Genomic DNA, 45,110 nt, shown 5'->3' on the forward strand with positions numbered 1-45,110 from the left:
CTCATGAAGTAATAAAAACTTTTTTGCCTAATGCTTACAGCTTACTGCCTAAAGCGTATTAATGCAACGTTATTTTGCATGAAGTAAAAGGAAAGATTAAATTAATAGTATATCTGAGGCAAAATTTGACTAGAATCTTTTGATGATGATTGTCTTCAGATAACCAATATACTATTAACTACTAACGTTTTCCTACTTAATACTTAAGAATAAATAAAAAGGTCTTTATGAGAAACTTTATGTTTTTCACAAAGACCTTTTTTACTTTAATAACCATTAAATAATTTTTTGATTAAAACTTTTAATAATTGAGCGTTCACTCAATTTCTTAGCATATATTCATAAGCAAAAGTACTAGCCTCATAAAAATTACTTCTTAAAATCAGTACTCGATCCCAATCATTAAATCAAATTTGAAGATTATGTCTAAGTTATTATCTTATCTTCTTGCCCTCATTGGGGGACTCTGTCTTTACGACACATCTGCTCAAGATATCAGTAAATATAAGTTTTTAGCTTATGGCGCATTACCTGCTTGGACGGGCGTTGCGGTAGACTGGAACCATACTGCCAAAGTGTACATTTATGACCCCAAAGAAACACGTGGTCATGCCGAATTTGTGAATAAAAAGTTGGGAAGAGCCATTACATTTAAGCAGTTCAAATCATTGACTTCTGCCTCAAAAACACGCCAATATCTTCCATTTTTTGTATATGACCTCAGTGCCAAACCCTACACGGTATCAGGTAAAAAATACACCTATGCCCTACGGGTAGAAGATTATTCGTATGATGACAGTCCAGCCTCGATGACAAGCGCAATACAGAAGTTGACCCAACTGATATCATCAACGTATAACCAGTTTAAGGGAAAACCATTAATTGTCTTAAATACACAAGAAAAACATATTTTGAGCCATAAGACACTTGCCTCGCGCCTTCTCAAACATCAATTACAATCGGTAACAACTATGAGTCTCATTAAGCATTTTAATGGCTTCAAGGTAGAGGTTCTTAATGAAGTAGTAGCAGTAGGCCGATTGGTATATGTTAAAAATGAGAAAAATCTTAGCGAATTGAGTTCCAAAGATATTGCTATTTTTGAGCATATTCCTGAGAGAATACCGCCATTAGCTGGTATTATTACGCTCGAACCACAAACACCTCTTTCGCATGTAAACCTTTTAGCCAAAAATCGTAAAACACTCAATATTTCATTGACAAATCTTTCGGCTTGGCCAGAGTTAAAGGCCAAACTAGGCGAAATGGTTGAAATAAATCCGAAGTTTCAGAAATTGATTATCAAAACTGTCAGTGCAGATTATGCATTTAAGTTTTGGCAAAAAAATCAACCTCAAAAAGTCGATATTCCTAACCCCGAGCTAACTTTCGAATCGACTGTTCCTTTGAATAAAAATTTCAAGCAATATCAAAAAGTTAACCTCATTGGTGCCAAAGCCAATAATTATGCACTAATTCATGAGCTTTTGGGAGAGGAATATGTTTTACCTGCTTATGCCGTTGGTTTTAAACCCTATATGGATTTGTTATCGCAAGGAGCCGATAAAGAAATCAATTTTTTTCTTAGTAAAAAAAGTACTTTAAATAAGGCTGAAAAACAAAAAGCGCTAGCTCGGATTAGAAGTGTAATTAGCAAAAGTACACCAAGTGCTGCCATGCTCGAATCTCTGCGCGGGGTATTGAATAAGTATTTTGCAGGAAAAAAAGTAAAGCTTCGTAGTTCTACCAATTGTGAAGATTTACCCCAATTCAATGGCGCTGGATTATATACTTCCAAAGGGTTTAATGTAGCAGATAACGATAAAGTTTTAGCCGAAAAAATCACCAAAGTTTATGCTTCCTTGTGGAATGATGAAGCATTTGAGGAACGAGAATATTTTGGGATAGACCACAAAAAAGTAGCAATGGCAATTTTGGTCAGTCCAGCCTTCGTGGATGAATATGCCAATGGTGTAATTTTGGTTACACCACACGAAAATAGTGGAAATGTGGATGTGTTAGTCAATACCCAACCAGGCGAAAATGAAGTAGCAAATCCGAAGAAAAATGATAAACCAGAGGCTTTCCTTGTAGGACAAAATGGTGTAGTTAGTTCAGTAAAAAGTCATTCAAATCTCGGTAAGGTATTTATCGGAAATGAACAAGTTGCTGCATTGCTAAAAGTCTTGAGAATCAATGCCATCAAAGTACACCAAGCCCTAATGAATCGTCAGAAAGAATCGGGCGATAAGCAGCTTTACAGTACCGATATCGAATTTAAAGTGGTAAAAAATGCCGATAGCCAATATTTCCTGTATTTCAAACAGGCTCGATTATTACGTAATCATATTTTGCCTGAGTAAGGTATGTTATATTTCACTCGTAGAGACGCAATGATTGCGTCTCAAACCAAGTGAAATCTAGCATGATAGCATCAAAAAAGCGGTCAGAAAATATTTTTCTGACCGCTTTTTTGATGGATTTTATGTTGGACTTGGCTTTAGACATAAAGTTTACGTCTCGACAAGTGAAATTTCAATAATCAATCAAACCCTAAACGATAGTTTTGATTTTTAACTCATCCAATTGTTTTGCATCAATCGTAGATGGTGAGTCAATCATTACATCGCGTCCTGAGTTGTTTTTCGGGAAAGCAATAAAGTCACGAATTGAGTCAGAACCACCAAATAATGAGCAAAGACGGTCGAAACCAAAGGCCAAACCACCGTGAGGAGGAGCGCCGTATTCGAAGGCATCCATCAAGAAACCAAACTGGTGTTTTGCTTCCTCGTCAGAGAATCCAAGTGTTTCAAACATTTTAGCTTGAAGGTCTTTTTGGAAAATACGAATAGAACCACCACCAACTTCGACACCGTTGATAACCATATCGTAAGCATTGGCACGAATTTTACCTAAATCACCTGATTTCAAGAATTCGATATCTTCTGGCTTAGGAGACGTGAATGGGTGGTGCATGGCAAACCAACGATTTTCCTCTTCGCTATGCTCCAACAATGGGAAGTCAACAACCCAGTGTACCGAGTATTCGTTAGGATTACGCAAGCCCAAACGGTTACCCATTTCCAAACGCAATTCGTTTAATTGCTTTCTTGGTTTGTCGCCATCGCCACACAAAATCAACAATAAATCGCCTGGTTGTGCATTGGCTGCTTCAATCCATTTTTTCAAATCCTCTTCCGAATAGAATTTATCTACCGAAGATTTGATTGAACCGTCAGCATTGTAACGTACATAAATCAAGCCTTTAGCGCCGATTTGAGGACGTTTTACAAAATCCGTTAATTCGTCTACTTGCTTACGAGTGTATTCGGCGCAACCTTTTGCATTGATACCAACCACTACTGATGCAGCATCGAATACTGGGAAGTTTTTATCAGAAGTTAAATCAACTTCTTCGCTTTTCAACTCATAAAACTCCATACCAAAACGAATATCTGGTTTGTCAGAACCATAATATTTCATGGCATGAGCATACGTCATACGAGGAATTTCGTTGATTTCAAGCCCTTTCAAGTTTTGGAATAATTGACGAATCAAACCTTCGAACATTTGAAGAATATCTTCTTGCTCGATAAATGACATTTCGCAGTCGATTTGAGTAAACTCAGGCTGACGGTCTGCACGTAAGTCTTCGTCACGGAAACATTTTACGATTTGGAAGTAACGGTCAAAACCCGAAACCATCAAAAGCTGCTTAAATGTTTGTGGCGACTGAGGCAAAGCATAAAACTCACCTGGGTTCATACGTGAAGGAACTACAAAGTCACGCGCACCTTCTGGCGTAGATTTAATCAAAACAGGTGTTTCTACTTCGATAAATCCTTGCTTGTCGAGGTACGAGCGTACTTCTTGAGCCATTTTATGACGCAAAATCAAGTTCTGGCGAACAGGATTACGACGTAAATCTAGGTAACGATATTTCATACGAATATCATCGCCACCATCTGTTTCATCTTCAATTAAGAATGGAGGAAGTTTGGCAGGGTTCAAAATGCTTAACTCTGTTACCTTCACTTCAATATCTCCAGTAGGTAATTTATCATTTTTTGAAAGACGCTCAACTACAGTTCCTGTCACCGAAATCACAAATTCACGTCCAAGCGAACGAGCAGTTTCGATAGCTTCTTTTGGCGTTTTACCCTCTTCCAACATCAATTGGGTAATACCATAGCGGTCACGGAGGTCAATCCAAATCATACCACCTTTGTCGCGAGTACGTTGTACCCATCCACAAAGCGTTACGATTTCATTTACGTTAGCGATACGAAGTTCGCCGTTGTTATGAGTTCTTAACATAAGTTTTTGATACGGACGGTATTGTCCGTCTATGTAATCTCTTATTTATGAAAAAATATGGACATACCTGTCCGAGCTAAATAATTCGCAAAATTACAGAATTTGTAGGGTGTCACCCAAAAGAATTTAAAATCTATTTGAGTAGAATCTGTAACTTTCTTTAGGATTTGTAAAAAAATGCCAAGAAAGAAGAGCCTTCTCGCAAGTATTTGTAGGGTCCGAGGTATTGTCTTTTTATTTTTTATGGAAAAAAATCATATTTAAGAAAAAAGAACAAGGACGTATAAACCTCAAACATTCCTACTTATCAATAGTTTCATTAGTGAGGAAAAGGTGATATTTGAAGAGAAAATCCTAACAAAAAAAGAATGAAAAAAGTCGCAATTATAGGAGCAGGTATAGCAGGAATTGCTTCGGCTATTCGATTGGCACACAAAGGATATGCCGTAGAAGTGTTTGAAGCAAACGAATATGCAGGTGGAAAACTTAGTAGTTTTGAGCAAAATGGCTACCGATTTGATGCAGGGCCATCGCTATTTACCTTGCCACATTTGGTAGAAGAACTATTCCAGTTAGTAGGGAAAAAAGCGTCTGATTTTTTTGAATATGAGCGACTATCTACGATTTGTCATTATTTCTGGGAAGACGGAACTCGACTAAATGCATACGCTGAACCTCCCAAATTTGCACAAGAAGTGGAAAAGGTTCTGGGTATTTCGGCAGCGAAAGTAGAAGAGTTTTTAAAAGATAGTGCATTCAAATATGAAGTCTTGGACGGGTTGTTCCTGCAAGATTCTTTACACAAGTTATCCACATGGACTTCAAAAAAAGCCCTACGAGGATACCTCAATCTTCCTAAACTTGGCATTTTTGGAACGATGAATCATGCCAACGAAAAGTATTTTCAACATCCCAAATTGGTACAACTTTTCAATAGATATGCAACCTACAATGGTTCAGATCCCTATCAAACTCCTGCAACATTGAATATTATTCCCCATTTGGAATATAATGTGGGTGCTTTTTTTCCAAAAAAAGGAATGGTCGATATTACCAATGTACTTGTCGATTTGGCAAAATCAATTGGAGTTAAATTCCATTTTCAACATCGAGTAAAAGAAATTCTTACCCAAAATCAGCAAATAAAAGGGATTCGTGTTGTATCTCAAGAGAGAGAAGAGCAAGAGCTCTTCTTCGATAAGGTGGTTTCTAATATGGATGTTACCCATACCTATCGCAAATTATTACCACAATTGCCTCATCCTGATAAACTGTTAAATCAACCCAAATCTAGCTCAGGTGTAATTTTTTATTGGGGAGTAAAAAAGGCTTTTCCCGAATTAGGGCTTCATAACATTCTATTTAGCGATGATTACAGGGAGGAGTTTCGAGTGATGTTTGAGGATAAAAAGATTTTCAAGGACCCAACAGTTTATATCAATATTAGTTCCAAACATAAGCCAGACGACGCACCAGAGGGTTGCGAAAACTGGTTTGTACTTATCAATGCACCAGCCAACGAAGGACAAGATTGGGATAAATTGATTCAAGACCTGCGCCAGCAAGTCATCGATAAAGTATCTAGAGTTTTATCTTGTAACCTAGCATCTCTTATTGAAACGGAGGCTATTCTTGACCCAAGAAGTATTGAACTAAAAACATCTTCGGCACAAGGAGCCTTGTATGGAAACTCGTCAAACAATAAATATGCGGCGTTTTTGAGGCATGCCAATTTTTCAAAAACTATCAAAGAATTATATTTTGTCGGAGGAAGCGTGCACCCAGGCGGAGGAATTCCTCTGGCCTTATCTTCGGCCAAAATCATGGCAAAGGAACTTTGAAATACCTACTTGTTTACTTAGTTAAAGTTTCGGAACTTTGCCCAATCAAAACAAAACCTTTAGGTTTTTGAAAAACAAGATTTAGCTATAACAAAATGATTCAACGTACACAAAGTCTTTTATTGGCATTAGTAGTAATTGCCATGGGAGTTGTAATTAGTAGCCCAATTTGGGAAAAAAGTAGTGCTGCACTCAATCAGAAAGTCGTATTGACAGCCAAAGCTTTGGAGCATACACAAGGCGCGACCACCGTAAGCTCAAGCACGATTTATATTGCAATTTTGGCTGGATTAGCAGCGCTTATTGCAGCATTTTCTATATCTCAGTACAAGAAAAGAGTCTTACAAATGTCACTAGGCGCTTTAAACTCGGCTATTTTGGCGGGTGTATTAGGCGCTAGTTTTTTCAATGTTTTCAAAGGAGGTATCCCACTTTTCGAACCAGAAAACCAAGGTAATTATGCTTTAGGTTTTTATGCTGGCGTAGTTGCTCTACTAGCGAATATGATTGCCAATCGTCTAATTCGCCGCGACGAAATGCTAGTGCGCTCAGCAGATAGAATGAGATAGTTGTAAGTGTGGAGTTTAGAGTGTAGAGTGCTGAGTTTTTAAAATAAATGAACGCTATATTATGATAAATCTTATTTGGTGATGGTCAGTAGAGACGCAATGCTTGCGTCTCAATGCTTGCGTCTCAAACCAAGCAAATCTAGCATGATAGCCTCAAAAAAGGGGTCGGGAAATATATTCCGACCCCTTTTTTATGAAAATTATCGAGGATAATCCCAATCTTACAATTTGGGATGACACATGTTTTTGATGAATGATTTGATGATAAGTCTAATTTCAAAGTTTGGAATGACTCAGATTTATCTCGAAAAAGATAACAAGAAATCTTTTACATCCACTCTTTGCCTAGTGCCTGTTGCCTGACCCCTAACAGAATTAAACCAGCCCCTCCTTCAACAAATCATGCAAGTGCACAAAACCGATAGGTTTTTGATTTTCTAGTACGACTAAAGAAGTGATATTTTTCGCCTGCATAACTTGAAGCGCTTCGGTAGCGTAAGCATCAGGTTCGATGGTTTTGGGGTTGGCAGTCATAATATCCTTCGCTTCCAAACCTGTCAAAACCTCATGTTTATTCAACATTCTACGAACGTCACCATCGGTAATAATACCCGCCAAAGTACCGTCTGCATTGACAACGGCAGTTGCCCCCAATCGTTTTGAGCTGATTTCGACAATAGCATCTTTGATAGACGTATTGAATTGCACAATCGGCAAGTCATGATTTGGATAAATATCACTTACTTTCAAGTATAATTTTTTACCTAAAGCACCACCAGGGTGGTATTTTGCAAAGTCGGTACTACTAAAACCACGACATTCTAATAGGCATACCGCCAAGGCGTCCCCTAGCGCAAGTGCTACCGTTGTACTAGTAGTAGGTGCTAGGTTGAGCAAATCGGCCTCACGTTCGGCTAAAGCATGCAAAATAAAATCAGCATTTTTTCCTAAATATGACTGAGGATTTGAAACCATCGCGATGAGTTTCACCCCTGTACGCTTAATTAGCGGCACAAGCACCTTGATTTCGGGCGTATCACCCGATTTGGAAATACACATTACGGAATCTCCCTCCTGAATCATACCAAGGTCGCCATGAATAGCGTCAGCAGCATGCATAAATAAAGCTGGCGTACCTGTCGAATTAAGCGTTGCAACGATTTTTTGAGCAATGATTGCAGATTTACCAATACCTGTAATCACAAAGCGACCGCGACTGTTAAGTAAGTGATTTACACATGATTCAAAATCTGAATCAATTTTATCAATAATTTTTTGTATCGCTTCGGCTTCTTCCTGCAAAACTTTTTTTGCTGTTGATTGAATATTTTTTACTAATTTCAATTTTAGAAACGGTTTTTAATGACTGGTTTTGTATTAATTTTAGTGCAAAGATAAACTATTATATAAGTACAGTCTCACAACCACCAAATATCAATTTTATTCATAACCTCAAATAAGTTTGAAGACAATGAGTGTTAGTCAAGAGACCACCGACTTGTTGAAGGAAAAACTCAAGGAAACCTTCGGTTACAGCCAGTTCCGTGGCGAGCAGGAAGATATCATTAAGAATACTTTAGCAGGAAAAAATACTTTCGTAATCATGCCAACAGGGGCAGGCAAGTCATTGTGTTATCAATTACCAGCCATAGCCACTGAGGGTACTGCTATTGTTATTTCTCCATTGATTGCATTGATGAAAAACCAAGTGGATCAAATGAACGCTTTTGGTATCAATGCACAGTTTTTGAACTCGTCGCTCAATAAGGCTGAGATGACGAAAGTGAAAAACGACGTAATCAGTGGTCTGGTGAAATTGTTATACATTGCTCCTGAATCTTTGACCAAAGAAGATAATCTTGCTTTCTTGAAGCAAGCAAAAATCTCTTTTGTTGCCATCGACGAAGCGCACTGTATCTCTGAATGGGGACACGATTTCAGACCAGAATATCGCCGAATTCGCAGTATTGTCGAAAGTCTTGACAATACTTTGCCAATTATTGCGCTCACTGCAACTGCTACACCAAAGGTGCAACAGGATATTCAGAAAAACCTGAATATGGATGATGCCACTTTGTTTAAGTCGTCTTTCAACCGCAAAAATTTGTATTACGAAATCCGTGCTAAGCGTGATGATATTGATAAACAAATTATCAAGTTTATCAAAGCTAATCATGGAAAGGCAGGTATTATCTACTGTCTGAGCCGCAAAAAAGTAGAAGAAGTAGCCGAGGTACTGAATGTAAACGGCATCAAGGCGCTTCCGTATCATGCAGGATTAGATAGCGATATTCGTATGGCCAACCAAGAAGCCTTCTTGAATGAGGAAGCTGAAGTAATGGTCGCTACGATTGCCTTTGGTATGGGTATCGACAAGCCAGACGTTCGTTTTGTTATCCACTACGATGCGCCAAAATCATTGGAGGGATACTACCAAGAAACAGGTCGTGCGGGTCGCGATGGTTTGGAGGGTATTTGTATCATGTTCTATGCCAAAGAGGACATCAACAAGCTGGATAAGTTTAACAAAGACAAAACTATCAACGAGCGCGATAATGCTCGTATGCTTTTGAACGAGATGGTATCTTACTCTACTTTGGGTATCTGCCGTCGTCGACAGTTGCTACACTATTTTGGTGAGCATGTAGAGAAAGATTGTGGCTATTGTGACAACTGTAAAAAACCAACACCAAAGTTCAAAGTCGAACAAGAGGTTGTTTTGGCCTTACAAGCAGCCCTCATGACAGGTGAGCGTTTCGATGCACAACACTTGGCAGATGTATTGCTTGGTCACAAAAACCAATATGTAACAAGTTATGAGCATCATAAATTAGACATCTTTGGAAAAGGGAAAAACTATTTCAAACTTCAAGCCGACGACGATGAGGATGAAGAAGATGAAGAGGACGAAGAAGTAGAATACTCAGACGAGGAAGATGAGGATGGAAATCCGATTCCGAAACCCAAAGCAAAAAAAGCACCAAAGACAAATAAGAAAAAAACGCACCAGCAAGAGCCTGTAGAACAATGGCTGTCGGTTATTCGTCAAATCACCGTATTGGGATACTTAGAAAAAGATATTGAAAACTATGGTATCTTAAAAGTATCTGAAAAAGGTCATGCTTTCTTGAAGGATTCTTTCCCATTAACGCTTTCGAAAGATCATGACTACGAAAACGAGCATATTGAGGAAGAAGATGAAAAAGAATCACTAGCTGGCGGTGGCGGTTCGTATGATGCTGCGTTGTTCGAATTACTGAAAAACCTTAGAAAGAAAATTGCGAAAGACAAAAATTTGCCTCCTTACGTAATTTTCCAAGACCCTTCACTCGAAGAAATGGCTACCACGTATCCTACTACCAAAGAGGATATGGCGCAAATCAACGGTGTGGGTATGGGTAAAGTGGTAAAATTTGGTCGTCCGTTTATTGACTTAATCAAAAAGTACGTAGAGGACAACGAAATAGAAACTGCCACTGAAGTAGTCGTAAAATCGACAGTTAATAAGTCAAAAATCAAAATTCATATTATCCAGCAGGTAGACCGCAAAGTAGATTTGGACATCATTGCCGAACAGAAAGAATTGGCAATGGAAGACCTCATCGAAGAAATTGAGCATATCTGTTATTCGGGAACAAAACTCAACTTGGATTATTATATCAATCAAGTAGTTGAGCCCGACAAGCAAGACGAAATTTATGACTATTTCTTGCATGCCGAAACCGATAATATTGCAGTAGCATTAGAAAAATGTGGAATTGATGATATTACAGAGGAAGAGTTGCGTTTGATGAGAATTAAATTCTTGAGCGAACTAGCCAACTAGATTGTCAAAAAAACAATAACGAAGAGGTATTAAGAAAGCCTTGTATTTGCATTTTATTAAACAAACTATCGTTTTAAGAAATAAAAAGTAAGCCAAATGTGTTTACCATTTATTGCTTGAAGAACATCTCTCAAATCTTCCAGTTAATAAGATTCTGAGTGGTTTTGTTAAAAATGCAGTGCTAGGATTTCATAAATGCCTCTTTGTGCGTTAATTTTGTTATCCCTTTGTACTCAATTCAATTTCAAACAAATAGTCTTAATTGAAGGCTGTTTATTTTAGATTAACCAATTCAATGAATATACTAATTTTAGGCTCGGGCGGACGTGAACACGCATTTGCTTGGAAAATCGCTCAAAGCCCTCTTTGCGATAAATTATTCGTAGCTCCAGGTAATGCTGGTACGGCTGCTATTGCTACAAACTTGGCTGTTGGCTACAATGATTTCGAAAAAATCGCAGAGCAAGTTCTAGAAAATCAAATCGAACTTGTAATCGTAGGCCCAGAAGAACCTCTTGTAAAAGGCGTTCGCGATTATTTTGCCAGTCGCGAAGATTTACAACATGTGCTGATGGTAGGCCCAGATTCAAAAGGCGCTATGCTCGAAGGTTCGAAAGATTTCTCGAAAAACTTCATGGTAAAATATGGTATTCCTACTGCTAAATCTCAAACTTTCACAAAAGATACTTTAGAAGATGGATTAGCTTATTTGGCTACTCAAAAACTTCCAATTGTATTGAAAGCCGATGGCTTGGCAGCTGGAAAAGGTGTAATTATTGCCCAAACATTAGAAGAAGCTCAAACATCACTTTCAGAAATGCTTGTTGACGCCAAATTTGGCGATGCTAGTAGCAAAGTAGTAATTGAAGAGTTTTTGACAGGTATTGAGCTTTCTGTATTTGTACTTACTGACGGAGATTCTTACAAGATTCTTCCTGAAGCAAAAGATTACAAACGTATCGGCGAAGCTGATACGGGTTTAAATACTGGTGGTATGGGTGCTGTTTCTCCAGTACCTTTTGCGACCGAAAAATTTATGCATGCCGTTGAAGAAACTATCGTTAAACCTACGCTTTCAGGCTTGAAAGAAGAAGGTATTAAATACAACGGTTTTATCTTTATCGGTTTGATGAATCACGAAGGAGAACCTATCGTGATTGAATACAATGCACGTATGGGCGACCCAGAAACAGAGGTTGTTCTACCACGTATCGAGTCAGATTTATTAACCCTCATGATAGCAACAGCAAAAGGCGAATTGGGTGAGGCCGAATTTTCGGTTAGCAAACAGCACGCCGTAACTACCGTAGTAGTAGCAGGTGGCTATCCGGGTGACTATAACAAAGGTGATGTAATTGTAGGTTACGAAAACGTAGAAGATGCCTCAATTTTCCATGCTGGTACAAAACTTGATGGAAACCTTGTTGTGACGAATGGTGGTAGAGTAATGGCTCTGACTGGAATGTCTAATACATTAGAAAGAGCTATCCAAAAATCACAAAAAGCGGCCAGTACTATCTCATTTGAAGGTAAGTATTATCGTCGCGATATTGGTTTGGACGTGCTCAGGTATAGTTAGTCGCTGAGTTTCTTGATGAACCTAAACAAAACAAGATAAGCAAAAGAAAACCCGAAATAGGTGCTCCTGAGCCGCCTCTTGATTTTGACCAAGTTCCAAAAGACATCAGTGTTTCACTGAGTTTTGAGCCATAGTAAAAAAGATTTTAGGAAATATCTTCCCAAATCAAACCTTACTTTTCCTCATTATCTCGTTCACTTTTGAAGATATATGGGATGCAAATCATGTTCCACAGGTAGTTGTGGTACTCGTAATAACAATGGTGCTGTAAGTGGCTGCAAAAACAATGGCGCTTGCGGTACAGGCGGGTGTAATAAAATGAACGTATTTGACTGGTTGTCGAATATGGAAGTGCCCGCATTTAGTAAGTTTAATATCATTGAGGTAAAATTTAAGGGTGGTCGTAAAGAATATTTTCGAAATGTGAGTCAAATCGAACTATTTGCTGGCGACCCCGTTATCGTAGATGTTCCAAACGGTCATCATCTTGGCTTCGTTTCATTACAGGGCGAATTAGTTCGCCTGCAAATGTTGAAAAAAAATATTAAAGATGATGAAAATGTACGTGTAGTCTATCGCAAAGCCAATGATAAAGACTTGGAAAAACATGAGCAGGCTATTGCTCGTGATTTACCAACGATGTATCGTACCCGCGAGATTATCAAAGAACTTAAATTGGACATGAAGTTGTCTGATGTAGAGTTTCAATCAGATAATACCAAAGCGATATTTTATTATTCATCCGACGACCGTGTTGACTTTCGTGAGCTTATCAAAATTTTGGCAAGCGAGTTTAAGGTCCGAGTAGAAATGAAGCAAATTTCTCTGCGCCAAGAAGCTGCTCGTGTTGGAGGTATTGGCGTATGTGGCCGTGAGCTTTGTTGCTCGACGTGGCTGACCGACTTCAAGAACGTAACCACCTCGGCAGCTCGTTATCAAAATCTTTCATTGAATCCTGTAAAACTATCAGGACAATGTGGCCGTTTGAAATGTTGTCTCAACTATGAGCTTGAGACTTATATGGATGCCCTCAAAGATATCCCAACGATTGAGAAGCCTCTACAAACTTTAAAAGGCGAAGCTCTTTTACAAAAAACAGACATTTTTAAGCGTGTCATGTGGTTTGGATATCGTGGAGAGGAAAGCAACTGGATTCCAGTGACGGTCGATAAAGTGAGAGAGATTGTTGAACTCAATGAAAAGGGAATTCAACCTCAATCGCTTGATGTACTCGAAAATACTCCTGCCTCTTTGGATTTGGATAAGCCTATTTCTGGTTTGAATGCTGACTTAGACAAAATGGATAAGAAATACAGCAACAACAAGAAGAAACCTCAAAATAAGGCCAAACAAAACGAAAGATACCAAGATTCAAGGGTGGAGCGCAAAGAGCACAAACATGAAAGAAAGGATACTCGTCTTGAGGTGTCGGATAAAAAGGATAAGCCTGTAAATGTTGATAAAAAGCCTCAACAGCCCCAAAACAACAATAATAACAATGGCCATAAAGGGAATAATCAGCATAAGCATCAAGCAAATAAAAACCCTCAAGCTAAGGCTCAACCACAACCAGCCAACAATGCTCCTAAAGGAAATCCAAACCAACAAGCGAGCAACACAAACCAGCAGCAAGGAGGACAACCAGCCAAACAGGCCAACAATAAGCCTCCACAGCAAAACCCTCAGGGAGCCAATAAGAATGGGAAGGGAAATAATAATCGCCCTCCGCATCAACACAAAAATGGGAAGAACGACAACAATAAACCTCCCCAAAAATAGTTGAACAATTGGTACCCATTTTCACGGTGAAGAAGGTCAACTCATCATTTATATAAAAAAGGAGTTTGGGCGAGAAATGACACATTTCAACTCCAGCTCCTTTTTTTAATCCACTGTAATCTTATGTTCCTCAGAAGTTTGAAATCGAAAATAGTAATCGGAAGTGCTTTGGTAGCAACAGTGTTGTTGGGATGTGATTCAAATACAATTTTGAAAGATAATTACAACATTACTGATGCCAAATGGTTTATTAAGGATACTCCTGAGTTCGAATTCAACGTCGATGATACCTCCGCGACTTATAATGTGTTTTATAATGTTCGCAATAATCGTTCATACCCTTATTATAACCTTTATTTAACCCATTATCTATCAGACGATAAAGGGAAAATCATTCATCAAAAATTAGATGAATTGGTGCTCTTTGACCCAAGTACAGGAAAAAAATTGGGAGAAGGTTTAGGGGATGTTTATGACCATAAAATCTTGGCATTCAAGAATTTTACTTTTCCTAAAAAAGGAAAATATAAAATTCAAGTAAAACAATATATGAGACAAAACCCATTAGCAGATATTGTTAGTGTAGGTTTTACCATAGAAAAAGTAAATATTAAGTAAAAAGTTGAGTGCGCTAAGCAAAAGGTATTTGGCAAATAGTTTTAACATTTTTCAATAACTACAGTTAAGTTTTTTGCCAAATGCCCCTTCCCGAAAGCCAAATTTGTAAGGCTTTTGGCAAAAACTTATATACCCACTCACTGGATTTAAGTAGATACTAATCACATGCAAAAATTTTTACCACTGTTTCCGCTCAATTTGGTGGTTTTTCCCTTGGAAGACCTTAATCTTCATATTTTTGAACCTCGTTATCGCCAATTGATAAAAGATGCTGTTTTGCATGATTCGAGTTTTGGAATTCCAGCATTTATAGATGGTAAAATGCAAGGTTTTGGCACAGAGGTGAAAATAGTATCAGTCTATAAAGTATATGAAGATGGAAGAATGGATATTAAAACTCAAGGCGTAAGAGTGTTTAGAATCTTAGATTTTCAGAATCCAGTAGAAGGAAAACTATATGCTGGTGGAGATGTCGAAACGTTGAAAGACCCTGAAATTAAGCCTCCTGTCCTTCCTAAATTGATAGAACAAATAGCAGACCTGTATACTTTATTGAATGAGGAAAATAAATTTAATCCTCAAAAACCGCAGCCTTATTCCTATCAAATCGCTCACAAAATTGGCTTATCTATTGAGAAAGAATATGAACTACTAAAAATGCCTACTGAAACTGAAAGACAGGCCTATATATCGGCACATCTCGACAAAGTTTTACCTGTTTTGCATGAACTAGAGCGAACCAAAGAACGTATTCGTATGAATGGTCACTTTAAAAATTTAGATCCACTAAATTTTTAACCAAGTTTATAACCTCAAACACGATTTTTTATGAAGTCTCGACCAACCCCCGAACAACTTTCTAATAGTACTGAGTTTGAACTAATCGATGCCTTTCATATCGATGAAATGGGGGCGTTTTTGTCAAGAGAAATGAATGCAGGTACCTCTGAAAATACGACTAAACCCTTGTCGAAATATTTGGCTTTGGCGCTCTTCATGGTTTTAGGTGGTATATTGGGCTATGGACTAGTCGCTATTATTCCTGCTGCCCTTCGTGGTGAATGGGGTGGCGCTGGTGCTTTGTTTGGAGGTATAATTTTATTTTTCGTGGTACTTTTACCCCTTCATGAGTTAATACATGGGGCTGTATTCAAAATACTAGGTGCTCCTAAAATAGGCTTTGGCTGGAACTGGAAAGGCATGATGGCCTATGCCTATGCACAAAAGTTTGCCATCAATCTTAAAGAACTTATTTGGTTGGCCATTATGCCATTTGCCGTTATCACTCCTTTATTAGTGATAGCAATTCTCCTTTTTCCTGATTGGCAATTTATCATTATTCTCTTGCTAGCTCTTCATACCATGGGTTGTATAGGCGATTTTATGTTGGTAAAATATGCCCTTCGTAACAAACACCGTGATATATATACCTACGACGATATAGAGGGAAAAGGCGAATCGTACTTTTATGAAAAAGTTTCGAAAAAATAGAAATGTTAGCACTGGGATATCAGCTTTCAGCATGGGGCTTAACGGATATCTTTCCTAACTAATAGCCCTCATTCAACATTAATATACAAGCTTTAGGTATTAAGCCCCAAAGCTTAGTTGAATTCATGGGAGATTTTTTGGCCGAAAGCCCATTGCTGAAAGCCGAAAGCCAAATTGTTGTGCTTGCCTAATGCCTACGGCTTATAGCCTAGAGCGTATTAATAATTACTCAAAAACTGCACGACATATTCTTTGGACTTGAGTACCTGTTTATGAAACTCTAATTGTTTGGTTGCTTTTTTAATGGAATTCATTTCGGTAATAATACTGATGTCCATCGTTTTGTAATTCCCTTTTCCAAACTGCCAATATGCTCCTGTTTGAATATCTTTTAGTTCTTTTTCCAAAAACAAAATTTGCTTAATCAAAATCTTGTTATAACGCTTAAGTTGTGGTTCGATAAAAGTCTGAGGCTTTTCTTGTTCCGTAATCAGCGTCATTCGAAGCTTCAATAACTCATAAAGGTCGTTTTTGGAATAAGCCTCTGTAATTAAATGCATCAATTGGGTTTTACGAAGCTTTTCCTCCTCGTCTGATTCCAAATCTGGGTGAAATTCCTTTACCAATTCCATATAAATCGAACGAGCGGTTTTGTTGGTAATCGGTGGCAATGTTTCTTCAACTTGCTCAAAAATGCGGTTATCTTGTTCGTTCCATTCTTCAGGAATATCTTCATCATCGTCCTCCTCTTCTGATGGTATATCTACTTCTTGAGAATCTGACATGAGATATTCTTGGTATTTCTCGTACAAAGGCTGTAAATGTTGTAGACCCGAGGCCAACAACTGACTGACCATTGTGGCAATATAGAAGCCTAGTTTATAATTTTCCTCTTCAGTCAAGCGTCCATAATGTGAGTCCAAAATCAAGAGCATATCTCCCAATCGTTGGTTATATTTTCGGTGCAGAGGGGCAATATCTTTAGCAACTTGAACTTCTACAGCACGCTCAAAGGCTTTGGCTTCGGCAACTTCTACTTTGAGTGCTTCCAGCCGTTTGAGGTTTTGTACAAATTGCTTTTGTAGCTTGCTAGTAACTTTATCAAAGGTTTGGGAAGCAATCAAACCTTCATAACGGGTAATGTGATTGGACATGTATTTGGGTACAATAAATTAGGGTGCCGATTTCGACACCCCAATGGTTTTATTCAATTTCTATACTTTCTTTTTCGCCTACTTGCTGGCGCCACATCGCATAATAGAGTCCTTTTTTCTCCAATAGTATTTGATGTGAGCCGTATTCAACAATTTTTCCTTTTTCGAGTACAAAGATATTATCTGCGTGCATAATTGTACTCAATCGGTGGGCAATCAAAATGGTGAGATGCTCGCCATGAACAGATACTTCACGAATCGTTTCCGAAATTTCTTCTTCTGTCAATGAGTCAAGTGCTGAAGTAGCTTCGTCAAAAATCAACAAATGTGGATTACGCAATAAGGCTCTGGCAATACTCAAACGTTGTTTTTCGCCACCCGATACTTTTACACCACCTTCACCAATGACGGTATCGAGACCTTTATCGGCACGAGCTAAAAGTGGCTCGCAAGCAGCCTTTTTCAATACTGCCAAACATTCTTCGTCGGTAGCTTTAGGATTTACAAAAAGTAAATTTTCACGAATTGTACCTGAAAATAATTGCGTATCCTGAGTTACAAAACCGATTTTCTCTCTTAACTGATCAAAATCTATCGTGCGCCCATCATGACCATTGTACAATATTTGGCCATTTTGAGGCTTATATAACCCGACTAATAGTTTTACCAAAGTACTTTTTCCCGAACCCGACGGGCCAACAAAAGCAATTGTTTGTCCTGCTACAGTTTCAAAACTTACTTCACGAAGCGCATTCTTAGAAGCCGACTGATGCTTGAATGAAACATTTTCAAATGCCAATGATTTGATGCTTGGAATAGGCTGTGGAGACGCTGGTTTTACTTCAACAGGGATATCAAATAAAGACTCATAATTTTGTAAAGAAACTTGTGCTTCACGATAGGTATTAATCACATTCCCCATTTCTTGCAGTGGACCAAAAATAAAGAATGAGTAAATATTTAAAGAGAAAAATTGACCAAGTGTAATATCTCCACGATAAATCAAATACATCATAACAAAGGTCAAAATTACTCGAAGTAAATTAACACTTGTACCCTGAATAAACATCATACTACGCACATAACGCACTTTTTTGAGTTCTAGTCCTAAAATCTTTTGCGTTGTGCTATTGAGATGATTGATTTCTTGTTGCGCCAATCCCAAAGATTTTACAAGCTCGATATTGCGTAATGATTCGGTAGTAGAGCCTGCCAAAGCGGTAGACTCTTGAACAATAGATTTTTGGATTACTTTTACTTTTTTACTTAATAACGAACTAATCCAACCGATAAGAGGGCCAATCGTTAAAAACAATGGCACAATTGACCAATGCACCGAAACGGCATATATCGTCACAAATACCAAAGCAACTAAACTCTGGAAAAAGATATTAATACCCGAGGAAATCAGCTTTTCTACATCGACTCTTACCTTCTGAAGTTTACCTAATGTTTCGCCCGAGCGTTGGTCTTCAAAGGTTTCATACGGCAATTCGAGCGAGTGACGAATCCCATCGGCGTACATTTCGGCACCGATTTTTTGAGTTATGGTATTAATAAAATAGTCCTGAAAGTTTTTGGCAACCCTCGACACAAAGGCTACTCCAACAGAGGCACCGAGCAATGGTAAAATAGCTCCTACGAAGTCCTGAAAAGTACTGTTTTTATCCGTAAACTTCGTAGCTACATTGTCTATAATGTGTCTGAAAATCAGCGGGTCTAACAGTGAAAAAACTTGATTAATAATTGCCAGCAATAGCGCTAGCCACACCGTTGTTTGGTATCGTTTAAGATAGGGTAATAGTATTTTCATGATTTGGATATGAGCGATTGTGAATTGGAGAATAAGATAAAATTAAATTGAACTATTGAGCTTTCGGCTTTCAGGTGTCAGCCTTCGGCAGTGAGCTTTGGACAAAAGCATGTCTGTGGATATTACTCTTTGCCTTATGCCTGTTGCCTAGTGCCTGAAAACATAACTAATACGTTAATAGTAGACTTTGACTAAGGATTAACCATAAGGTTTTTAAAATAGTTCTGTAAAAATATCTAGACTTGAGTATTTGAACAAAATTAGATTTAAGTGCTTGGCTTTGGGATGTAAGCCTAAGGCATTAGCAAAAGGTTATTATAATTTCATAAAAACGCCTTATTTTCTCTAGATTACGGCTTAGTGCCTAAAGCCTATTGCCTGAAAATTAAATTTTATTTTGTGTGCTAACTTAAGTAATCATGCAGAATTATATTTAAGTTTTGTGTTTTAGGCAACAGGCACAAGGCAAAGAGTGCTAAAATATTTTTAACGACCACGAACATGCATTTTTCCCATAGCCCACCGCCGAAAGCCGATACTTGAAAGCTTATAAGCACAATCTTAAACTTTATTTTGTGTGCTAACTTAATAACATTTTAAAACTCTTTGCCTAGTGCCTTTTGCCTAATGCCTAAGCACATAAATTAAATCTAACTCTGCATGATTAATAAATGATTGCAATTAAGATATTGAAAGCTATTAAAATAAATTTTAGTAACATTGTAATTTAGTAAAGGTTTTTTCAAAAGCCTTTACAAGCCTTACTTTTAGTGAATCTGTGAAAATTGTGTGGATTTCCTCCTCCGCTTTTACGCTTCCTTTTCAATTGTTTATGAAGAATCTCCTTACCTTTTATATGTCATTTCTGCTGACTATGAGTATTGCACTCAGTCAGGGAAAAAAGTTTTCTCCATGTGATTATGAGCAAAAAATGAAACAACAAGGCTTGGTCAATGTCAAAAGTCTTGACCCTAGCATTGCTGTTTTGCTCAAGTATTCCACGACTGACAATTTTGTTAAAAAGGATGTATATGGCTGTATGACGGCCTGCTATTTACAAAAAAAGCCTGCCCAAATGCTGGCAAAAGCTAATGCGATTTTGAAAAAAAGATATCCGCACTATCGTCTGTTGGTATATGATGGCGGACGACCTTTTGCGATTCAAAAAATTTTGTGGAATAGTCTTTCCCAATACCCACCACACCAGCGCGAAACCTACGTGGCAAGCCCTAGCCAAAAATCCATTCATAATTATGGCTGTGCCGTTGATTTGACGATTACCACCAGCAAAGGGGTACCTTTGGATATGGGGACGCCTTTTGATTTTTTTGGAAAATTGGCTTATCCAAGTCATGAAGATTACTTCCTCAAAACTAAGCAACTTACTGCACAACAGGTAGCAAATCGCCGTCTGTTGAGAAGCGTAATGCAACAAGCTGGATTTATGCCTATTAAGTACGAATGGTGGCATTTTAATGCCCTTGCAAGAAGTGAAGCCAAACAGGTTTATCAGATAATTGAATAAAAATAAGATTGGGTCTATACGAAAACAAACCACTAATCCTCACACACGAACCACTTATCCAAAATCGCTTCATGACTTGATTTTTCATTCGTAGTATTGATTATTCAAAAAACTCTAGGGACAATATCGAGAGGGAATACTCAAAACTATCAAACGAAATATGAAATCAGGCGTTTACAGACTTTTATTGGGAGCTGCACTTATCGCTGGGACACAGGCTCAGGCGCAAACCGCAGTAGAGGCTCCTAGTTCAAAAGGCCCAAAAATCACTCTACAACAGGCGGTAGATATTGCACTTCGCAACAATATCTCTGTAAAGCAGTCAGAAATACAGCTTCAGAACGCCGTGTTGAATTATCAGCAAGCCAAAAATAATCAGCTTCCAGGGGCAAACGGTACCATAAGTGAATTTTTCAACTTTGGTCGAAGCCTTGACCCATTTACCAACACTTACGTAGCTCGAAATATCAACTACAATAGTTTGGGGATAAATGCTGGGGTTACGGTTTTTAATGGAAATCTCCTTAAGAATACAATTGCACAAAACGACTTATTGGTAAAAGCCAACCAGTTGGATATGCAAGCAATGAAAGAGAATATTTCGATGCAGGTGGTTTTAGCCTATTTGAATATTCTCAATGCCGAAGACCAACTAACTATTGCACAAAGCCAGACCGCTATTACCAAACTACAAATTGAGCGTACTGAAAAATTAGTTCGTGCGGGTTCACTCCCTCAGACCAATTTGCTCGACCTGAAGGCTCAGGTTGCTAATGAAGAAACAACTGTTGTCAACAATCAAAGTACTTTAGATTTAGCAAAACTTACTTTAATCCAATTACTTAACGATAAGGATATCTCCAACAGCATCAATCTTGATAGAATTTCGGTACCAACACCATCAACAACCGCATACGAAGCGCCAGTAGACCAAATCTATCAAACTGCCGAAGGTACTCAGCCAACAGTAAAAGCATCCGATTTGCGTGTAAAAAGTGCTGATAAAGGTATCGAAATAGCTAGAGCGGGCTTTTTACCAACCATCAACCTTTCGGCTTCGACGGGCGCCAACCAGTCTAATGCTCAGAAAATCTATAAAGTAGATGGCACCAATCAGCAAAATTTAGGGACAGTCAACTTTAATGGACAAGATTTTCCATTGGTTGTAAATACGCCAAGAACGGTTGAAGCAGGAACGGTTGGTTATTTCAAGCAACTTGAAAATACCTTTAATTACGCCTTCGGAGCAAGTGCTAGTATCCCAATTTTTGGCCGTTTTGCCAACAAAACACGTGTGAGTCAAGCCAAATTGCAAAAAGTAAATGCAGAATTGGAGGCACAAAAAACACGCTTGACTTTGCGTCAGAATATCGAACAGGCCTACACCAATATGTCAAATGCTGCCAAAAGATACGAAGCCTTGACAGTGCAGGTAACAGCTTTGGAAGAATCTTTCCGTGCTGCCGAAAGTCGCTTCAATGCAGGAGCAATTGATTTTGTAAGTTATAATTTGCAAAAAACCAATTTGGACAAAGCAAAAGCAAACCAAATCCAAGCCAAATATGACTTTATTTTCAGAACTAAGATATTAGACTATTACCAAAATAAACCGCTCACATTTTAACCAAACACTCGATTGAATGTAAAACCTTGAAAAACTATCCTGTTTCATCGTTTTTCAAAAAACTTCACATCAATCTTTCAAAACTTTATATACAATGAAAAACAAATCCAATAAAATCTGGGTCATTTTAGCCGTTGTCGCAGTCGTAGTGGTAGGTGGGTTGATTTTAGCGAAAAAGAATGGTTGGATCGGAAAAGAAGAAGCTACAGAAGTAGAACTTTCTAAAGTAAAACGTGCTGATATTATTGAGCGTGTTTCTGCTTCGGGTAAAGTTCAGCCTGAAATCGAAGTAAAACTCTCACCAGATGTTTCTGGCGAAATTGTAGGTCTTTATGTAAGTGAAGGCGACTCGGTTGTGGCAGGTCAATTATTGTTAAAAATTCGTCCTGACAACTACGAATCACTATTGGCTCGCGCCGAAGCACAGGTAAATTCAGCAAAGGCTTCTTTAGAACAGTCAAAGGCTATCCAATCTCAATCGGAAGCTCGTTTGTTAAAAGCAAAAACTGATTTTGATCGTAACAAAAAGTTACATGACGATAAAGTAATTTCCGACTCAGACTACGAGCAGTTTACCTCTCAATACGCTGTAGCAAAACAGGACTTAGAATCGGCTAAAGCCAACGTTCAAGCTGCTGCATTTAACGTCAGAAGCTCGGAAGCTGCTTTGAAAGAAGCTCGTACCAACTTGACTAAAACAACGATTTATGCACCTCAAAGCGGTACAATCTCCAAATTGAACGTAGAGCTTGGCGAAAGAGTGGTAGGTACATCACAAATGGCTGGTACTGAGTTGCTTCGTATTGCCAACTTGAATAAAATGGAAGTTCGTGTAAATGTGAACGAAAATGATATTACCCGTGTTAGTCTTAATGATACGGTAATCATCGACGTAGATTCATACAGTGCTTCAGGTCGTAAATTCAAAGGTATTGTTTACGAAGTAGCAAGTTCTGCCAATGGCTTGGCTACCTCCTCGGCTGCAGCTTCGGTATCTAACGACGCTGTGACAGAATTTGAGGTAAAAATCAGAGTGCTTCGTAGTTCTTATGCTGATCTTATTAAAGGCAAACGCTCTTATCCTTTAAAACCAGGGATGACCGCTTCTGTTGAAATTATTACCGACCGCAAAAATGGTGTATTGTCTGTACCTTTAGCTGCTGTAACTACACGCGACCCTAAAGCGGCCGATAAAGAGAAAAAATCAGATGAAGAAAGCAATAATTCAGAAGAACCAAAGGTTATTAAAAAAGAAAAACTCAAAGAAGTAGTGTTTGTTTTGACCAAAGACAATCATGCTAAATTGAAAGAAGTTACCACTGGTATCTCCGATTTTGATAATATCGAAATTTTAGGTGGATTAACTGAAGGAGAACAAATCATTTCGGGTCCTTATGTGACAGTTTCTAAGAAATTGAAAGACGGAGAATTAGTGAAGAAAAAAGAAGCTAATAAGGACAACAAAGAGAAGAAGTAAAAGATAGAGGCGCAAATCTCAAGAAATGATTTTAAAAAATGAACTAAGATTATTATTAGATAAATTTAGTTTGGTTTAGGGTTTATGGAAAAGCCATCTCGGATTGTTGGAGATGGCTTTTTTTTATGGTTTTATTACTTTAAAAATTGTGTCGCCTAGCATAGTTTGAAGATGTAAAAAATATACTCCTGAAGCCCAATCTTGCGTATTTAGCAACAATCGATATTCGCCAGACTCTTTATATTCTTGCTGGATGAGTTGTGCTATCGGCTCGCCAGAAGCATTACTTACCAAAAGTGATGCTTGGGTCGATTGAGGAATCTTGATATAAACAACAGATACATCTTGTACAGGATTCGGCAAAACCACCAACGAAACATTTGTTATAGATTCACGTAATGGAAAATATTGAATTTTGGCACTAAAGCCATTCTGTCCTTTTGCCCTAAATCCTGATTGCAAAACGATAGCCTTTGAGGCTCGATAATGCGTCGGAACAGTAATTGCTTTACTAGACTTTATAAAATCGGATTGTACTTCTTGTGTTGAAGTATTTTGTGCGATTCCACTCAAGGAGATAGCAGTCGAAAAAAAGAAAAGATAGTAAAGTTTATTCATGATTTTACGCCTAAAAAAACCTAGTATTACAATATTTCTAGCGCTTTTTAGCTTTTGATAGCCTCTGCTGCTGACTTTTTTTCAACAATTTAATTTCTTGCTTCATTTGTTGATTTTCTTTTTTCAACTCAATCACATACAAGGTTAGTTCTTCTATTTTTTCAAGAAGTTTAGTATCTGTTTGATGCAAATCATTGCCAGACATCACCATTTCTGCTGCCGAAGGAATGTTGGGTAAATGCTGATGTTTTTTGATATAATCTTCTACCTTTTGTAATGGCATTAATTGATGTTTTTTTGAAAATACATGGTCAGCCCAATCTTCTGTATTTTTCAAAGCTACCTTTACTTGTTCTGTCAAAATTCCCTCAGATACATACAAATTATAGCCTTCGGGCAAAGAGTTAATCCCCTCTCCTATTACGACACCTTTGTTGTTATTATTTTTTAGAAATCCTAATTCATTACTTGTCCAAAGGGTATTGCTCATGCTATTGGCTGTAAGCTTAAGCTCTGGAGAGCTATTAGCAGTTGTTGTCATTTGAAATGTAACAAGATTACCCGCCTCGTCTGCAAAAAGCTGTCGCAAGCCACTAACAGTATTGCGGGTCGGAATATTTCGGAGTTGTAAAACATTGGCATTGTTGCCAGCTCCTACAACCACCAATTTTGCACCATTCGTAACAGGGTCATTGGTTCCTATACCAACGCTAGCATTATTACCCAATACAATCGAGTTCGAAATAGTTAACTCGGTATTAGCACCAATAGCCGTTGCGTTGGTAATATTACTTGCGCTCGAAGCCACGCCCGTCAACGCTCCAATAAACGTGTTGTAATCGCCCGACATAAGTTTGTTACCTGCACTAAATCCAACGAAGGTATTTTGCGCGCCAGACACATTATCTTGTCCTGTAAGAGTACCCAAGCCTGTATTATTACTGCCAGTAATAGTATTGATACCACTTGCCGTACCGATATAGGCATTGCCATTTGCCAAAGAACGACGCCCAGCATTAACACCAATAAAGGTGTTAGAATAGCCCACAGTATTAGACAACCCTGCGGCGGTTCCCAAAAACATATTGTTATTGCCAGTCGTATTCGAATACCCCGCCGATTCACCAATAAAAGTATTGGCAAAACCAGATGCATTCAGAAATCCAGCCGTTTTTCCTATGAAGATATTATTTGAGCCTTGGTTATTAAAGCCAGCGCCGTCGCCAAGCAAAACATTGGCGATACCTGCCACACTCAAAATAGGCTTCCCTCCTATTTTGTAGGCACTGTCGGACACAATATTAATACTCCCACCTACTACTTCGAGGGGGTTATTAATAACCAAACTTTGCCCATTAGGGGCTGTAATGGTTTGCGAAAATGTGTTAAACGTGATACTTACTATCACGGTTAATAGAGAGTAGTATAATTTCATTTTTACTTAGGACAAATATGAAGAGTAACGTCTCTAAGAAAGACGATTCTTCAAGTTAAGATTGATTAATAGACAATATCAAACAAATCATGTACTAAAGAGTAATCGGGTAGTTTGACTTATCAGATTAAAGAGTGGTTAGTATAGAGAAGTGTATTTTAAGCTACAAAATGCGCCCTGAAGAAAATGACTTACCAAGCAAGTTTTAGTAGTCAGTTAATATTCTTTTAACAATCTTCTTGCCAAAAATTTACCAAGTGGCTTATGATGAGTGAGTTACTGTTTGAATGCCATGAAATTAGCAAATTCTTGAATGAAATTGAAATTTTGATGGCTCACAAAAACTATTTTTATAAACTGCAATAGCCTCATTAATAAAGTTTTCTCTAGAATAACTATTTCTGTTTGACAAAGCTTGAGATTTTAAGGCTTGGTAAAGTTGGAAATTATTTTCTAATAACTCGATAGATTGAATGATATTGGCTACTTCCTGCTCGCTATCTTGAGATGGAGCTACAAGAACACCGTTATGTAAATGCTCAATCACTTCGTTGTTACCTCGACTATCCGATGCTATCACAGGTACGCCCATCGCCAAGGCTTCGAGCACACATACAGGAATGCCTTCTTTTTTACTCGGAAAAACAAAATAATCAGAAATTGACAAATATTCTTCCACTCGAGAAGTAAACCCTGTTATCGTAATATCTGGATGCTGCTCGATATATTCCCATTGTGAGGTACTGAGCCCACTCGGATGTACTGGGTCGAGACCACCTATCAACAATAGTTTGAATTGCTGTGGATAACTTTGAATCAGTTGTAAAAAAGCCTTTACCACAATATGAAAGCCCTTGAATGCGACAAATCGTCCTGTAAAAGCAATGACTTTTTGTTGTTGAATCCCTAAGATTTGACGTAAAGTGGTTCGTGTATTTTCTGAAAAATTAAGAGGATTAAATTTTTCCAAATTACAGCCCAAACCAAGACTTTGATGTTTGTAAACTTTGTTTTTATAAACCGTTTGGACAATATCCACATCGGGTTGGTTGAGCAAAAAGATTTTATCGAGCTTTTGAAAACAAAGATTTTCTAAAAAGTAAAAAAGCCCTTTTTTCCAACCAGAGCTACTATTGAGCCCCAATCCATGAAATGTACCCCAATATGGAATACCCATTTTTCGAAAAAGAATCGTAGGAAATACGCCTGTGGTAAAATGTGCATGTACCAAATCGGGCTTGATGTCCGTCACCAAGCGCCGTATTTGCCAAGCTGCCAGTAATTCGTGTTTAATTCGAAGACTTCTTGGAATACCTAAATAATGAAAATGGATATTAAGATGATTGAAAGAATAAAGATTGGGGATATCTATAGTTTTTTCAGCCGAACAAACAATGTGTAGCTCGATGTCGGGAAAATGCTCGAATATGGATAAGGATAATTCCGATAAAAAAATATTAAAACTCCCTACATCGGAAATAATAAACATAAATTTCATAAACTTTACTAGGCAAAATGATGACTCAAAAACTAGGATGATAACCTAGACTTACCCACTCGATTGACGATACCATCGTACCAGCCACAAAGAATGTATTTGAGATATTTTCTTTTTTGAGGAACTATAGCAATATAGACAAGCACCCTAGAAACGGTATAGAAAAGTTCTCGGACTTTGTATTGCCAATGGATATGGGGTTGCTTAAGCATCAATATCGAATTTCGAGCCAAATAATATCTTCTTAAAGGACTATGCAACGAAATTTCTCTTCCAAAAACCTTCAGACGGTCGTCGCCTACCTGATGCCACATTATAGCCGAAGGAATAGCAAATAGTTTGAATGCTTTATTGCAGGCTCGAAAACTCCACTCAATATCAATGTAATCAATAAAAAAATCTTCGTTCATGAATCCTATTGCCTCAAAAGTCTTCCTATCAATTAAGCAACCAGAAGAAATCAGGAAAGAAGCAGAAATAGGTTGAGTATCCTTGTTTTGGGGATAATTATGAATGAGTCTAAATCCCCGAAAAACCGAAATGGGATAATTGCGTAGGGTGCGTGGGTCGCGATAAATCGGCCCAACTGCACCAAGATTATGACCATCGACTGTCAGCTTATTCCAAGCCTCTAGTAATTGCTGAACCATTTGCTCTTCAGGCAAACTATCGTGGTCGAATAAGATAACCCCACCTATTTCTGGTTTTTCTAAAGCAAATACTATTCCTTTATTTTGGGCAAAGCCTATTCCAAGGTTATCTGATAGCGAAATAAGGGTAGTTTGGGGATAAGTGACCAATATTTTTTTTATTTCTTCAATATTATGGCTTCCATTGTCTACCACAACAACAATGGCTACCTGTGAGCATAGCCTTTCTAGTAGCTGTTGGATATCGGTAATCAATGGATGGTAGGTGACAATTACCGCCGCAATTTGACCAGTCATAAGTTAGGAATGCAGAGTTAGTTTTAATTTATTTACTTAGGCCACAGGCACGAGGCAAAACGTGTTAAAATGTTATGAAGTTAAGTACTTGGCTTAAGGCTTTAGGCCTTAGGCAAAAGGTCTTTATAATTTCATTAAAAATTCTTTTCTTCTTTAGCTTAGGGCCTAATTCCTATTGCCTGAAATCTTAAATCTAATTTTGTGTTTTAGGCACAAGGCAAAGAGTGTTAAATCGATCCTTTGTAAGGATAGATATATTTTTGCCGAATGCCCAAAGCTGAAACCCGAAAGCACAATAATTAAACTTTATTTTGCCTACTAACTTAAGTAGTAGGAAAGATTAAACTAATACCATAACTGAGGCAAAATTCGCCTATAACCTTTTGATTATGATTATATTACAATAACTGATATACTGTTAACGAATTACGTCTCTTTACTTCATAACCACAGAAATACTTTTTTCAAAAACCTACTGCCGAAAGCTGATACCCAAAAGCCTAGTGCCTTCGGCTTACTTCCGAAATCAGACATCCCAAATCCTTACAAACTCATTAATCAATTAGTTGTCTTTTGCGAGTCTCTTGAAGAAATCAAAATGCCAGCGAATGGCTTTTTGGAAATAGCTTCTATCGTGTTTGCCGGGCTGAGATACGTAGGTTGCTCGGATACGTAATTCGTCGCAACGTTTTTTGAAAAAATTGGTATTTTCATACTGGGGGTCGTCGATACCACAGTCAAAAATGATTTCTTTTTGTGTATTTGCAAACTTACCAATATTACTTATAATCGATAAATTACGTAAGGTTTCAAAATCTGTATTGCCTAAAAGCGTTCTCAAACGAGCGTTGTCTACTTCATTTTGCATATCCAAAATCCCAGCGCAACTCCCTACTGAGCGGAAAATATCTGGCTTTTTCAAAAATAAATACATTGCGCCAAAACCACCCATTCCTACACCCGTGATAAATACTTGATCGGTATCTATTCGGTATTTTTCCATCATGGTAGTATGTAAATCTTTGAAGAAAAAATCTTCAAACTTACTCGTAGCTTTTCGTGGGCTATTGATATACCACGAATCATTCAAGCCATCGGGACAAACAATGACAAAACCATAAGCATCGGCATATTTTTGAACATTCAGAAAATTACTCCACTGTTTAAAGTTCCCTCCTTGCTCATGTAAAAGATATACCATCGGAAAACGCTTTGCCGTATTGCGAGTATATTCCTTTGGCGTAAAGACTAAGGTTGTATCAGCATAAGGGACATAAATAGGATTGAAATAGAGCGTTTCCTGAGCTAAAAGTTGTTGGCTCACACATAAGACAAGAAGCACAATAATCCATTTTTTCATAGTAGTTAGTCTTTAGAAAGTTGCCTATAAATTGTATATCCGTTATTAGAGCGGTAAGTAGGAAAACGTTATTAGTTAATAGTGTACCCGTTAATAACCTAGATTACAGCTATTTAAACCTTATAATTTTGAGAAAAAACACTTATTTTGACTACCAACACAAGTCTTACCTCAGTGTTGATAATATGACCTGCTCTTGTCAAATGATTCCACTTAGCGGGTGAATTTATTCACCCGTAACGAAAATACCCGAGTCACAAGTAGCTTTAATATTGGTAAATTTCTGTCAAAATTTTCACCACTTCTTTTCGTATCTCTGCCATTGGTTTTACAAAATTGTTATTCATCAAAGAAAAGCATAATACCTTTCCTTGCTTGGTAACCAAATATCCGCTCAGGTTATAATTATTACTAAAAGAGCCCGATTTGGCGAAAATAAAAGGTTTATCTGTTTTAGGCATCAGCGATTTGAGCGTGCCAGATTGTCCTACGGCTGGAAAGACTTTAAACAATTTTTCCTGTGGCACTTCTTGATACATCTGGCGCAAAACCATTACCAAATCTCTTGGCGTAATCATATTATATCTCGAAAGTCCTGAGCCATCTACCCACGTAATGGCATCGGGAAGAGTATTCAAATAATTGGTTTTAGCTTTTTCTATCCCTTTTTTTACATTCAATTCTCCTGCCAAAATTTGTCCACACATCAACATCAAATGCTCTGCCATCATGTTATCACTGACGTGCAGCATTCTGGCAAAAACTGTATCTACAGGCAAACTCATCAATGTTTTGGCACTGGAACGTAGGGGGGCATCAATCAGCGTTACGGGTTTTCCTACAATACTCGCTAATAGTTCTGTGGTTAGTTTATTCGATGTTTTAAAGGGTACTTCTTGCTCAAAATTAGCCTTGGGAGCTTTCCCTTGAGGTATTTCAAAAGAATTACTTGATTCAACACGAGTCACACCAAAATTATTGGGACTTTTAACGCTTACGATTTTATCCTGAAAATAGGCAGGGTTTGCTATCAAACTATTCCCATTTGCCTTAAAGCCCACTACATTGCCATGAATAGGCAAAGGGCTTATTTCGGAAGCATAATCATCGTTATAGTCATCCCATGCCCAACCCGGGCCATAGTGTTTTCCCGTAAAGTTATTGGCAGAGAAATAGATTTTTTGTGGACTATTTTTCAAGAAATCTAACACTTTAGAGGCTGGCATACTCGGACTCAAAAAGCTAGGGTCTCCCGTGCCCCAAATAATCAAAGAATCGGCATTGGTGACATATTTTAAGGCAGGTAACGAATCACCCAAAGTTCGCTGACTTACGTAATAGGTCAATATTTTGGTATTCGATGCAGGTTGAAAATAGCGGTTTCCTTGATAACTAAAAATCTCCTTTTGCTCAGATAAATCGTATAAAACAAAACCAGTATGATTCTGCGAAAATGTACTAGACTCGGATAATAACTTTCCTAACTTTTTGCTACTCAACTTGCTAGTCTGACAAGCTGTCAAGCTAACTACACATCCTATCACCAGTCCTACTATTGAGCGTTTTTTCATTGTTTGTTGTTAAAAATAAAATGGAGACAGAAATACTCGATTTCGACATCCTCCGAGATTAGAAATACAATTGACTAATAACACTTTTTAGAAAGTTTAAATATAAGAAAAAAACAGAAACTTCTTTCTGTCTTTGCCGCAGTCTTGGATATACGACCGAAACTTGACATTTGGCTACGGTAATTTTACTTTTGCTGAAGTTATCCACTATCAACATCTAACACCTGCCTTTACGAATGCAATATCCGATACATCAAATATTACAGCAATATTGGGGCTATAGCTCTTTTCGTCCTTTACAAGAAGACATTATTCTGTCTGTCTTGAACGGTAGTGATACCCTGGCATTATTGCCCACGGGAGGCGGAAAATCTATTTGCTTTCAGGTGCCTGCCATGGCGATGGAAGGCCTGTGCTTGGTCATAACGCCCTTAATTGCTTTGATGCAAGACCAAGTAGCGCAATTGCGCCGAAGAGGTATTTCGGCAGTGGCGATATATGCGGGGATGCACCGAAACCAAATAGATATTGCTCTGGATAACTGTATCTATGGCGATGTAAAGTTTTTGTATATTTCTCCTGAAAGGCTTCAGACCTCTCTTTTTCTCGAAAGGGTAAAAGCCATGAAGTTATGTTTATTGGCCATTGACGAAGCGCACTGTATTTCGCAATGGGGTTATGATTTTAGACCTCCTTATTTGAAAATAGCGGAATTTAGACAGTTATTCCCTACACTTCGTACGATTGCCTTGACTGCCACGGCGACAAAAGAAGTCAAAACAGATATTTTGGCGAAGCTTGCCATGCAAAACCCTCAGGTGTTTCAGCAGAGTTTTGCTAGAGCCAATTTATCTTATTCAACGCTTTTTGAAGAAAACAAAATAGCACGCCTAGTAGCTATGCTCCAAAAGGTAGCAGGAACGGCCATTGTATATGTCCGTAATCGTCGGAAAACGCAGGAAGTAGCTCAATTTCTTCAAAAATCTGGTATATCTGCGACCTTTTATCATGCAGGAATCAATGCACAAGAACGTAGTCAAAAGCAAGAACAGTGGATTAAAAATCAGGTTCGTGTGATGGTGGCAACCAATGCCTTCGGTATGGGGATTGACAAACCCGATGTACGCTTGGTAGTGCATTTAGATTTACCCGAAACACTCGAAGCCTATTATCAGGAAGCAGGTCGTGCAGGTCGGGATGGGCAAAAAGCCTTTGCGACGGTGTTGTATGACAAAATGGATATACAAAATTTAGAGACAAATACCGCTCAAAAATATCCTCCTATCCAATTGATTCGTAGAGTATATCAATGTTTGGGGAATTATTTTCAACTGGCTGTAGGCGCTGGCGAATTTGCTTGCTATGATTTGGACCTATCGACTTTCCAACAGCGATTTGATTTGCCTTCACCTGACACGTATTTTGCCTTGAAAATTTTAGAAAATCAAGGATTTATTACGCTATCCGAAGCGATTCATCATCCTTCACGAATTACTTTTTCGGTAGATAATCGTCAATTGTATGATTTTCAATTACGAAATCCAAAATATGATACTTTTGTAAAGTTGCTTTTGAGAATGTACGGAGGAGAGCTTTTTACAGGTTATCTCAATATATCGGAGGCTACCATCTCAAAAGTATTTTCTGCTCCACAAGCAGAGGTAGAGTTGCTTTTATCTAATCTCGAAAAGTTTGATATTATTCAGTATGACAAACACAAGGATAAACCGCAACTCACATTTCTGACAGGTCGATATGATGCCCAACAATTGCCTTTGCAAGTTCAGGATATCGAACAACGTCGTGCGTATGATGTGCAAAAAGCTTCAGCTGTAAAACATTATATCGAGCATCAAAAACGCTGTAGAACGCAATTACTCTTGGAATATTTCGACGAGCATACCAACGAAACTTGCGGTGTTTGCGATGTTTGTATTAAGAAAAAACGAGAAGAAAATACTTACCAGCAAGAATTACAATACAAATTTCAAACACAAGAAAAAGTAAAAGCCTTGTTGAGCAATGGCAGTATGTCACCTGAGTTGCTACTCAAAATCATGCAACCAAACAATGTCGATTTATTTAAAGCAATTGTACGAGAAATGATAGAAAATCAGCAAATTAGCGTAGATTCGGAAGGGAATTTATCAGTGTAGCTTTTCATTTTTTCTTTTCCCCTTAGCAGAAAACCCATGACCTTACAACAACTATTTGACAGCATTAGTCAAAACCCCTATTTGCTTTTGTATTATTTATTACTTGTTCCTGCTGTTACTTTTTTGATAGGGTTATGGCAACCCAATCCTGTCATTGGCTCTTCGGTGCTGGTTCGTTATGCCTACATGGTATTGGCTTATATGATTGGTATCCCAGGAATATTTGCCTTGACTTTAGATGTTTATCTCTTTTTATTTGAGCGTCAAAGTATTTGGCAAATGAATTTGATTATTCAGATTTTGCCGATTGTTTCGATGGCTATTACGCTGATGCTTATCAAGTGGAAAGTTCCTTTCGAGTCCGTACCCGAGCTGGGTAGATTATCGGGCTTTATGACAATATTAACGGCACTTATCGGAATACTTTGGTTTGTAGACCGACTACGAATTTATGCCATTACCTACGTTCCTTTTCACTATATCGTAGTCGGATTTATTGTATTACTATTAGCCATTCGCTATGGGTGGAAAAAACTATTCTAAACGCTGAGCTTTCTTCAATTCATTGTATTTTGATTTTAGTGTATAAAACTTAATGACGTACACAATTAATAAAAAAGCTACCACTGCTGAGATTGACAACGTCAACGTTTTTTCTTCCTCTACTGATTCCAGAATAGTATGGTTTTCTTTTGACCATCCTTTGTGGCGTTCAGATAGTTCGGTAAGTTCACGGTTTTTTTCACGAAGCTCATTATTCTGTTGAATCAAATCATTGTATTGTTCTGTAAAATCTGATTTTGATTTTTCGTTAAGGTTATTCAGCTCGTCTAAAATCTCGTTATCCTTTGCCATGATTTCCTTCAAAGCCTCAATGGAGCTTTGCATATCGTCTTTGGTACGATTACCAAAAATTCCTGAAGACTGGCTCTCTGACTCTTTGAATTTACTATACAAAACCTGACGCTCTTCTGTGAGCGATTTCAAGCGATCTTGGGCGATACCTTTCGCCACAAAAGACAATAATACAATGAATAAGAAAGAGATTTTTTTCATAATTCAATTAAGCGTTTTTTAGCAAAAGGAATTATTTTGATTGATATTGCTTCAGCAATTTAGAATAGCGCCTACAATTTTGGATTTTCTCTAAAAGTGTACGAACCACTCATGATTTCACTACACAAACTTTCCTTCCTTCAGCTCTTGTTTAATCACTTTGATTCGAGCATTGAACGACGTGTGTTCAAAATCTATTCCCTCAAGACACACTTTATCAAAAAACTCCATTACCTCTGGTGGATGAGGCGTTTTCTTGCCAGTACGTACATCAATATATTTTGAAGTTGTCCACAAAACAGCCTTCAATACCTGCAAATGTTCATCTGTCATGACATATTCTGTCACTAAAGTATCCTCATTGTAATAGACAGTCGATGAAATAATTGTTACCCATTCGCTCACTCTGGCCGACGACACATAGCCTATTTGGTGATTGTAAACGACCCAAGAAGTATGGTTATTTTCGAAATAGTCATTATAATCAAAATTATAGACTTCTGCTACATGGTCTTCGCGAGCATTGAAGAAATAATCGAAATATTTAGCATTATTAAGATGCTTTAAGGGGTCACAATCTTGAAAACGGATAAGAGATTTCGAATGTAACTTTTTAGGATATTCTTTATTAGGGTCTAATTTAAACATTGAGTTTTGTTCTCAGCCTCGGCAGAGATATTATATATTTGTTGAGAAATTAACATATTAAAAGCTAAACTATCGGTCTACTTCGCCCATCACTAAATCTACCGAGCCAACAATAGCCACCAAATCTGCTAGCATAGCGCCACGACTAATTTCGGGAACTACCGATAAATTATGAAATGAGCAAGCTCTTGCTTTTACTCGCAATGGAACATCTGATCGACCATCCGTTCGGAAGAAGAAGCCTAGTTCACCTTTGGGATTTTCGGCTCTAAAATATAAATCCATCGCTTGAGGGCGTACTTTTTTAGGAAGCATCGCTTGAGGGTTAAACTCAAGTGTGCGTTTATGGTCGCCCATCAACTGCACGAGGCATTGTTCAATAATCTTGATAGATTCGTCACATTCCAGTACTCTCACAAAATTTCTATCCCAGCAGTCTCCAACGGTACCCATTTCGCCCTTTCCTACAGGAATATCAAAATCAAGTTCAGGATAAACAGAATAGGCATCGACACGACGGAGGTCAAACTTTAAGCCCGAACCACGAAGCACAGGGCCTGTACAACCGTAGTTAATAGCCAAATCTAAAGGCAACACCCCAATATTAGCCGTACGTTGGACAAAGATTTTGTTTTCAATAATCAACTCACGAATCTCAACCATTTTGGGTTTGAGGTAGTTGATAAACTCCAAACAACGCTCCTCGAAGCCAACAGGTAAGTCATAGAATAAGCCTCCAATCCAAATATAGTTATAAAGCATACGAGCACCACAAAGCCATTCGAGCAAACGTTGAATATGCTCACGGTCGCGCATGAGCCACAAAAACGAGGTATAAGCGCCAATATCCAAGCCGTAGGTACCAATAGCCACAAAATGCGATGCCAAGCGGTTGAGTTCGGCCACTAGCACACGGATATACTCGATACGTTTGGGAAGTTTACCTTCCAAATCAAGCATTTTCTCAACCCCCATCACATACGCATGCTCAGAGTTCATCGCTGCCAGATAGTCCAATCGGTCGATATATGGGATAGTCTGCCCAAATGCCAACGATTCAGCATGCTTCTCAAAACATCGGTGTAGATAACCCAAATGAGGTACCACATCCACAATCAGCTCGCCATCAGAGATTACCTCCAAACGCAAAACGCCGTGAGTCGAGGGGTGCTGAGGCCCAAGCGACAAAATCATTTCTTCCGATTTGAGCTTCGAGGAATTATATTTGTTGGGGTCTGAGCGTCTAAAATGCGCTGGGTCGTATTGATATTGAATTTGCTTCATGCCGTAAAATTCGTAAATTTTATCTTAGATAAAGAACAGCGAGAGAGCAAATTTAGTCCCCAAATACTAAAAAAACTCCTATTTTAAGAAAAAACACCCCGAAAGCGTAAGTTTTTTCAAAAACATATTTGTCTAAAACTCAAACATTTACTACCTTTGCAGTCCTATTTGGGAAATATATATTCGTTCGGACTTATCAGCAAGTTGTAATTTTCTGATAATCAAACGAATAAAAAATATTTGTAAGATACAGAAAATTCATAAAGCATAACACAATGGCTAAGAAAGGCAATAGAATCCAAGTGATTTTAGAATGTACTGAGCAAAAAACTTCAGGCGTTCCAGGGATGTCTCGTTACATCACAACAAAAAACCGTAAGAACACTACTGCTCGTATTGAGTTGAAAAAATACAACCCATTCTTGAAAAAAGTAACTGTTCACAAAGAAATCAAGTAATTCACTCGGTTATCCTTACCGATAACTGCTAACTTATTATAAGAAAATGGCAAAGAAGGTAGTTGCAACCCTTAAAAAAGAAGGTGGTGTAAAATACGCTAAAGTTATCAAAGCTGTAAAAACGGCTAACGGTGCTTACTCTTTCAAAGAAGAAATCGTTCTTCAAGAAGATGTTCAAGCTGCTCTTAAAGCTTAATATTCAGCCCCTTTATTAAGATTTTTAGGAAAAGTCCCTTTATCGGGACTTTTTTTGTTTTACTTTTGCCTTACGTTTTCAAAAGCCTATATTTATTTTTTCAAAAATAGGATAGACTTTTAACGAGTAACCAAAAAAATATCAACAAATGGGTTTATTCGATTTTTTTAAAAAGAAAGAAACACTCAATACTGAAGAGAAAGAATCGCTCGACAAAGGTCTTGAAAAAACAAAGGAAGGACTTTTTTCGAAATTGAGTCGTGCTATTGTCGGCAAGTCAAAAGTCGATGAGGAGGTATTAGATGAACTAGAAGAAATCTTAATCTCTTCGGATGTTGGCGTTGAAACGACCGTAAAAATCATTCGCCGTATCGAAGATCGTGTTGCTCGTGATAAATTCGTAAGCACAAGCGAACTTGACGAAATTCTTCGTGAAGAAATCGCAGAGTTATTAGCTCAAAATAAATCGGAAGATATTACTGATGCCTTCAAAAAATCAGATATCAAACCTTACGTCATTATGGTAGTAGGTGTAAATGGCGTCGGTAAAACTACTACTATCGGAAAACTCGCTTCTCAGTTTCATAAAGCTGGAAACAAAGTAATCTTAGGTGCAGGCGATACTTTCCGTGCTGCGGCTGTTGACCAACTCAAGCTTTGGGGACAGCGTGTCGGGATTCCTGTGATTGACCACGGAATGAACACAGACCCTGCTTCGGTAGCATTCGATGCGGTAAAGCAAGCCGTAGAACAACAAGCCGATGTTGTCATTATTGATACAGCGGGTCGTTTGCACAACAAGGTCAACTTGATGAACGAACTGGCAAAAATCAAGCGCGTTGTACAAAAATTCTTACCTGAGGCTCCGCACGAAGTACTTTTGGTATTGGATGGCTCGACCGGACAAAATGCATTTATCCAAGCACAAGAATTTACGAAAGCTACTGATGTAACAGCTTTGGCTATTACCAAATTGGACGGTACAGCCAAAGGTGGTGTGGTAATTGGTATTTCAGATCAGTTCAAAATCCCTGTTAAATATATTGGTGTGGGCGAAAAAATCGAAGATTTACAGGTATTCAATAAAAGAGAATTTGTAAACTCTCTTTTCAAGCGTAAAGCATAAAATATCTTCAAGCACATTACGTTTTCATCCTAAATAATACTTGGGTATTGTTTAGGATGTTTTCTTTTATAACCATGCTTAAAACTTTTTTCCTTGGGCTCTTTACTGTGTTAACCACGATGGCCTGTTCTCAAAAATCCATATCAAGCTCAAAAGTTATCCACAATCAAAACAAGGTATGTGGAAAAGTCTCTTGGGCATCAGGCAACCAAATGCCTTCTCCCGACAGCCCCCCTAGAGTTCCTAAAGGGATTCAACGAGAAGTACTAGTGTACGAGCTTACCAATATCAAGCAGGTTAGTAATCACAAGGGCTTTTTTAGCAACATTCAAACAAAGCTGATAATCAGCACCTTAACAGATAAAAATGGAGATTTTTGTCTTGATTTACCCGAAGGAAAGTATTCTATTATGGTGAGAGAAGACGAAAAAGGATTGTGGGCAAATATTTTTGATGGCGAAGAAAACATTTTTCCATTTGAGGTAAAAAAAGGAAATAATGAGCCTATCAACTTTGTGGTAAACTATCAAGCAGCCTATTAATATCAATAAAAAAATGTGGATAAGTAGCTTATCAAGGCCACTTATCCACACTTTTTTGTGAATAACTTACCAATTATCCTTCGGCAAAAATGAAATTATTTATTCTTTTCTTTTGCCCAAGCATCCTTCAATCCAACAGTTCTATTGAAAACTAACTTATCTTCAGAAGAATCTTTGTCTAAACAGAAATATCCTTTACGAATAAATTGATAATTTTTTCCTAGCTCAGCTTCTTTAAGACTAGGTTCGACTAATACATTTTCTAAGACAGTCAACGAATCAGGATTGATAAATTTCTTGAAATCATCACCTACTTGTGATGCATCTTCCAAAATCAACAATCGGTCATACACGCGCACCTCAGCTGGCACTGCATGTTGTGCAGATACCCAGTGGATAGTTCCTTTTACATGAATACCAGAGGTATCTGAACCTGAGCGACTTTCAGGAATATAAGTACAATGGATTTCGGTAATGTTTCCGAATTCGTCTTTTACAAATTCTTCACATTTTACAATATAAGCTCCTTTCAAACGAACCATTAAGCCAGGCCCCAAACGGAAGAATTTCTTCGGTGGAACTTCCATGAAGTCTTCACGCTCGATGTATACCTCACGACTAAACGGTACATCGCGATGACCACTATTGATATCTTCGGGGTTATTTTCTACTTGTAAAGTTTCTACTTGTCCTTCAGGATAATTAGTAATTACCAATTTTACAGGATCAAGCACAGCCATTACACGTGTGGCAATTTTGTTCAAATCTTCACGTACACAGAATTCTAAAACACCCACATCGATAAGGTTATCGCGTTTGGCCACTCCAATTTTATCACAGAAATTACGAATCGAAGCAGGGGTAAATCCACGACGACGCAAACCTGAAATGGTAGGCATACGAGGGTCATCCCATCCCGATACGATGTTTTCTTTCACTAGCTGCAATAAACGTCTCTTACTCATTACCGTATGGGTAAGATTCAAACGAGCGAATTCGTATTGATGTGAGGGAAAAATATCTAGTTTTTCAATAAACCAATCATATAAAGGACGGTGAACATCAAACTCCAATGTACAAATCGAATGAGTAATTTTTTCAATTGAATCCGACTGCCCATGAGCAAAGTCGTACATCGGGTAAATACACCATTTATCGCCAGTGCGGTGGTGTTTCGCTTTTTTGATTCGGTACATCAGTGGGTCGCGCATGTGCATGTTGGGGTGCGCCATATCCACTTTGGCACGAAGTACCTTTTCTCCGTCTTTGAACTCACCGTTTTTCATGCGCTCAAACAAATCGAGGTTTTCCTCAACCGAGCGATAACGATAAGGGCTTTCTTCACCAGGGATATTAGGATTTCCTTTTTGAGCAGCAATCTGTTCAGAAGTTTGGTCATCCACGTATGCTAGGCCTTTTTTGATTAGCTGTACAGCAAAATCATAAAGCTGGTCAAAATAGTCGGAGGCATATAGCTCATTTTCCCAATCAAAACCCAACCAACGAACGTCTGCTTTGATTGATTCCACGTATTCTGTATCTTCTGTTACAGGGTTGGTATCGTCGAAGCGAAGGTTAGTTTTACCACCAAATTTATCGGCTAAGCCAAAGTTCAAGCAAATAGATTTGGCATGACCAATGTGCAAATAACCGTTAGGCTCGGGAGGAAAACGAGTGTGTACACGACCACCATTTTTTCCTGATGCAATATCTTCCTCAACGATTTGTTCGAGAAAATTAGCGGGAGTTCGCTCTTGTGATTTTTCTTTTTCTTCTGTCATAATACCAAATAATCTATACTCAAATAGCCATAAATGGCCATTTATTTTACAGGTAAAATCAAACCCTTGATGAATTCAAAAGATTTGAATTTAAAAAAATTACATTAAAAATACCTTGATTTTGCTGCCAGATTTTTTTGGCTAGATTAAAAATATACAATTTTGGGAAGAGCTATCTTATCTCAATAATCGTCTTTATCTGTTTAATCATCACTTAGCCAAGCTATTGCTATCCAAAGCTATTAATCTATCTGAAGATGGCATTTCTTGTCAGAATAGATTTGTATTAAATACGAATTTACACAATTTTATGTAATGGTTGAAACAAAAATCACATTCCTCGAATAATCCTGTCGAGTGATGAATTCTTGCTAACAATTCTGTCTCTTAGAAGTTATGAATGATATGCTCAAACGCCAATGCGTTTCTGCAAGTCATTTATGCGTTTTTTAACATTATCAATTTCATGAAAAAAGTCATATTAAGCGAACAAGAGATAGACCGTATTATCGAGATGGCTTGGGAAGACCGAACACCATTTGATGCCATTTTGGAGCAATTTGGACTAAAAGAGCAAGAAGTAATAGAATTGATGCGTAAAGAAATGAAACGTTCATCTTGGAAAATGTGGAGAGAACGAGTGCAAGGGCGAGCCACCAAACATCGTGTCAAAAGTACAATTTTAAAAGGACGCTTCAAATGCGATTTACAAAGGAGTATTTCGATGAACAAAATTTCGAAACGAAAGTAATTTTATGAGCTAGAATGCGTTTAACTGTCTCTATATCAAATGCACTCATTTCGTTTGAGCAAAATATTATAGGTTTTTCGATAAGATAATGCCGTTTAATAAAAATTTTATTTTACAAAACTCCTTTTCGGTAAAATTTCCTAGAAATTTGCAGGAAAGTCTTTAACTTTGCTTTCTATTTCTTAACCTTACTGAGAAGTAGGCCAAAACCAGAAGTTAAAGATTTTGAAGGCATTAGATTGTGTTGTCTGGCAATCTAGTAAAAATTCAAAATCTATCAATACTAAACTCCCAACAAGATGAGTGCAATTAAACTAGACCAGATAGACCATAAAGTCCTGGAAATTCTTCAACAGAACGCCAAAATTACAAACGCCCAGCTTTCAAAAGAAATTGGCCTTTCGCCTGCCCCTACCCTCGAACGTGTAAAAAAATTAGAAACCTCTGGAATTATTCAAAGCTATCATGCCCAATTGAATAGAGATAAAGTAGGTTTGGGAGTTACAACTTTTGTTACGGTTTCATTAACTGGTCACAAAAAACAAGTTACTGAATCATTTGTACACCAAATCAACGAAATCCCAGAAGTAATTGAGTGCCACCATGTTACAGGCTCAGGAGACTTTTTATTGAAAATTATTGCTAAAGATATCTCTTCATACCAAAAGTTGATGTTAGAAAAAATCAATGAGATTGAAGAAGTAGCTGGTACGCAAACTATGGTTATTTTATCTACTTTTAAAGAAAGTAAAGTATTACCAATACCTTGAAAAACTTCATCATAAAGATTTTGTAAAAGCGCGAGCCCTTTGAGAAGGGCTCGCGCTTTTTGTTGCTTTAGGCATTGGCATAAATTTACATTCAAAACTCATCACTCCCAATGCAGCACTTACACTTACTCGACAATTGTATAATAGCTAAAATCCAATGCATCGAAGGTATTGAGTAATATGGAGATAAATTCAGGATTATTGAGCGAGAAATTCATGAGGTTTTCTACACGTTCTTGCGACCCACCATTCGGGAAGAGTTTGTGCTTAAGTCCCAACAACTGACTTACTTCTGTTTCATGATTGCGCTCCTCTGCCTTTTTTAAGCGTTTTTCCAAATGCTCAAGACTATTCAAGAGCTTTTGTTGTTCGCCTTTTACGGCACCTTCCAAGGTTTTGTCGATTTTGATAGCTTTGGCAAGTATTTCTTCAAAAATTGAGGAAAAAGTTTTCCCTTCTTCTGCTAAACTTAAAGAATTTACTGAGTGTTTTTCGACAAAGTTTTTGCGTAAGGTTATTTCATCACAATATAACTCATCGATAGACAAATCTAGTTTTTCCATCTTTTTAGCCGAGGCCTTATTGATAACCAAAGCGAAGTTTCGTGGCATTAAGATAGGGAAAGTAACACCGTAGTGGTCAAACGCCCCTTTCAACTGTAACCAGTAAGGCACTTCAGATGGGCCGCCAATGTAGGCCAAATTGGGTAAAATTACCTCTTCGTATACTGGGCGCAATACTACATTTGGGCTAAAATGTTCGGGTTGGGTTTGGAGCAAAGCAAGTATTTCTTCTTCCGAAAATTGAAGTTCCGTATTCAATACCTTATATATTCCTTCTTCTTTTACAATACGCTCACGTACACCGTTGGACAAATAAAAGAAGTTGATTTCGCGAGGTGCAATTTGGGTTTTATACCCCAAATTTTCGAGGGCCTGAGACGTTGCCTGTACTTTGGTAAATGCCGAATGATGTAATAAATCATCTTTAATAATTGGCGAGAACAAGCTCTTGAGCTGGCGGTCGTCTGCGTCGATACAAATTAAGCCCTCCGAACCAAACAAGTCATGAATGTAACATCGTACGGCATCGCTTAAGGTTTCTTTTTCAAGATATGCATTTTTAAATACCTCTGGACAATCTTGGAACTCACTAATTAGCGTTTCAAGCTCTTTTGGATTCATTCTGCCTACTGCTCCTTTTTGCTCTGTATTCCATTCATATTTTTTACCAAATAATGAAAAATGATTGATTTCGGCAAAATCGTGGTCTTCGGTAGCCATCCAATACACAGGAACGAAATTGTAATCAGGATAGGCTTTTTTCAGTGATTTTGCCAAATTAATTACCGTAATCATCTTATAAACCACATACAAAGGGCCAGTAAAAATATTCAACTGATGCCCTGTGGTAACGGTAAATGTATTGGATTGAGCAAGAATATCAAGGTCAGGCTGAATCGTTAGGTTTTGGTATTGTCGCTTTAGTACCTCGACAAGGACCTTTCTGTTATCGTCAGAAAATGTTTTTTGTTCTATCTGCTTTGCAAAACCCTCCAAATTAGGGAAGTTTCCAGCATACTCGGCCAAGGTCGAAGCTTGGTCCATATAATCAAGAAAGAGCGCTGAAAATTGATTGGTTTGTCTTAAAGGTAGTCTATGTACTTGCATAATGAGCGATGCCTAATGGGGCGTTTCAATAAATATCTTCTGATAGTTAATAATTCTGAGTATTGTTTTAAGAAAAACAAAACCTAACCTTATACTAACGTAAGGTTGGGGTAGTTCGTTCTGCTAAAGTTTGATGTTTTTCTAAACACCACCAAATTATCGACCAATAACCTTAGAAAAACCTTGAAATGAATTATTTCTATTCTTAATCGTCTCTTTATATTGAGTATATTTGTGTAGAGCTTGAGGAAAAACCGCCCACTTCAAGCCAACTACTTGAAATATAATTGCCCTCCTTAAAAGAGGAATAGGCACAAAATTTGCTTGTTTTTCCTTACGCTAATACATACGCTATCCTCGTTATGCAAAAACTTATACTTTTTTTTATAGCAAGTTTATTCTGCTATCGCCTAAGTGCCCAACAAAATCCTCAATACAGTCAATATATGATGAATACCTATCTAATCAATCCCGCAGTGGTGGGTATTGAAGATTATACCGATATAAAGGTGGGGTATCGTAATCAGTGGACTAATTTTGAAGGAGCGCCCACTACTTATTATCTTACTGCTCACTTGGCTCTTGACAAGCCCGATCGTACCAGCACAGGCCCAACGCCCTATATTAGCAAAACGATTCGTCGTCCTATTACTCCTACGCGCCAGTACAGTGGTAAGCCACGCGTACCTGGGCACCAAGGTGTAGGTATCTCGTTAATCTCTGACAATATGGGACCTAGCTCGCAAATCAGTCTTTTAGGAAGTTATGCTTATCATATACCAGTAACAGGTCATTCAAAATTAGCAATTGGTGCATCGGGTGGTGTGACACAATATACCCTAGACTTTTCGAATTTGCAGGTAAAAGTAAATCCCGACCCTGCCATTATGGGAGGTGGTAAAATTACAGCGATTCAGCCCACCATCAATGTAGGCGCATGGTATTACTCGATGAACTATTACATTGGGGTATCGGCAAACCAACTTCTTTTTGAAAACTATAACCTCAAACCTACTGGCGATAATTCGTCTACTTACTCTTGGGTTGGAAGTGTATATCCACACTATTTCCTATCTGCTGGTTATAGATTTGACGCTACGGATTATTGGACGGTAATGCCTTCGGTATTGGTCAAAAAAGTAAATTTGGCACCCGTAACGTATGATGTAAACCTAAAAGCAATGTATGACAATCGCTTTTGGATTGGCGCCTCTTATCGCAACAAAGACGCCTTTGTGGGTTTGGTAGGTTTTAATATTAATTCATTATTGAATATAGGCTACTCATACGATTTTACTCTTTCTGACATTAATCAACGCTCGCGAGGAAGTCATGAAGTGGTAATTGGAGTTATGCTCAATAACAAGCACAAAATTCTTTGTCCACAAAATTTGTGGTAAGTAAATGGAAGTTAGGTATACCAAATTAGATTTAATTTATGTGTTTAGGCAATAGTGTTTAGGCACTAGGCAACAGGCACTAGGCAAAGAGTGTTTATGTGTTTAGGCACAAGGCAACAGGCACTAGGCAGCAGGCACAAGGCAAAGAGTGTTTATGTGTTTAGACACGAGGCAAAAGTGTTAAATTGTTTTTTAGTAACAATAGATATGTTTTGCCGAATGCTCAAAGC

General features: G+C 38.0%; 36 protein-coding genes. 21 read left to right on the forward strand and 15 right to left on the reverse strand.

The window, feature by feature from the left end; translation table 11 throughout:
* The first annotated feature begins 422 nt into the window (after positions 1 to 422).
* Positions 423 to 2,363, forward strand: coding sequence for a PEP/pyruvate-binding domain-containing protein (locus ACOVQ4_RS01235; RefSeq protein WP_421818851.1), 1,941 nt, complete (start codon positions 423 to 425; stop codon positions 2,361 to 2,363).
* Positions 2,364 to 2,553: 190 nt separating this feature from the next.
* Here the strand turns inward: ACOVQ4_RS01235 and aspS are convergent, their stop codons facing one another.
* Positions 2,554 to 4,317, reverse strand: a complete 1,764-nt coding sequence (aspS, locus tag ACOVQ4_RS01240; RefSeq protein WP_095161234.1) for an aspartate--tRNA ligase — start codon at positions 4,315 to 4,317, stop codon at positions 2,554 to 2,556.
* 368 nt (positions 4,318 to 4,685) lie between these two features.
* On the opposite strand from aspS, the gene crtD reads away from it, so the two are divergent.
* Both crtD and ACOVQ4_RS01250 read left to right on the forward strand, forming a co-directional pair.
* Entirely contained in the window at positions 4,686 to 6,158 is a 1,473-nt protein-coding gene (gene crtD, locus ACOVQ4_RS01245; protein WP_421818852.1) for a 1-hydroxycarotenoid 3,4-desaturase CrtD, read from the forward strand.
* 95 nt (positions 6,159 to 6,253) lie between these two features.
* On the forward strand, positions 6,254 to 6,727 hold the full coding sequence (locus ACOVQ4_RS01250) for a DUF4293 domain-containing protein (protein WP_421818853.1): 474 nt from the start codon (positions 6,254 to 6,256) through the stop codon (positions 6,725 to 6,727).
* A 375-nt stretch (positions 6,728 to 7,102) separates the two neighbouring features.
* On the opposite strand, the gene ACOVQ4_RS01255 is transcribed toward ACOVQ4_RS01250, so the two are convergent.
* Positions 7,103 to 8,071, reverse strand: a complete 969-nt coding sequence (locus ACOVQ4_RS01255; protein WP_421818854.1) for a KpsF/GutQ family sugar-phosphate isomerase — start codon at positions 8,069 to 8,071, stop codon at positions 7,103 to 7,105.
* Between the two features lie 127 nt (positions 8,072 to 8,198).
* Between ACOVQ4_RS01255 and ACOVQ4_RS01260 the strand changes: the two genes are divergently transcribed.
* The 6 genes from ACOVQ4_RS01260 to ACOVQ4_RS01285 all read left to right on the forward strand — a co-directional run bounded on the left by ACOVQ4_RS01260 (position 8,199) and on the right by ACOVQ4_RS01285 (position 16,020).
* Positions 8,199 to 10,553, forward strand: coding sequence for a RecQ family ATP-dependent DNA helicase (locus ACOVQ4_RS01260; RefSeq protein WP_421818855.1), 2,355 nt, complete (start codon positions 8,199 to 8,201; stop codon positions 10,551 to 10,553).
* Between the two features lie 295 nt (positions 10,554 to 10,848).
* Positions 10,849 to 12,132, forward strand: coding sequence for a phosphoribosylamine--glycine ligase (gene purD / locus ACOVQ4_RS01265; RefSeq protein WP_421818856.1), 1,284 nt, complete (start codon positions 10,849 to 10,851; stop codon positions 12,130 to 12,132).
* 210 nt (positions 12,133 to 12,342) lie between these two features.
* Positions 12,343 to 13,911: a regulatory iron-sulfur-containing complex subunit RicT gene (gene ricT / locus ACOVQ4_RS01270; RefSeq protein ID WP_421818857.1), complete on the forward strand. Its 1,569-nt coding sequence runs from the start codon at positions 12,343 to 12,345 to the stop codon at positions 13,909 to 13,911.
* Positions 13,912 to 14,034: 123 nt separating this feature from the next.
* Positions 14,035 to 14,529 carry a gliding motility lipoprotein GldH gene (locus ACOVQ4_RS01275; RefSeq protein ID WP_421818858.1) on the forward strand — a complete coding sequence of 165 codons (495 nt, stop codon included), beginning with the start codon at positions 14,035 to 14,037 and terminating at the stop codon, positions 14,527 to 14,529.
* A gap of 165 nt (positions 14,530 to 14,694) precedes the next feature.
* Complete coding sequence (locus tag ACOVQ4_RS01280) at positions 14,695 to 15,327, forward strand: LON peptidase substrate-binding domain-containing protein (protein WP_421818859.1); 633 nt, start codon at positions 14,695 to 14,697, stop codon at positions 15,325 to 15,327.
* A 30-nt stretch (positions 15,328 to 15,357) separates the two neighbouring features.
* Entirely contained in the window at positions 15,358 to 16,020 is a 663-nt protein-coding gene (locus ACOVQ4_RS01285; protein WP_421818860.1) for a DUF3267 domain-containing protein, read from the forward strand.
* A gap of 218 nt (positions 16,021 to 16,238) precedes the next feature.
* Here the strand turns inward: ACOVQ4_RS01285 and ACOVQ4_RS01290 are convergent, their stop codons facing one another.
* On the reverse strand, positions 16,239 to 17,174 hold the full coding sequence (locus ACOVQ4_RS01290; protein WP_421818861.1) for a hypothetical protein: 936 nt from the start codon (positions 17,172 to 17,174) through the stop codon (positions 16,239 to 16,241).
* Between the two features lie 49 nt (positions 17,175 to 17,223).
* Positions 17,224 to 18,987, reverse strand: a complete 1,764-nt coding sequence (locus ACOVQ4_RS01295; RefSeq protein WP_421818862.1) for an ABC transporter ATP-binding protein — start codon at positions 18,985 to 18,987, stop codon at positions 17,224 to 17,226.
* An 832-nt stretch (positions 18,988 to 19,819) separates the two neighbouring features.
* On the opposite strand from ACOVQ4_RS01295, the gene ACOVQ4_RS01300 reads away from it, so the two are divergent.
* The 3 genes from ACOVQ4_RS01300 (at position 19,820) to ACOVQ4_RS01310 (ending at position 23,613) form a co-directional block, all read left to right on the forward strand.
* A complete protein-coding gene (locus tag ACOVQ4_RS01300; RefSeq protein WP_421818863.1) occupies positions 19,820 to 20,512 on the forward strand; it encodes a M15 family metallopeptidase in 693 nt (230 codons plus the stop codon).
* A 160-nt stretch (positions 20,513 to 20,672) separates the two neighbouring features.
* Entirely contained in the window at positions 20,673 to 22,136 is a 1,464-nt protein-coding gene (locus ACOVQ4_RS01305; RefSeq protein ID WP_421818864.1) for a TolC family protein, read from the forward strand.
* Between the two features lie 94 nt (positions 22,137 to 22,230).
* Complete coding sequence (locus tag ACOVQ4_RS01310) at positions 22,231 to 23,613, forward strand: efflux RND transporter periplasmic adaptor subunit (RefSeq protein WP_421818865.1); 1,383 nt, start codon at positions 22,231 to 22,233, stop codon at positions 23,611 to 23,613.
* A 123-nt stretch (positions 23,614 to 23,736) separates the two neighbouring features.
* Here ACOVQ4_RS01310 and ACOVQ4_RS01315 read toward each other — a convergent pair whose 3' ends face one another.
* The 6 genes from ACOVQ4_RS01315 to ACOVQ4_RS01340 all read right to left on the reverse strand — a co-directional run bounded on the left by ACOVQ4_RS01315 (position 23,737) and on the right by ACOVQ4_RS01340 (position 31,042).
* Complete coding sequence (locus ACOVQ4_RS01315; protein ID WP_421818866.1) at positions 23,737 to 24,231, reverse strand: T9SS type A sorting domain-containing protein; 495 nt, start codon at positions 24,229 to 24,231, stop codon at positions 23,737 to 23,739.
* Positions 24,232 to 24,268: 37 nt separating this feature from the next.
* Complete coding sequence (locus tag ACOVQ4_RS01320; protein ID WP_421818867.1) at positions 24,269 to 25,666, reverse strand: bZIP transcription factor; 1,398 nt, start codon at positions 25,664 to 25,666, stop codon at positions 24,269 to 24,271.
* Positions 25,667 to 25,964: 298 nt separating this feature from the next.
* Positions 25,965 to 27,155, reverse strand: coding sequence for a glycosyltransferase (locus tag ACOVQ4_RS01325; protein WP_421818868.1), 1,191 nt, complete (start codon positions 27,153 to 27,155; stop codon positions 25,965 to 25,967).
* Positions 27,156 to 27,196: 41 nt separating this feature from the next.
* Complete coding sequence (locus ACOVQ4_RS01330; RefSeq protein WP_421818869.1) at positions 27,197 to 28,111, reverse strand: glycosyltransferase family 2 protein; 915 nt, start codon at positions 28,109 to 28,111, stop codon at positions 27,197 to 27,199.
* A 562-nt stretch (positions 28,112 to 28,673) separates the two neighbouring features.
* Positions 28,674 to 29,471, reverse strand: coding sequence for an alpha/beta hydrolase (locus ACOVQ4_RS01335; RefSeq protein WP_421818870.1), 798 nt, complete (start codon positions 29,469 to 29,471; stop codon positions 28,674 to 28,676).
* Between the two features lie 266 nt (positions 29,472 to 29,737).
* Positions 29,738 to 31,042 (reverse strand): D-alanyl-D-alanine carboxypeptidase/D-alanyl-D-alanine-endopeptidase, encoded by a 1,305-nt coding sequence (locus tag ACOVQ4_RS01340; RefSeq protein WP_421818871.1) that lies wholly within the window; start codon positions 31,040 to 31,042, stop codon positions 29,738 to 29,740.
* Positions 31,043 to 31,278: 236 nt separating this feature from the next.
* Between ACOVQ4_RS01340 and ACOVQ4_RS01345 the strand changes: the two genes are divergently transcribed.
* Complete coding sequence (locus tag ACOVQ4_RS01345; RefSeq protein WP_421818872.1) at positions 31,279 to 33,198, forward strand: RecQ family ATP-dependent DNA helicase; 1,920 nt, start codon at positions 31,279 to 31,281, stop codon at positions 33,196 to 33,198.
* A gap of 36 nt (positions 33,199 to 33,234) precedes the next feature.
* On the forward strand, positions 33,235 to 33,741 hold the full coding sequence (locus tag ACOVQ4_RS01350) for a hypothetical protein (RefSeq protein ID WP_421818873.1): 507 nt from the start codon (positions 33,235 to 33,237) through the stop codon (positions 33,739 to 33,741).
* Here ACOVQ4_RS01350 and ACOVQ4_RS01355 read toward each other — a convergent pair.
* From ACOVQ4_RS01355 to ACOVQ4_RS01365, 3 genes are all read right to left on the reverse strand, one after another.
* A complete protein-coding gene (locus ACOVQ4_RS01355; protein WP_421818874.1) occupies positions 33,733 to 34,254 on the reverse strand; it encodes a hypothetical protein in 522 nt (173 codons plus the stop codon). The two genes, ACOVQ4_RS01350 and ACOVQ4_RS01355, sit on opposite strands and share 9 nt — an antisense overlap.
* 120 nt (positions 34,255 to 34,374) lie before the next feature.
* A complete protein-coding gene (locus ACOVQ4_RS01360) occupies positions 34,375 to 34,902 on the reverse strand; it encodes an acyl-CoA thioesterase (protein WP_095161202.1) in 528 nt (175 codons plus the stop codon).
* 69 nt (positions 34,903 to 34,971) lie between these two features.
* On the reverse strand, positions 34,972 to 36,186 hold the full coding sequence (locus ACOVQ4_RS01365; protein ID WP_421818875.1) for an NADH-quinone oxidoreductase subunit D: 1,215 nt from the start codon (positions 36,184 to 36,186) through the stop codon (positions 34,972 to 34,974).
* A gap of 275 nt (positions 36,187 to 36,461) precedes the next feature.
* Here ACOVQ4_RS01365 and rpmG point away from each other — a divergent pair, with 275 nt between their 5' ends.
* The 4 genes from rpmG to ACOVQ4_RS01385 all read left to right on the forward strand — a co-directional run bounded on the left by rpmG (position 36,462) and on the right by ACOVQ4_RS01385 (position 38,508).
* A complete protein-coding gene (gene rpmG, locus ACOVQ4_RS01370; RefSeq protein ID WP_026996357.1) occupies positions 36,462 to 36,644 on the forward strand; it encodes a 50S ribosomal protein L33 in 183 nt (60 codons plus the stop codon).
* A 46-nt stretch (positions 36,645 to 36,690) separates the two neighbouring features.
* Positions 36,691 to 36,840: a DUF4295 family protein gene (locus ACOVQ4_RS01375; RefSeq protein WP_166549852.1), complete on the forward strand. Its 150-nt coding sequence runs from the start codon at positions 36,691 to 36,693 to the stop codon at positions 36,838 to 36,840.
* A gap of 148 nt (positions 36,841 to 36,988) precedes the next feature.
* A complete protein-coding gene (gene ftsY / locus ACOVQ4_RS01380; protein ID WP_421818876.1) occupies positions 36,989 to 37,966 on the forward strand; it encodes a signal recognition particle-docking protein FtsY in 978 nt (325 codons plus the stop codon).
* 74 nt (positions 37,967 to 38,040) lie between these two features.
* A complete protein-coding gene (locus ACOVQ4_RS01385; RefSeq protein ID WP_421818877.1) occupies positions 38,041 to 38,508 on the forward strand; it encodes a hypothetical protein in 468 nt (155 codons plus the stop codon).
* A gap of 95 nt (positions 38,509 to 38,603) precedes the next feature.
* On the opposite strand, the gene ACOVQ4_RS01390 is transcribed toward ACOVQ4_RS01385, so the two are convergent.
* Positions 38,604 to 40,289, reverse strand: a complete 1,686-nt coding sequence (locus ACOVQ4_RS01390) for a glutamine--tRNA ligase/YqeY domain fusion protein (RefSeq protein ID WP_421818878.1) — start codon at positions 40,287 to 40,289, stop codon at positions 38,604 to 38,606.
* Positions 40,290 to 40,755: 466 nt separating this feature from the next.
* Between ACOVQ4_RS01390 and ACOVQ4_RS01395 the strand changes: the two genes are divergently transcribed.
* Complete coding sequence (locus ACOVQ4_RS01395) at positions 40,756 to 41,040, forward strand: TIGR03643 family protein (RefSeq protein ID WP_166549849.1); 285 nt, start codon at positions 40,756 to 40,758, stop codon at positions 41,038 to 41,040.
* 299 nt (positions 41,041 to 41,339) lie between these two features.
* Entirely contained in the window at positions 41,340 to 41,810 is a 471-nt protein-coding gene (locus ACOVQ4_RS01400; protein WP_421818879.1) for an Lrp/AsnC family transcriptional regulator, read from the forward strand.
* 125 nt (positions 41,811 to 41,935) lie between these two features.
* On the opposite strand, the gene bshC is transcribed toward ACOVQ4_RS01400, so the two are convergent.
* A complete protein-coding gene (bshC, locus tag ACOVQ4_RS01405) occupies positions 41,936 to 43,480 on the reverse strand; it encodes a bacillithiol biosynthesis cysteine-adding enzyme BshC (protein WP_421818880.1) in 1,545 nt (514 codons plus the stop codon).
* Positions 43,481 to 43,842: 362 nt separating this feature from the next.
* Here bshC and ACOVQ4_RS01410 point away from each other — a divergent pair, with 362 nt between their 5' ends.
* Entirely contained in the window at positions 43,843 to 44,880 is a 1,038-nt protein-coding gene (locus tag ACOVQ4_RS01410; protein ID WP_421818881.1) for a type IX secretion system membrane protein PorP/SprF, read from the forward strand.
* The last annotated feature ends 230 nt before the right edge of the window (positions 44,881 to 45,110 follow it).

Origin of the sequence: Flectobacillus sp. (assembly GCF_049240685.1) — a bacterium.
Classification (GTDB): Bacteria; Bacteroidota; Bacteroidia; order Cytophagales; family Spirosomataceae; genus Flectobacillus.

Bases quoted from the DNA above. Each gene is read 5' to 3' on its own strand.
- ACOVQ4_RS01385 (WP_421818877.1), top strand. From the start codon at position 38,041: ATGCTTAAAACTTTTTTCCTTGGGCTCTTTACTGTGTTAACCACGATG.
- aspS (WP_095161234.1), bottom strand. From the start codon at position 4,317: ATGTTAAGAACTCATAACAACGGCGAACTTCGTATCGCTAACGTAAAT.
- ACOVQ4_RS01355 (WP_421818874.1), bottom strand. From the start codon at position 34,254: ATGAAAAAAATCTCTTTCTTATTCATTGTATTATTGTCTTTTGTGGCG.
- ACOVQ4_RS01275 (WP_421818858.1), top strand. From the start codon at position 14,035: ATGTTCCTCAGAAGTTTGAAATCGAAAATAGTAATCGGAAGTGCTTTG.
- ACOVQ4_RS01320 (WP_421818867.1), bottom strand. From the start codon at position 25,666: ATGAAATTATACTACTCTCTATTAACCGTGATAGTAAGTATCACGTTT.
- ACOVQ4_RS01335 (WP_421818870.1), bottom strand. From the start codon at position 29,471: ATGAAAAAATGGATTATTGTGCTTCTTGTCTTATGTGTGAGCCAACAA.
- crtD (WP_421818852.1), top strand. From the start codon at position 4,686: ATGAAAAAAGTCGCAATTATAGGAGCAGGTATAGCAGGAATTGCTTCG.
- ACOVQ4_RS01305 (WP_421818864.1), top strand. From the start codon at position 20,673: ATGAAATCAGGCGTTTACAGACTTTTATTGGGAGCTGCACTTATCGCT.
- ACOVQ4_RS01250 (WP_421818853.1), top strand. From the start codon at position 6,254: ATGATTCAACGTACACAAAGTCTTTTATTGGCATTAGTAGTAATTGCC.
- ACOVQ4_RS01325 (WP_421818868.1), bottom strand. From the start codon at position 27,155: ATGTTTATTATTTCCGATGTAGGGAGTTTTAATATTTTTTTATCGGAA.
- ACOVQ4_RS01390 (WP_421818878.1), bottom strand. From the start codon at position 40,289: ATGACAGAAGAAAAAGAAAAATCACAAGAGCGAACTCCCGCTAATTTT.
- ACOVQ4_RS01345 (WP_421818872.1), top strand. From the start codon at position 31,279: ATGCAATATCCGATACATCAAATATTACAGCAATATTGGGGCTATAGC.
- ACOVQ4_RS01260 (WP_421818855.1), top strand. From the start codon at position 8,199: ATGAGTGTTAGTCAAGAGACCACCGACTTGTTGAAGGAAAAACTCAAG.
- ACOVQ4_RS01410 (WP_421818881.1), top strand. From the start codon at position 43,843: ATGCAAAAACTTATACTTTTTTTTATAGCAAGTTTATTCTGCTATCGC.
- ACOVQ4_RS01315 (WP_421818866.1), bottom strand. From the start codon at position 24,231: ATGAATAAACTTTACTATCTTTTCTTTTTTTCGACTGCTATCTCCTTG.
- ftsY (WP_421818876.1), top strand. From the start codon at position 36,989: ATGGGTTTATTCGATTTTTTTAAAAAGAAAGAAACACTCAATACTGAA.
- ACOVQ4_RS01340 (WP_421818871.1), bottom strand. From the start codon at position 31,042: ATGAAAAAACGCTCAATAGTAGGACTGGTGATAGGATGTGTAGTTAGC.
- ACOVQ4_RS01400 (WP_421818879.1), top strand. From the start codon at position 41,340: ATGAGTGCAATTAAACTAGACCAGATAGACCATAAAGTCCTGGAAATT.
- ACOVQ4_RS01375 (WP_166549852.1), top strand. From the start codon at position 36,691: ATGGCAAAGAAGGTAGTTGCAACCCTTAAAAAAGAAGGTGGTGTAAAA.
- ACOVQ4_RS01295 (WP_421818862.1), bottom strand. From the start codon at position 18,987: ATGAAAATACTATTACCCTATCTTAAACGATACCAAACAACGGTGTGG.
- ACOVQ4_RS01330 (WP_421818869.1), bottom strand. From the start codon at position 28,111: ATGACTGGTCAAATTGCGGCGGTAATTGTCACCTACCATCCATTGATT.
- ACOVQ4_RS01365 (WP_421818875.1), bottom strand. From the start codon at position 36,186: ATGAAGCAAATTCAATATCAATACGACCCAGCGCATTTTAGACGCTCA.
- ACOVQ4_RS01290 (WP_421818861.1), bottom strand. From the start codon at position 17,174: ATGTCCAATCACATTACCCGTTATGAAGGTTTGATTGCTTCCCAAACC.
- ACOVQ4_RS01350 (WP_421818873.1), top strand. From the start codon at position 33,235: ATGACCTTACAACAACTATTTGACAGCATTAGTCAAAACCCCTATTTG.
- ACOVQ4_RS01310 (WP_421818865.1), top strand. From the start codon at position 22,231: ATGAAAAACAAATCCAATAAAATCTGGGTCATTTTAGCCGTTGTCGCA.
- ACOVQ4_RS01285 (WP_421818860.1), top strand. From the start codon at position 15,358: ATGAAGTCTCGACCAACCCCCGAACAACTTTCTAATAGTACTGAGTTT.
- ACOVQ4_RS01395 (WP_166549849.1), top strand. From the start codon at position 40,756: ATGAAAAAAGTCATATTAAGCGAACAAGAGATAGACCGTATTATCGAG.
- ACOVQ4_RS01360 (WP_095161202.1), bottom strand. From the start codon at position 34,902: ATGTTTAAATTAGACCCTAATAAAGAATATCCTAAAAAGTTACATTCG.
- ricT (WP_421818857.1), top strand. From the start codon at position 12,343: ATGGGATGCAAATCATGTTCCACAGGTAGTTGTGGTACTCGTAATAAC.
- purD (WP_421818856.1), top strand. From the start codon at position 10,849: ATGAATATACTAATTTTAGGCTCGGGCGGACGTGAACACGCATTTGCT.
- bshC (WP_421818880.1), bottom strand. From the start codon at position 43,480: ATGCAAGTACATAGACTACCTTTAAGACAAACCAATCAATTTTCAGCG.
- ACOVQ4_RS01280 (WP_421818859.1), top strand. From the start codon at position 14,695: ATGCAAAAATTTTTACCACTGTTTCCGCTCAATTTGGTGGTTTTTCCC.
- ACOVQ4_RS01300 (WP_421818863.1), top strand. From the start codon at position 19,820: ATGAAGAATCTCCTTACCTTTTATATGTCATTTCTGCTGACTATGAGT.
- ACOVQ4_RS01235 (WP_421818851.1), top strand. From the start codon at position 423: ATGTCTAAGTTATTATCTTATCTTCTTGCCCTCATTGGGGGACTCTGT.
- rpmG (WP_026996357.1), top strand. From the start codon at position 36,462: ATGGCTAAGAAAGGCAATAGAATCCAAGTGATTTTAGAATGTACTGAG.